Here is a 43,587-nt window from a genome sequence, read left to right as displayed (position 1 = left end):
CGCCGAAGGCGTGTGGTGCCAGGCGATTTCACTAGTTTCTTTTCCCGTCAGGGTATTCATGATTACGTTTAAAGCGCTTGACGAACGCGGGCCTGTCGACTTCCCACTGCTTGTGGAGTCTTCAGGTTCTCAGTCCCTTCTCGATTGCCTGTCTTCCAACCGCGAGCAGATCCGCGATAGATTAATCGAAAGTGGTTCGATCTTATTTCGTGGATACTCCATTGATTCTGCGGATGCATTCGCCGATGCCACGCGTGGTATAACAACTGACGCGCTGAACTATATCTATCGGTCAACTCCAAGGACGTCGCTTGGATCACGGGTCTTCAGCGCAACGGAGTTTCCGCCGGCATTGGAGATTCCTCTCCATTGCGAGAATGCATATCAGCGTGACTGGCCGACGCTCCTGGCGTTTGCGTGCATCAAGGCCGCGACAACCGGTGGAGAAACCCCTCTCTCCAATGTTAGGGCGGTGACCCGCGCAGTAGGTGACGAAATCCTAAGCGAGTTCGAGAGGCGTGGCGTCAAATACATGCGGCATTATCGGCCGTACGTAGACTTGTCGTGGCAAACTGTGTTTCAGACGGAAGATCGCGCGCAGGTAGGCGCCTATTGCGACGCCCATGATATTGAGTACGAATGGATTGCTGAAGATAGGTTGCGGACCGTACAGGTTTGCCAAGGTGCTGCAACCCATCCACAGACCGGCGAAAAATTGTTGTTTAATCAGGCTCATCTATTTCACGTATCAAGCATGGGAGAAGCGGCGGCGCGGTCTCTGATTGATGTGTTCGGGGCCGACGAATTGCCGCGCAATGCTTACTTTGGCGACGGTGGCGAAATTCCGACCGCCATGCTTGAGCGCGTTCGTCAGGCGTACGCCGACCATTCGGTGCAATTTCCCTGGCGTGACGGTGACGTGCTTCTGGTTGATAATATGCAGGTAGCTCACGGGCGAAGGCCATACACTGGAGATCGTAAGGTCTTGGTTTCCTTGTTTAAGCCGTATAGCGAAGGTGGATATTAAAGGCCTTGCGGCAGCGGGGCTTATCAGTTTTAACGCAATGAATTCGTACCGTCTCGCAACTCACAAGTCGCATCGTTTCTGCAATCGCTTATGAGAATCGCGACAACGCGCTCAGTCCGTCGTGTCGCGCGGCTCGACTAGCTCTCGAGCTCCTTACACATTGCGTGCGTGCTTGGTCTCAGGAATATCAATACGTCGGGTTTGGAGACCGTCGCCGTTGCCGCAAATGTTGGGGACGAGCGAGGGTGTACCGGATCGATTCATCGAACCACGGTATGGGCTCCTGGCGGTCGCGTCTTCCACCAATCGCAACTAAGCGTTCGTGTTGAGATGCTTGAAGACGTCTGGAAGTCGTCATCGCCTCCGCGATTCTTCAGATGATAGGCGTGGACTCGGAATGCAAGTGCTTGTCAGGCCTGGATACCTATTAGGAAGAGCCACATGATCCGTGATACGTCTGCCACGGACCGCCTCGTCGAAGTCGGCTCCAACCGTAGCCGCAAGCTGATTTACATCGGCGCCGGCGTTGCTGTGGTCGCCGCGCTCGCATTCGCGCTGCCCCATGTCGCCACGATGTTCTCCGCGGACAGCTCGGTGAGCGCCTCGCGTCTGAGCTTTGCCACGGTGACCCGCGGACCTTTCGTCCGCGACATCGCAGCGGAAGGTAAGGTTGTCGCCGCCGTGAGCCCCACGCTATATGCCGCCTCCGCCGGCGCGGTGATGCTGACGGTGCATCCGGGCGACGTGGTGAAGAAGGATCAGGTGCTCGCCGTCATTACCAGCCCAGACCTTGCCGCCAAGCTGGCCCAGCAACGCTCCGCCGCCGATGCCGCGAAGGTGGAATTCCTTCGCGCGCAGATCGACGCGACGAAGAAGCGGTCGGAACTGCAGAAGGCCTACGACAACGCGGTCATCGACCAGACCGCCGGCCAGCGCGACCTCAAGCGCTACGAAGGCGCCTTCGCCAAGGGTGCGGTTCCGGTCGCCGATGTCGACAAGGCCAAGTCCACACTCGACAAAGCCGACGTCACGGTGAAGCACGCGCAGTCCGATCTCACCACCGACAACGGCAGCCTGACCTTCGACATCCAGGCGAAGAAGCTCGCCTATGACCGCCAGGTGCTGCTGGTGCAGGACCTGGAGCGCCAGGTGGAGGAGCTCAACGTGAAGTCGCCGGTCGACGGCCAGGTGGGCCAGGCGTTCATCGCCGAGCGCGCTACCGTCGCGAAGGATGCACAGCTGCTCAGCGTCATCGATCTTTCCGCCCTGCAGGTGGAGATGAAGGTGCCCGAGAGCTTCGCGCGGGATCTCGCGATCGGCATGCCGGGCGAGATCGGCGGCAACGGCAAGGTCTGGAACGGCAAGGTCAGTGCGATCTCGCCCGAGGTGGTCAACGGCGAAGTCGCCGCCCGCCTGCGCTTCGACGGTGCCACGCCGAGCCAGCTCCGCCAGAGCCAGCGTCTCTCCGTTCGCGTGCTTCTCGACAAGCGTGACAACGTGCTCACCGTGCAGCGCGGCTCGTTTGTCGACGAGAGCGCTGGACGCTACGCCTACGTCGTTGCCGACGGCATGGCCGATCGTCGTGACGTCCGTGTCGGTGCGAGCAGCATCGACAAGGTCGAAATCCTGAGCGGCCTGAAAGAGGGCGACGAGATCGTCATCTCCGGTGCCGACACCTTCGGCGACGCGAAACACGTCGCCATTAGCCGCTGATTCAACGACATTCCCTTAACAACGAAGAAATCGTGATGCTTAAGATGACCCATCTCGCCAAGGTCTACCGCACGGAAGTCGTCGAGACCTACGCCTTGCGTGACTTCAACATCGACGTGAAGGAAGGCGAGTTCGTCGCCGTCACCGGCCCCTCGGGTTCGGGCAAGACCACCTTCCTGACGATCGCCGGCTTGCTCGAAACCTTCACGGGTGGGCAGTACCACCTCGACGGCGTCGAGGTCAGCCAGCTGGACGACAACGCCCGTTCGCGTATCCGCAACGAGAAGATCGGCTTCATCTTCCAGGCCTTCAACCTGATTCCCGACCTCAACGTGTTCGACAACGTGGAAGTTCCGCTGCGCTATCGCGGCATGAAGGCAGCCGAGCGCAAGCAGCGGATCATGGATGCCCTCGAGCGCGTCGGCCTCGCTTCGCGCGCCAAGCACTACCCGGCGGAACTCTCCGGTGGTCAGCAGCAGCGCGTCGCCATCGCGCGTGCACTGGCCGGTTCGCCGCGCTTGCTCCTGGCGGATGAGCCGACCGGTAACCTCGACACGCAGATGGCCCGCGGTGTCATGGAACTGCTTGAGGAGATCCACCGCGAAGGCGCCACCATCGTCATGGTCACTCACGATCCCGATCTTGCCGCGCGCGCCCAGCGAAACGTTCACATCATCGACGGCCAAGTGGTGGATGTCGCGCCCGATGCTGAGGAGCATGAATACGTCGCGTGACAATACGGCTCGGTGCCATGACATACGTTTAGGCGAGCAGCACTCGCATGGCGCCGTCCTATTCAAACCCGGCCCATCTAAGCGATAGCAACCAATACGGACACGGGCTTTGAACTTACAGGCGCCGCTGTCTGTCTTGGAAGGGTTCGATGCGGCGCTTGACCATCTGTGTGAATTCCGCCTCAAGGCGAGGGGCAATCGAGTGACTGGCCTGATTGCGGAAATCGATGGTCAGTCGCCAAAAAGCGTCATCGACAGACGCGAGGTGATGGAGAAACGGATGCAACGTCGACCAGACTGAGCCGATGGCGGCGAGTTAACGCTCCCGCTGAGGCCGATTGAGGTAGCGGTTTCCCTTGTCGCCCTCGAGTCTGTCCTTGTAGGTGGGATCATTCGCAAGGCGACCGTAGTGGACAACGCGGGTGGCAATGTTTCCCAAACGGTCGCGGGTGGCGGCTGGCCTGCAACAGGCACCAGGTGGCGACGGGCTCGACCCAGTGCGACCGGATGGTCCAGTTCGCGTCGTCGTCAAACCGGCCGGACGCAAGCACGGTCACCCATGCTTGCAACGACAGCAGTTGGCTTTGCCATTGGTGGATGCTGTTCAAGGCTTCGCGGACGTCACCCTCGATTAGGGCGTCAATGAAGGCAAGGTGCCAGCTCACCTCACCAACCGTCTCGGTCAGATCGTACGAAAGTGGCCTGTCGCCGGTGGCTCGCAGCGGACCAGCGCATCGAGGTAGGCGGCAACCGCGTCACCGTAGAGGTCAAGGTCTGGATCCGAACGACCTGTAAGGATGTTTTCTCGAAGAGGTTAGCGGTTCCGCCGTCGTCGACGACAGGGTTAGGTTCCGCCGCGGCGTCGTTGCATGGCGGCCAGCTTGGCAAACCGATCCTCGCCGGCGTCTTGAGCAAGCACGCGTTCCGCGTAGCGGATGGGCATCCGTTCGCTCGCCCAACGCCCGGCGACCTGCACCTGCGCGGTGGATGAGCCGGCACGCACCATGTCCTGGGCCGCACCCACGCGCGCCGAGTGACCGGATAGCCAATGCAGGTCAAGGTCCAACCCGGCCAGTGCCGCGGCCCGCCGGAACACTACACTGACTTCCCGTGTACCAAGTTTGCGGTCCTCACGTTCTCGGGCACGAGCGATACGTGCCTGCCATTGAAGACGGATCGCCTCGGTCGGCGCGGCGGCGAGATCCAGATCTCGATCATCCACGACGGCATGAAAGATGAAGGTACCCTCGGAGGAATGCGCGCGCCAGGCCTCGAGAGCGGCTAACGTGGCCTGACGCAGGTACAGGGTGCGTCCTGCGCCCGCCTGATCGGTTTTGGTCTTGCCCAGTCGATACGTGCCGCCCCCCTGCGGCAGCGGCGCCAGGTGAGCCCATTCCATGGCGACCAGTTCGGCGGAGCGCAACATCAGGTCGTAGGCCACGTGCAGCATCGCCGCGTCCCGCGCCCGGCGCCGCCGTTGCGCCTCCTCCGCCAGCGACCGTAGCGTCGGCGCGACCCGGCGCACCGTCACGGTCTCCGTCTGCAGCGCCGTGACCAGTTGCTCGAGCAGCTCAAGGGTCATCGGGGCAGCCTGGCGCTGCTCGCCCTCGAGCTGTTCACGGACCAAGTCGCGCCAGTAGTCGCGCGCGATCGCGCCGTCCATCGGATTCKGGCAGCCATGCCGACGGTGAATGTCCGCCAGCGACCAGAGCAGGTGCTCGAGCGTGGCCTTCTTGCGTCCGGCGGCGACCAGCTGATCGAGCAACTCGCGCACGTCGTCAAAGCGCGCCGGCAGGACGACCCGATCGTAATGGGCACAAAAGGCCAGCCAGGTCAGCCAGTCGGCCGCACGCGTCCGATGACTGCTCGCCGCCAGGCCCCGCGTGCCGTGGCGCTGTTGCTGGACGACATAGTCGCGCGCGCTAGTTGCTTGCGCGTCGGACAACGCGAAACGAAACGGTGCGCCCAACGGGCCGACGATCGCCGCCGCGACCGGGGCGAGGCGGTCACCGGCGGCTTCGGCGAGCGGGATGAGGCCTTCGTTGCTGGCGGTGCCCGCCTCAGCGCCGCGGGCGGCGCGCAGGTGCGCGGCCAAGCGCTCCCGCGTGGCCTGGAAGGGCAGGGCGACGACGTCCGTGCGTTGGGCCATCACGCGCGCCGACGGCCGCGAGCCGAGATACGGCCACTGYATCCTTCCTCAGCCGTGGTCATCAGACGGTCCCGAGGAGGGCGCGGGCGGTGAGGGCAGAAGGAGGGTCAGGGTGACCGGCAAGCCGTCCGAGCCGATCAGCTGCACCGGCCGGCCTACGTCGATGACCGCGTCGACGTAGCCGCAGGCGGCCGACGGGGCGTCCGCCTTCTGCAGCGTATACACTAGGGCGACGGCAGCCCGGCCGTCCGGCCGAAGCGCCTTGACCACCGAACTCACGGTGATCGCGCGATAGGCCTGACCCGCACGAAGTTCCTGCTGCCGGGCATTGACCTGACCGACGACGTTCAAATCGGCGTACGCAGCGAGCTCGCCCAGTTGCCAGATCAGCCGCACCTGGAGCGCCTCCTCGGAGACATTGACCTGGGTGTCGTGGATCACCTGGGTCCCGCAGGTCAGCTGCTGATGCTTCACGACCCGTAGCGCCGGCAGGGCCGGCTGCGCGGTCGCGGCGGTGGCCAGCGCTAGGGCGCCCGCGAAAGCGCAGCGCATAGGAGCGGCGCGGGTGAGGCGGCGAGTGTGCATGCGGAGCATCCGTGCGCAGAGGAGCAGGTAGGGTCAGCGTAATGGGCTTATCAACCTCTGACAAGTGGCATTGTCAGAGGTCGTTATTAGCGAATAATATACCGTATGTATGGTATATTTTGTTGCACCGTTACTGGGAGGCGCGTAGCCTCGACGCACCCTCCACCGAGCGTCCGCCATGCATGATGCGAATCCCTTGAATGCGCTTGAACAGCAGGTGCGCGATGCATGGGAGGCCCGCTGCGGTGTGCGTCGGGGCCCACTGGAGCAAGCGGACGTCGACGCGATCGCCGAGGCGGCGTTCGCGCTGGAGGGCGTCAAGCCCACGGTGGAATTCATACGGCGCATCGCCGGCGGCGGCTCGCCCAACACGATCCACCCCAAGCTCGATGCGTGGTTTCGCCAGGGTCGCCAGACCGCGGAGCCGAGCGCCGTCCCCACGGAATTACTCGCCCTGTGGGAACGGCTACGGGCCGACGCCACTCGCGTCGCCGAGGACGGGCTCGCCCCGGCGCTCGGCGCCCTCGCGGACGATCGGGCGGCGCTGGCCGCGGAAGCGGCGCAGCTGACTCGCGATCAGGCCGCGCTCACCAGTGAACGCGCCGCCACCGAGCGGCTGGTCACGGCGCTGCGCGAGGAGTTCCAAGCCCTGCAAGCGCGCAACGAGGTACTGCAGGCCGAGCTAACCCGGGTCAGCGAGCAAGCCCGTGAGGCTGCCGAGATGCTCAAACAGCGAGACCGCGAGGTGGAGCGGTTGCAGCGTGAGGGGACTATGGCCACGGCCGAGCAGACCCGCCTTACCAGCCTATTGGCCGCGGCCGACGTGCGCTGCGCCTCGCAGCAGGCCGAGCTGGAGGCCGCAAGCGAAGCCACGCGCGCCTTCGAAGTGCAAGCCCTTGCGCTGCGGGCGGCGGCCACCGAGTCTGCCAACGCGCTCAGCGAAGCCCGGCAACTCGCCGAGCTACAGGGCGGCGAACTGGGCGCGGCACAGACCACTGTCGCTACGTTGAGCGATCGGGTAGACCAGCTGGAGCAAGCGCTTCAGTTAGTGCGGACGGCCGCCAAGGCGGACGCGAGCTTGCACGATCATGTGGCCGCCGATCTCCGCCGGGAGCGCGAGGCGTTAGGAGCCGTCCGGGCGATAGCAGCGCAAGCCAGCGAAGCCTTGGCGGCCAGTCAGGCCACCGCTTTGGCCCTGGCTGCCGAGCGGGATCGTCTACACGCGATGCTGCTCCAGCACTCGCTGCCGGGAAATCTCGGCGCCGATCACCGAGCGTGAGTTTGCCAATGAAAACACCGTCGGGCCGGGGTCCGTGCAGGGCGGCCCGGTCGATTGGCCTCCAGACGAGAAAACTGTAGCATCCGCCGGTTAAGGGGAAGCAGGGAGCGGCTGGTGATATCGGAGCATGTCAGATTAGTCCGTCGACGCGAACGGCACACCTTGACGCGCGTGCGCAAGCTCGCTCGGCGTCGCCGCCTCCGGCAGGCACGTGAAGCGAGTGCGTTTACCGACGCCCCGCTTCGCCTTGTTCCCGACAACGTTGGACGTGTGTTGCGGTGTGTGACACCACCCACGGATCTCAACCTTCGCGCCAATTACTTGGAGACCGTTGATTTCCTTGAGAAGGTGCGGCGTATGGCCGGGTTGCTCAAGGGCAAGTTTTGGGTCGATTTTACGAATATTGGGTCGATCACGGCCGCTGGCGCGCTGCTGATGGTGGCGGAGTTTGACCGCTGGACCGAGAAAACGTCTCACCGGCGCCTATCGGCACTGGATCTGCCCTCATGGCACCCCGCAGTCCGCAGGCGACTGAAGGAAATGGGGTTCTTCACCGTCCTTAACACGCCCTATGATGAAATGGACGCCGACGATCCCGAGGGTGAGCGCTTCTTGGAGTTCATTTCGGGCCACCGTACAGAAGGCGACAAGGCCAAGGAGCTCCGCAAGGCGATCGAGGGTTTGGGTGCGAAATTGCGCGATGCCCCGGCGCTCTACGACGGTCTGGTGGAGGCGATGACTAACGCCCACCAACATGCCTATGACGATTCGGCGCGGGACGATACCAGGCGTTGGTGGATGTCAGCCTCGGTCAATGCGGCGGCAAACAAGCTGACGGTCATGTTTGTCGACCATGGGGTGACGATCCCGCGGACTCTGCCAAAGAGCCGCCTGTGGGAAATTATCCGCAGCGGGTTTAGCGGCCTTGGCATGCTTCAGGCACTACTGAAAGATCACGCGAAAATGATCGAGGCTGCGATATCGGTAGATCGCAGCCGGATGAACGAGGTCCATCGCGGTAACGGGTTGAAGCGCGACATCCAAGGCTACATTGAACAGCATGACGCGAAGGGCAGCTTGCGCATCATCAGTGGAACTGGGCTGTACGTGTACAAGAAAGAACCGGGCACCAAGAGCAAGGTTGAATTGTCCAAACTACCGGCCCCATTTCGTGGGACATTTATCGAGTGGGTAGTAGAGAACTACGCCGAGAGCGACGGGAATGACAAAGATGATTGATATTGCAAGAGATTTCTCTGACATTCCTGGTGGCCGCTTCCCCAGCGACGGCCCGTACAACGGTCAGGATTTCCGCGATCGCTTTCTGGCACCTGCCCTGGAGCAGGGCCAGGTTGAAGTGGTTATGGATAACACAGAGGGCTTTGGCTCGTCGTTTCTCGAAGAGGCCTTTGGCGGCTTAGTTCGCCGCTACGCCTTCGCCGCGTCCGTGATCCACAGCAACCTGAAACTGGTGGCCAACACTGCGGCGGCGCGGCGCTATAAGCGTATGGCCGAGATGTTTATCGAGGAGGCGCTCAAGGTGCGCGATGGCGGCGTCAAAGCCCCCGGCGCCGATCACCACCTCAGTTGACCGGTAGTTCGCCTGATATGGGCACCGCAACGGAGATTGCGAAGTGGGGCTTGAACTTGGTGACGAGTGGGGCTGTCGCTTGGTTTACAGCAAACTGGACCTACCGGCGTTCAGCGCAACAGCGCCATATCGAGCAGATTGACACCGCACTGGATGACTACGCGCTTGCCGGACAGGCGTACTGGCGTGAGGATGGCGCCCGGCCGACCGAAGAGCGGGCCATTTTGCAAGGTCTGGATCGACTCTCGTCTCGTGTGGATGCGTACTTCGCCAATGCGCGTAGTGAGGATGGGAAACTGGCGCTCGACCTTGCCATCGACGACCTTCACAAACTTGTTGCAGGGGACGACTTGCATGGCAATGCCTTTAAGTCGCCCGAGCGTGTTGCGGCAAGAAACTATCCGGGGCAAATAAAGGTGCGAGCGGCCAACATTCGGAAGACCGTTCTTGCTCTGCCATTGTCCACCAAGATGCCTTTCGGCTTCTTCTGAACTGATTGGCCTTTCTGAGCGCTACAGATTGATCAAGTGATCCGGCCGTCGTAAACGTGCTCAACCTGGAGCTGCGACTGAAGACCTTGTCGACGGTCGCAGTTGCGGCAGTTGGGCTCGGTGCTTACGTAGCGCTAGAACCGGCGCGGCAGCGGGACATCAGGCATACGTTGACCGCTTCGCTGCGAAATTGCCTGCGGCACGTGCCATGCTCGTTGTGGTCACCGACGACTGCGATGACTGGCGTCGACGCTGGCCGGGTGCGACCGGCGATGCAGGCGCGCTCGGGTGACTTTATCCCCGAGGTGCGGCCGTGGTATGGCAAGATCGGCAAGACGCGGGTCGCCGCCCGCTCCGGCCAGCTTCCAAAGGGCACCATGTCGAAACGCGACGTAATCAACGAGATACGCGAGCGCTATGCCCGCAACCAAGGCGATTTTTCGCCACGACGCGCGGATCTCGCCGACCTGACTAACAGCTTCCGCCGCCTCGGGGAGGGCGAGAGCCTTGCCCAGGCACTGCACGTGATAGGCATCGTCGCTTGCATCGAAGTGGCGGTTCGCGACGCGATCAAACGGCTCATTGATCACGGGCCGCCGTTCCTGGATCGAGTCGAGGGCTTCAAGGAGCACCTTCGATTCGACTTCGCTCTGACCAAGGCGCTGAGTCTGAGACAGATCACGTTCGGTGACCTAGTTGCGCACTCGCTGCCGATTAGCAGCGTGGAACATATTGCGTCGCATTTTGAGGCGCTGTTCGCAGAAGGGGGAAGCGGCACACCTTTCGCCATCTCCTGTCGCATCTACGTGAGTTCGTCGAACCTTCCGATGATGAAATCCTTGCCCTCTTTGAAGAGCTGCCTCGCGAAGTGTCCCGCGATGCACCCCGCGGCGACTCACCCCCGCTGATCGCGCAAGTAGACGAACTGTTGGTGGGACTGGCGAACCTTTTCAGAACACGCCACATGGTCGCCCACGAAGCACAGTTCGCCGCTGTCACGGCAGTCGAGATCGCAAGCTATTTTGATGTTGCATGGGTCTTTAACCAGGCCGTTTACGAACTGGTCGAGCAGGCCATTCACCCTGGTGCCTCCCGATACGGCATGGGCATGTCGATGCAGTCGCTCGCGCGCGCCGGGTCGATCGAGAATGCGGGGCGCGCCTTGGAAAGACGTATATTCGAGAGCATCGATGATCGCTTCGTGGACCGCTGCGAGCTCACTCGTGCCTTTGCTGCCACCGTGGAGAACTTTGACGCTTACCATCGAGCGCAGGCGGCCTTTCGCTTGGCCTTGCATGGCATGGCCGGCGGCAATGCCATGCGTAATATCGAGGCAGACGTTACCACGACGCTTGGGGCCGCCAGACGCGAACATCTGGAGGATTTAGAGGAGCATGTGCTCTTTTTCGGAACGAATAACGCCGGACGGTCGTAGCGGCATGCGTTGCAGCGACGTGCCAACGGGCCCACGCCGACCATAGCAGATGCCGCCCTCGGGCCCACTTCACCGAGGTGTCGTCTTATGGTACACAGCTTGCATTGGCACATCACGGACGGTACAGGGGCGTACGATGTCGCAGGTACAAGAGATCAACATCCAGTTGGATGGGATTAGCAACGTGCTCAAGACGCGGCGCTTTCGCGTCCCACCGTATCAACGGTCCTATGCGTGGGAAGCTGAGCATGTTGATGCGCTGCTCAGCGATATCCACGATGCGATCAAAGGCGGAGAGCGAGAGTACTTCCTTGGCTCGCTGGTGGTGACCGGACCGTTCGATCGCCGCTTCGAGGTCGTTGATGGCCAGCAGCGCCTGACCACGGTTAGCCTCCTGATCGGAGCGATCCGAGACCGCTTCCGCGACGACGGTGATCCGGAGGCGGAAAACTCCATCCGTAACGACTACCTGGCCAACGTCGATCGGAAGACGAAGGAGAGGGAAGCCAAACTGACGCTCAACGAGGTCGATAACGAACTGTATCAGGAGCTGATCGAAAACCGCCGCGACCTGGATCGCAGCAAGTACCCGCGGCAGTCCCACGCTCGGCTCATCTCTGCCGCTGAGCGTATTCGCGACTACATCGATCGCATCTGCGAACAGTCAAAAGACTCCGAGGAAGCTCTACACGAGTGGCTTGACTATCTAGAAGCCAACCTCAAGGTTATCCTGGTCGTAGCCTCTGACGACAGTAATGCCTTCGTCATCTTCGAGACGCTTAACGATCGCGGCTTAGAGTTGGCCATTTCGGACTTGCTGAAGAACTATTTGTTTCACCGGTCCTCCGACAAAATCGAAGAGACGAAAAATCGCTGGTTGACCATGGTGGCGACATTAGAAAGTGCGTCCGACGATCCTCTCGTCGTGACATATCTTCGCCACTTCGCCATGTCTAAGTACGGTCTTGTCCGCGAGAAAGATCTCTTCGGTCTTATCAAGCGGCGCATTACCAGTAAGAAGCTCGCGTTAGCCTTCTCGACGGAACTAAGTAATACGTCGCGAGTCTATGCTTCGCTCATTAATACCGAGCACGAGTTTTGGAACAAATTTGATCACGCCACCCGCGAATCGGTTATAGCATTCAACCTGCTCGGAATGGTCCAGATGAGGCCACTCCTTCTGGCTATCTTGGACAAATTCGACGCGCGAAATGTCAGCAAAGCGTTTCGGAAGCTGGTGTCAGTGGCCGTTCGGTTTCAGATTGTGGGTGGGGCGGGCGGAGGTACGCTCGAACGTATCTACAGTGACGCAGCGCGCCAAGTGTCCGAAGGCAAGCTGACGTCCATCGCCGACATCCTCAAAGGATTTACAACGCTTCCATCGGATTCAGCTTTTCTGCAAGCCTTCGCCACGGCCACAATCTCCAAGCAGGCTCTGGCGCGATATTACCTCCGCTCGCTGGAGCAGGGCAGTGATCCCCAGGGCGAGGTGGTGCCTAGCTCAGACACGGGCAAGGTAAACCTAGAGCACGTTCTTCCACTGTCGCCGTCCGACGCCTGGTTGAAGCGGTGGGCGAGCGACGATGTTCGCGCATATCAAAGGCGTCTAGGTAACATGGCCATTTTGTCGGCCCGCATCAACAGTTCCATCGGAAACGACGATTTCGTCTCCAAACGTTCCGAGCTCGCCAAATCCAAGTTTATATTTACGCGGATGATCGGAGACGCTAACGAATGGAGCCCCGACGCAATCAATGTTCGACAAGTCGCGATGGCGGAGACCGCCGTAAAAGTATGGACGCTGAAATAAGCGGCACCGATTGACGAAACTTGGCGCAAGGCGCACACGTCAATATGCCGTGTGTGTTTGTTCGGCTTTGGTGAGGGTAGCCACGGCTGCGGGCATGGCCGTGCTTGCCGCGTCGAGTTGAGCACCGCGATCGACGTAACAAGTCACTCTCGAGGTGAGCTAATAGCGTCGACGTGAAGCCATTGCAACGCCGCTTCTTGACTCAAGCGCGTGCTCAGGGCTTGCCAGACTAGCTTACGCTTTGGTTATCGGTGCCCCTGTCCAAGAGACATAATATGACGACGGCTCAGCCGCCCGCTCGCGGCTATGCCTGGGCGGCAGCGCCAGGCGCTCGAAGAGGCGGATAGCCTGCGCGGACCGCCTCGGTCGTCATGGCTCGAACGATTCTTCACGTTCACGGGCCTTTCGCCGTTCGTCGGCAACGGCATTATTAACTTCGTGTCGGCCATGACGGAGCCAAGCATCAAGGCCACTGACCGAGAGCCGCATCGAATCTAACGCCGCGAACCGCTTTTCAAGGATAGTTGCTGTCGTACTGCTCCACGTGGTGGGCATCAGACGTTCGACGATGTCGCCGAGGAAGGATTTTTTGTCCGGCGCGGCGGCGAGAACATCGAGGAACGCGGAAGACGGACAATCTCCCTCGGCGGAAGAGTCATTCATGAAAAGAGCCATGTTTCGACCTAAGGCAGCAAAACGGACGCTTGGGTCTTCCGTGGCCCATTGGATGGTCACGTGCGGAGCGACGTTGCCTATAGGTACGGCAAACCGGCGCGAGGGATGCCGGTAACCTGCCTCCCCACGCTTGGGAACGGGCACCAGAACGATGCCGAGCGCGATTGAAGGGTGGACCTTTAGGAGAGCAGAAAGTGTCAGGGTCACTGATCCCGGCGAGAGCGTGGCTTGTGCCAGGGAGCGCTCGAGGGCGCGGACCATTTTGTACACCACCGAGGCACCTGCGTCGTCGTGACAGCAGGTTTCAATAGTACGCGACACTGCGTCGTCCAATCGCTCGTCCATGCCGTTGAAGGAAAATTCCGACAGCAGGGTCAGGCCCGCTTCAACAAGGACAGTATCGGTCGGTCGCTCTGAGGATTTGTCCGCTCGCACCCGCCCTCGAAGGATTTGGAGCGCAATCTCGCGGCCGCCACGTCTCGTTGCAAGCACGAAAAGGATCTCTGAAAGAAGGTCGCCTGGCACATCAGAGTTATTGACGGCGAGCGCGCGGAAATGTGAAGCGTCGACATCCGCCGTTTTCAATGCGGAGAGCAGGCGCCTTGCACCAGCTTCGCCAAGTCCTTGTGAGTTCTCGAGCACAGGAAGAAGATGTATAAGCTCATCATCAACTGCGATGCGGTCCAGCGCAGCGCCGGCAGCTTGGCCGTCTCGCTCGGTCCATGCCTTGATGAAGCCAGCAGGCACCCCAAGGCTATGGACGAAAGGGGAGATACGCAGTGCACTAATGAGTTCCTCCCAGATAGGGTCGGGCTCACTGGCAGCCTCGCATAGTCCCTGCCCGCAGGCGAATGCCCCGAATGCGCTAATGCATTCAAAAACTTCGCGGAGAAACACACGTCGGACGGTCTCATCTCGCGCTAACTCGCGCCCGATTTGGGTTGCCGCAACCGCCTGTTCACTCAATAGTGACGGCAGGTTCGCACTTTTGCCTCCAACGCTGGAGGCTCGATGGCCTGATAACACGATCGCGCGGGCCCGATCATGGAGGCTCTGCGGTGCAAGTTCGTCGATAAGTGCAGCTAGGGCTGTTTGGTCACTATCGCTGGTCGTGGGCGACGAGCACGAGACGGCGCTCGCGGCGACCCACCCGTCCACCCAAGCGGAGCCCTGCGAGGCAGCGCGCATCGCATCGAGCACTGCGCCACGCGCATGACCTTTTCTCCACAACGCGGAGAACTGTTTCGCAAGTAACGCTCTGGTGTCTAGGCGCGATCCGTCAAGCTCTACGGCAAGGAAAAGTGCGTCCCTTACCCAGAGCACCTGATCGTACTCCGTCGCTGAGTCATTCTTGGGCAAGGTCGTCGCGGGAAGAGGCCCGAACCTGGCAAACGTGGAGTGAGCCTCGGCAACAAGCAGCGCGCTTACTGCCGTACTCGTTACGGCGCGAAAATCGGGGTCTTCTGCGAGACTTCGTATGAAGTTTCTTCGTTGCAATGCAGGAGCCGGTGTATCCGATCCGTTAAAGAAAAAGAGGCTTGAGAAAGCAATTTCTGCAATGGGGTAGGGTGACTTCTCGGATTCCGCCAAAACGAACTTGGCAAGCAAGAATGCAACCGTGTCGAACGTGTCAATACCGACTGCGAGTGAACGGATAAGGCGAACCCAGTGAGCCTGCTGCCCGATGAAGAGCTCTCCGACTGGGTGCATCTTAAACATCGCTTCGACCGTGGCAAGCACAAGCGGAGGATTCAACGGAGCGAGGCTAGCCAGAACTTCGCGGTGCGTGTCGTTATCCGGATAGGATCTATATAGAAGGCCGCCTGGTGAAGTCCAACGAGTTAGAAGATTTTGCGCCTCAGGGCTGTCATGCAAAACGCCCATGCGGCGCGCAAAAGAGCGAAGGGCCCGCTCGGAAAGATTCAGGCCGAAGGCATCGAGCGACGCGGGCGGGATTCGCCTCACCGCATCGGCGGCTAGTCGGTTGGCTATCGCTTGTGGCAGGACTGCTCTCCATTGGCCACGGCGCTGCACGAGACCGCGGTCGTGGAGGCCCGAGAGGACCTCAAAGAGGGAGTCGGCAGTGCCTGCGCGTAGTTTTGCAATTGTGGCAAGCTCGCTGCCTTCCGACGTGTCAGTCCCGTCAACGGAGAACAATAGCGAAAGGTCCTCGGCACCCTTACGCGTCTCGGGATCCTTTGCGCCGCGCGGGTAAAACAGTCGGTCAAACAGCTCCCTGCTTTTAAGCTGCCCTGTAGGTGGATGCCGCAGCAGGGCATCTGCCATGGCCGCGGCGACCCGGAAGTTGCCGTCGCTTAGCTTAACGATTTTGTCTGCGTTACCGGACGATAGAAAGGGATAAGCAACGGCAAGCCAGTCGGCGACAACATCAGTCGATGTAGCGTACAGCCGAAACACGTCCGTCTTTTCTGGCTGGTCCTCCTGGATGTCATATTCAACGGTCAGCAGGCTGACTCTGCTGGCCGGGGCAACGCAGACAGATGTCAACGCAGCATGTGTGGCAGCATTGCAGTTGTCGACCACTAGGATGGCACGCGTCCCACTCTGAACGAGATGCTGGGCGATTTCGCGCGCAGAGATCGTCGGCTCGAGGCCGTAGTCTGTGTATATTGCCATCGAGGGGTCGAGCGCGTTTCTGCCGTGTGATGCTTCGAAAAGCGCGTGAACGAGCCGCGTTTTCCCCACTCCTGACATGCCGACTAGTCGTGCGCTCTCCCTAGACCTTCCTAGGAGCACGCGTAACCGGTCGATCCCCTCTTCAACTGTGACGAACTCGGAGGTTGGTAGTGTTTCGTCCTCCACGCATGCCGTTTCGTTGACGATAAGCGGCAGAGCCTTATTAACCGAAGTGTCGATCCAATCGCCGATTGCGCTCCATCCCGTTAATGCTCTGTTGGCTTTTGTTCGGACCCACGTTGCGACGCCAGGATAGCAATTGACCCATGTCGCCAAGCGGTCCCGGTCATAGAAATCAACCGCCAAGTTGCCTGCATTCGCCTCGGAGCTACAGGCATTGGCGATGGCTCTGCGTCGCTCATCGAGCCGCGACTTGGTCAACGTTCCTTGACCGCTTACGATGATGTATGCCCCGCCCTGATCAATGAGGGTCTTGATGGACGGCCTGAGGATCCCTTTCGGACGCATCTCGGACTCGATGGCATGGGGTGGCATGTCGGGCTTCTTGACTTGGAAGCCGGTGATCGCGCGTTGGACGAAACTCGGGCGTGGCAAACTCGCACCGCAATCAACGTGAACATCGAGTCCGCCGTCGGAAGCATCCTGGTTGCCGCCTGCGGTCACACCCACTAACGGCAAGCCCTGAGCACCGAGTTCAGCCAGCGCTAGCCGGGCGACGAGGGTGCGCAGTTCGTCGTCTTCTAGTTTGGCGATGTCGTCGCCGGTTACGTCAATGATGTAATGCATACGTGATCTTTGTGCCCAATCATTCGAATCGTTGCACGTCGCGGCGCCGCGATGAAGATATCGCCCATCGCCGACGCAGTGCGAATGGATGCCATTACCCGAAGGACGACGACCCCTACGCGAGAGGGAGACACCCAAACGAAGTGGCCAGATCCCCGCATTTCGGGGCAACTCAATCCTCGCTCTTTCTGTTCCGGAGCGCTGCCATCGCGCCCGCTCCAGCTGACGACCTGCGCGTGTAATAAGTGACCATGCGGTCCGTCTTCCATCCACCAGCTTGCTGAATCTGCGTGCTGCTCGCGCCGTGCTCGGCCAGATCGTTGGCCGAGCCAATCCGAGCCGAATGCCCACTGATAGCTGCAGCGTTCTCCAGTCCCGCCGCTTTTGCCCGCCGACGAAAGATCCGCGCGACCTCTTGGGCTAACAGGGCAGGGGAGGATGACGCGTCCGCCTTCGGGCGCCCTCCCACAGGCCGGAAGAGGGCGCCCTCGATGACGCCGCCGACGGCCTGCCAAGCGCGAATCCGCGCAATGGTTTCCAGGCTGACGAAACGGTAATCGGGCGCGGTGCCGTTCTGGTTGGTCTTGGAAAACGGAACGTGCAACGACCAACTGTTGCGACGGCGGTTGTGGTGCAAGTGGTCGACTTGGATCGCCACGAGCTCGGACTCCCGACACAGCGTGTCCGAAGCGAGCGAAAGCAACGCGGCGTCGCGCAAATCGCGAGGACTGTCGCCCAAGGTGGCAAGGATCGCCGTGATGCCGGCACTGTCGAGCTCACCGGCTTGCTTGCGTGCGTGGCCACCGGTGGTCGTCAGGCGGCGGATGAGCTTTTTCCACTTGACCGGCCAGTCCGGATCCTTCGAAGGATTCGGCAACCCCGCGGCGACATGCACCACGCCTACGGTATACAGATAGCGATCGATGGTGGCGCGCTTTCGGCCTTTGTCGATCGCCGCGCCCAGGAAGGCCTCGAGCTGGGCGACGGTCGCCGGCAATGGCGTGGCGCCGGCGAGATCGCACCAGGTCAGGTACTGGGTCCAGTCCGAGCGAACCGCTTTCACGGTCGCGGTGGCGCTGCCGGCGGCGAAGTCGCTCGACCAGGCAGCAAGGCGGGCGAGCACGTCGTCCACCGACGTCGCCAGCGCGGGTCGCGGCTCCTGAATCGCCAGGGCCACGGCCGGCATCGCGGCGAGGGCCTGCGCGTGACCGGCACGGGAGCGGGGAAGGGCACAGACCTTGGTCATTCGTGGATCCGGAGGAGTGCGCCCAAGGCGCTGTCAACGCCATGATAGCGAATAACTGCCATTATTCGCTATCTTTATGTTCGTCATTTATGGATCTAATTCAGCACTTTATGACACCATAGTACTCGTGGATTAAACCGATCAAACACMTACCCACTGATCTTGAGGACCACAGATGGAACGCAGTCAAAGCGAACGCATGGTGCGCTTTATTGGCAGCCTGCTGCCGCTATACGACATGGAGTACGGGGTCGACGCGTGCCGCGCACGTCAACTGGCCACGGGAGTTACCCTGGATGTCGTCGACGAAAGCGAGGCGGAGGAGGTGCGGGGACTCATTCAATTGCGCCATCCTGGCTCGAGCGACACCTGGATGGTGGAAGGGCGCATGCTGGCGACCGAGGCTCTGAAGCAGTACGTGGACCTGCTCGGCTTTGGTATGCCGGAGAAGGCCCGGCGCAGGGAATTCCGGCGCATGTGCGACCATTTCGCCTTCAAGACCGGGGCGTACGCTTACATTGAATGGGAGGACGACCAGTCGGAGGCGCTCGTCCTCGCTGGTAAGGTCGTCCGCGCGCTGGGTAAGGAAGTCGCGATGAGCGGGTTCAAGAGCCTACTTGGCTTGCCGTGATTACCTGCACCACGCCGTTTTACACCTGCCTCAGCGAAGGGAGCGGCGTCGATGGATAGGCAACTTTTCACCCTCATACGTAACTATATTGATGCCGTGGCGCATGCAACAGCTTTACTAAAAGCCTCAGGCATCTCGCTTCCGACAAGCAATGACGACTGGGCAGCGACGCCAATAGGCCCACGAGGTGAACTTGGCGGTGGCGTTCGTTACCAGAAGCACGGCTATGGCTGCGACGTCCAGGGGATCGACTGGTCTGTCGATTTTGACTTCGGCGAGAACGGTCAGATCGATGCTTTCGACGAGTGGCGATTGAGGATATTTCTGACGGAGAATCCGCGCTGCCACGACGAGTAACAGGGTTAGTCTGCAGTTCGTCACAAGGTTAGTGGGGCGACCTGCGGGACAGGCGCGCCCCGCGTGCTGACCTTTCCATGTTCGCATAATGTATATTATGTCAACTTGTAAGCCAAGCGGTTTCTCGGAGCTTTCAGGAAGATGTCGTCACCTACCAATTGATGTCGGCGCACTGCCAGTTCGTGTCGCACGGGCCATTGATGTCGCCAATTCCCCTAACCACCCTGAAGATGCCTAGCCGGTGCGCTGCGCGATGTCGACAAGTCTCTACCTAGGCTGGTAGTTYTCCGATCGCGGCTGCGCGGTCCCGGACGGATTCTACTTAGAGCCCAGCAGTCGCTCGAAGTCGTGCTCGAGATTTCCTGCCCTGATATGAAGGCGTGTACGGTGCTTCTGTAGAAACTCGTTTTTCATGCGGGAGATGCTGGCGTCGTTACTCGGGACACGCGTGCAAACGATGAGTGCACTGACCRGTCCCCGCTTTGCTCCGCATTTGTCGAGCAACTTGGCCGTCGCGAGGATTTGCTTGCATCCGCGATCGACCTCCTTCCCTTTGAGCTCGACGATAACGTCGCCTACACCTGGCTTGGATACGACATAATCGGCAGCAATTTCGTTCTCTACGAGTCCGCCATCGATCTTAGTAACAAAGACGTCGCCTCGTGTTGGATTGAGGAATACGGCAGACTTTCCATGTTCTGAAACTTTGACCTTCGACACGTTGTATTTCTCTCGACTCGGCGCACAACCATCCTTGGCTTTTTTCACAGCGAGGCCTCCAGGTCGAGTAGAGAGTCGAACTCCATGCCCGTGTGTTCGGACACGGAATCTATGTAGTCCGAATTTATTAGGCCGTAGTCATCAAGAATGGGGATGAGCTTCCTGTCGTGGATAGCGTAAGCAGATGCTCTGCCAGGTGCGATCCATGACACCGCTGGAACAATCGCTTCCAGCTCCTTTCTACGCTCCACTGGGATACCTCGTGCGAGTTGGCCCGCCTTGATCAGAGTATTGATCTTAGCTAACACGTAAGGGCTGTGCGTGGTTATGACGAGTCTTCGAGCAACGGCAGTCTTCGACGACTGAGTTCGACGGCGAGGGACTGCAACCATCTGCGCAAACATCTCGACTAACGACGTTTGAGCGCTAGGAAAGAGGTGAGCTTCTGGCTCTTCAACAAATGTCAGGGACGCCTTCTCACGCCAAAGCGTGAAACGTAGGGCGTACAACAACGGGAGCAGCTCCTGTTGACCAGACGACAACGCGTTGAATGGGATACTACGACCGTCGTCGGTCGCTAGATACTGCTTGCCGCGCTCTTGAACTACTTTTCCACCCAGCAGCATTTCAAGGTTCTTCAAAAGAGGGCTGGGAATTTCTCTCTCATAGAATGATGACTCACGCAGGTTCGTAACTAAACGGCCGAAGTAAGCGACGAGGGGATCAAGCACCGAACGATCTTCAAACGCCGTGACAATCTTACCGACACTAGTGAAAAAGGATCTGCCAGCTGGAATATAAAGCTGATCCTCGGGAAGTTCGTTACCGAGCGACTTCTCAATATATTTTCGAACGACTGTGAACGACCTATAGAAGGGATCAAGTTCGCGCTCTGCTTGGCCTTTAGCCGCACTGGTAGTTTTGGCGTAGACGTCAGCGACAGATTCGAGCAGTTGCTCTGCCCTTTCCGACAGAACAAGTTTAGCTTTGGGGGAGCCATTCCGAGTCTTGACACGGGACACCGTGAAGACGTGCTCACCAGTGGTGAAGGTGATCACGAATTGCTTTGTTCCCCATGACGGCGGCTGAAACCAGTCGCTGAACTCCTCGAGAATTCGGTCCTTGAGCTCGGTTGGGGTGCGCGCATCCGTCACCCAATGGGGAAGATTCGAAAAGATGCCGTTGAAGAAGTAAAAAAGCTTGCAGATGACGCTCTTGCCGCTGGCCTGAGGGCCGATGATTACTGTGAGGTCGTTCACCTGTAGAGAAGCTCTATCGATGCAGGAAAAAGACTTGATATCGAGGGTACGCATTAGGCCGGGGTCCGTTGGCAGCGAGATCTGTAATTTCGCGGCAGATTACCAGTCACGAGGCGGGCAAGCGAGGAAACCTTTGCGGCGGCCGCGGCTGAGGGGTGCGCGAGCGCATTACTTGGCACCTCCGCTTGACGTTGAAAAACCCACACCTATCTGTCCGGCTTACCCCCTCAGTTCTCTTATCAGCGTCATCTTTTGAGGATGCCCGGCCCTGAACAACACGGACCGCGACATAGCTATCAAAAGTCTCAATCCTTCCGCGGAGATCGCACTGCTCTCTTTCGGCCGCCCTTTGCAGGTCCGCTATTGCCGACCGCTCCCTTTGCTGCTGTACGTTTTGACGCCACTGCCTGGCCTTTGGCCATCGCCCTTTCTAAGGCTGAAACGACCCCGGAATATCGAGCCACTTCGTTATCGGCCTTTCGTAGCTGATTGCTCAATAGGTCGCGTTCCGTCTGAGACGTGGCAAGCGCCGTTTGGTGCACTCGCTCCAGGGTTTCGTAACGCTGTTGCCAATGCTTTGCGTCCTGTCGGGCCCGATCAATCTCGTGGTGAGCACGATTTTCAACAGTCCGGAGATAGCTTTCCTGCTGCTCACGGCTTTCACGGAAAACGCTTTCCCAATGGTCGAGTTGCGCGCGAAGCTCTTTGATTTCCAAGGACTGCTGATCGCCAATAGCCTGAAGACGGTCACGTTGCTGCACGATATCCGCACGGAGCGCGTGGCTTTCCGCCAGCTGGCTGTCTAGCATCTGCCGGGCGCTTTCGGCCAGCCCCAGGGCTGCCTCAGCCCGGATGGTTTCAGCATCGGCTGCCTGCAAACGGTTCCCCCATTCTTCCTTTTCTTGAACCAACTCGGCGCGCGCGGCTTCCAATGCACTGCCTTCGTTCTTGAGGTTGGTTGCGGCCTCACGGTTGGCATGGTCAACAGCTAACCGCCACAGGTCGACCATCGCCTGCCCCACCGAACCAGGAACGTCTGGAAGGGCGCTCATCTCACGGAACCGCTCACCGAGCCTGCTACGCCAAACGTCGAGCATGCGCGTGACGGTGTTCGGCGATCCAGTACCGAGCGAGGCACGAATCTTGTCTACTGTCGGATTCTCGCCCGCGCCAAGAATTGCATCCGCGGCTGAGTTGACCTGCTCTTGAGTGATACCGGTACGCATGGAATGGTCTCCTCGATCGACGCCCTGCCCGCTTGGTTTCGTAGTCACGATAAGTGATGATTATCGCGGCTAGGTGCCCCTCTTCGTAGTATACATTACATATTATGAAATATAATTCCATCATTCCAACCTTGGCCCAACCGGCCTCCAGCCTGATGCTGCCGATTCAACTGGCGCAGCAGGCCACCGACGCCGTGCGCGAACTGCTCGCCGAGGCGGCCGCGGCTAACACCACGCGCAGCTACGCCAGCGCCCTGCGTTACTGGGCCGGCTGGCACGCGGTGCGCACCGGCGTCGAGCTCACTTTGCCGGTGGCCGAAGCGACCGTGCTGCAGTTCGTGGTCGACCACGTGGTGCGCCGTTCGGCCGAGGGCGAACTGGCTTGGGAGCTGCCAACTGCTGTGGACCGGGCGCTGGTGGCCGCCGGCCTCAAGGCCAAGCTCGGCCCGTGGACGCTGGCGACGGTGCGCCATCGGGTCGCGGTGCTATCGACCGCGCACCGGCTCAAGCAGGTGCTGAACCCGTGCGAGCAACCGGCGATCCGCACGGTGCTTAGCCGCGCCGCCCGCGCGGCCGTGAAGCGCGGCGTACGGCCGCGCAAGAAGACCGCGATCACCCTTGCCGAACTGGAGGCGATGCTGGCGACCTGCGACGACGAGAGCCTGGAAGGCTTGCGCGACCGCGCCCTGCTCTGCTTCGGATTCGCCAGCGGTGGGCGCCGGCGCAGCGAGATCGCGGCCGCCGATCTGCGCGACCTGCGCCGCATCGGTCCGCAGGGTTTCATCTATCGCTTGGAGCACAGCAAGACGCAACAAGCGGGCGTGACGGCGGCATCGACGCCGGATAAGCCGATTCTCGATCGCGCGGCGCAAGCGTTGAATGCTTGGCTGGTTGCCTCTGGCATCACCGAGGGGGCGATCTTTAGGAGGCTTTGGAAACACAGGGTCGGCCCTGCCCTCTCGCCGGCGGCCGTGGGCGAGATTGTGCAACGGCGCGCCAAGCTCGCGGGTCTCGAGGGGGATTTTGGCGGACACAGTTTGCGATCGGGTTTCGTGACCGAGGCGAGTCGCCAGGGCGTGTCGCTGCCGGCAATCATGGCGATGACAGAACATCGCGCGGTGGCTAGTGTAATCGGGTACTTCCAAGCTGGCGGGGCAGCAGGCAACCCAGCTGCACGCCTTCTCGAAGATTAATAGAGCCTGCGCGAAAGTCGCGGCCACAATTCCGTCGACATCCGACCGAGTGTCGACGATCGGCGGAGATGCGTAAGCCGCCCCGTCAAGCGCAGATTTCAAAAGTAGAACGGGTGGTGGATTGGCGCAACTCGAGCTCACGGAGTCGATTGAACAGACGGGCTCGGATAACTGCGGCACGATGGCCCTTCGTATTTCCGGAAAGCGGCTTGCAGCCGTTCGCCGTCGAGACATGAACTCGGTCGGCCAAATAGCGGGCAGCGACAGATTCACGCTCTACAAGCACCCTACCATGCAAGGTACTCGAGCAGACCCTATTCCTTGAGCCAAGTCTTTTTTATGCTTGCGAAATCGAGCTTCTTCCACTCATCTTTCCATAGCTGGTAGAACGGTTGTGCACACCTAATCGCGGTACTATATGCAATTAAGCTCGTATAACAACGACTTAGCCCTTCCAGACTAAACACCGAGCCGGGAAACTGTCGAGTTATCGAAGGAAACACGACCGAAACGCCACAGAAACGATCTAGCTGCGGACGATGGATCGAGACCCCGTAATGGCGAGCGCCTTCACCGCCGTGGTTCCCGGTAATGAGCAAACTTGGTAGGCGGAGGTCACCTCACCGCTGCCAAGCTGGGCCGAGCATAGAAGACGCCAAATCCTTGCCGGCGCTCTAGAGACATACTAGACCTCAGTGTGAACTTGCACGTGCCGCCGGAGGTGGCTGGACGAAGCGCACCGAGGCAGCCCAGATTAGTTCCTTGTGAACGTAACGTCCAACGCATCGCCTTGGCACGTCGGCGTTTCATGACGATTTATCCTTCGGTTGTCAGCTCCTGAGACAGGAGCGTGCCCGTCCGCACCCCAGATATTAYGATCGAAGTCGTAGATTCATATTTTTTTAAAAGACGCAGCAACCCCAGCCGCGCTCGAGAGCACTCATGCGCTCAGAGTCGTGGCCTTCAACTACGAGCACCCGCATCCACGCTGATGGCGTGATACCCGGATCTACTGCGCGTATGCGATCGCTGACCCTGTCGGACGAGGCCGCCTCGTTATTACCGGCCCAATCGATCCTTCCATACAGAGCTCGATACCAATGATGAATTCCACCACAGACGCTTACGATGGTTGGGTCATGCCTGTCGCATCTACGATGAACGAGCGCGATAATTCCTCGCCGACGATGGTAGTCCCAGCAACCCGCGCCGAACGCATATCCAGCATCGATGTGCTTCGCGGATTCGCATTGCTGTGCATCTTGGTTATGAACATCGACAGCTTCGGCGACGTGCAGGCGGCACACGACATTCCCTTCGGCACGTCACTGGGTGCCTTTGCGGGTTCGTACGCGCACTGGAATCTGGCGTTGTTCTACATAAAGTGGTTGTTCTTCGAGGGAAAGATGCGCGCCATGTTCTCGATGCTGTTCGGGGCCGGCGTTGTCTTGCTAACCAGTCGAGCCGAGAAACGCGGTGCAGGCGGCATGGCGGCGGATATCTACACGCGAAGGAACATCGTGCTCGTGTTGTTCGGGCTGATCCATGGTTGCCTCATCTGGGACGGGGACATCCTTTTCGACTACGGCCTGGTTGCGTTGCTTCTTCTGTATCCCTTGCGGAAAGCCAGGCCAAGGGTCTTGCTCGCGCTGGTAGCCATATCCTCCTTGTTGAGTACCTTCTCGTACGAGTCCTACTTCCACATCGCGCAGAATATGCTCCTGTCCCGTCAAGCTGCAGCTGTCGCGACGAAGGAACAGCAGCATCAGCCGGTCAGTGCTGCGGAGCGCTCCGTGCAGAAGGCGTGGCAGGGAGTCATCGACACCCATCGCCTTCAAACGCGCGAGGAAATCAACAAGGATGTCGAGAAGAAACGCGAACAAGGCTATTGGGAAGGCGTCGACCAACGCCTTGACCGTTACATCGGAACGAGTGTCTCGTTCCACATCTATCTGATGCCCGACGTACTCGGCCCCGCACTATTAGGCATGGCCCTGTTCCAACTGGGATTCCTCACTGCCGAGCTGTCGCTTGCGACATACGTGTGGACGGCACTAATAGGATTCAGTATTTCCGTACCGCTGGTCATTGTCGGCGTGTACCGCACGTACGCGCATGGGCGCTTCTTCTTCCTCAACAACGACGAGTGGCTGACCCTGCCCTACGATCTGCAGCGCCTGACGGGCATGGTGGCGATTGCCGCCGTGGTCATGATCCTGATCAAACTGGGTGCCTTGAAGCGGATTCAGCGGCTCCTCGCGGCCGTGGGCAAGATGGCTTTGACCAACTACCTGCTGGCGAGCGTGCTTTGCCAGTTCGTCTTCATCTGGGGGCCGTGGAAATTGTTTGGCACCCTGCAGTACTGCCAGTTGATGTACGTGGTTTTCGCCGTATGGGCCGTCAATCTCACCCTGAGTTCCTTGTGGTTGCGCTATTTTCAATTCGGCCCGCTGGAATGGGTATGGCGTTCGGCAACTTACGGAAAGTTCCAGCCGATGCTCGTTCGCGCTGACGCGGTCTAGGGAGGGATTGTCAGGCGCAGGCTGCAAGTAAATAGACTGCGGAATCGCCGCTCGCTGGCGATTAAGGCGTCAGTATCCCGACGCCGTTCGGTGATGTCCTGAAAGGCGCCGAACCGCCGCTTCCATCACTGCACGCACAGCCGGCGCGTAGTAGCCGGCTGCCTCGTAGGGCGTGTAAGCCGCTCGCAGCGCTCCAGCGTCAGCCCAAGTTCCCTCCGCCGGTCACCTGGGCCTAGAGCACGAGGCGAATGGCTTGGTCGAGCGCCTCTTCCAGCTCCTCGACAGGAAAGGGTTTAAGCAACCTGACGGCGCCCACCGGCGCGTCGCTAGCATCTTCCTCGGGGTCCGACAGCATAACCACCGTTTTCAACGCCGGGTTTCGCGCGCGGGCGTCCGCAAGGTACGCGAACCGTTACCACGCCACCATTCGTGTGCCTAAACCCATGACATGTGCAGTCGATAGGCTACGGAGCTCAGATGCTCCGAGTAGCCGACGAGCTAAACGCAGTGCCGCTACCGCCAGGAACGCCCCGTCGCGGGCGATAGGCGTCCGCGAGCTGTGCTACCGCGAGGGCACGCAACCTTCTCTGGGTCCCGAAACTATGCACGCTCACCGTGACCGTTTCCGCGACCTCTTGGGCGGGACGTAGGATGCGATGAAGGCCTCATAGCGTGCTTGTTCGTCAGCAGTGGGTTGCGGAAATCCGCGCTCGAGCTAGTCGTGGAGGACCCTGCCGACGAAGGATCCCGATCGGGCGATGCGATACGTATAGGTGGTGCGCGTGAGCCCCAATGCACCGTCGTAAACGGTCGGGACATGGCCGTTTGGCGTATTGACGATCGCAAACGTTCCGCATAGCGTTTTCCTAAATTCCGTGCACGAACCGCACGAATGTCAGTCGTCGTCGGATACATCGGTTTTCGCACCCTTCAGAGTTCGCTGTCGGGAAAGTTTGGGGGCGCAGCCTTGGCATCGGTGAACCGACTTATCAGGATCATTCGCACTGCCAGCCAAGCACTGGCAATTAGCCTCCTCATGCCTTGTGCCACGTCGGCCGAATCTAAGGTTATGGCTTGGGCCCTCGGCGCCAAAGTCGTGAATGAGAAGCTACCCGTTTCGGACACATCCGGCTGGGATGGCTGGATGTGGCAAGAGCTGCCGACGAGCTTCCAGACTCTGCTGGGCAAGCACTAGCTCTTCCAGCGCACGGTGCCCATCCGAGGAGGCCGTCAAAGGACGGTTCTGATGCAATCTGTGGATTGAACGACTCGCCCGGTAGAGAATCGAGGGGCCAACGGTCCGGGATCGCACATGGAAGACAAGAAGAAAAAGTCGCCGCACAGAACGATCTGGATTGACTGCAGAGTGACCACTGCCAGCCACGCGAACGTCATGGTGGCGCGCAAGTGTAAAGTCTCGGAGCCTCATCCCGGGTCGCGCACGAAGAATCACGATATAAAGATTGAAGATGCCCATGCAGAAACCCAACTTCGCCGTTGGCAGTGTATCCGATAGCAGCACATACTCGCGATGAGACGAAGCAAATCGCGACGGTCACGAACACGATCATGACGCCTCGAGCGGGGCCGCAATAGGGGGCTTCGGCACACCCGTGGCGGAACGTTTTCGCGGGACTCCGGCATCTAGAACCTGTTTGCCGGTAAAGTGAGACAGCGCCGGGTAACGGAAACTCGTGGCAGACCCCTTGCGTCGCCGGCTAGTCCAGAAAGCCGCGCCGCAGCGCAACCGTCACTGCGTGCGTGCGGTCCGAAGCCTCGAGCTTCATCAGGATGTTCTTTATCCGCGCCTTAATGGCTGCCTCTGAAACAAAAAGATCAGCCGCTATCTCACTATTTGATTTCCCGATGGACACCAAGCGTAAGACGCTCAACTCGCGAACGGTCAAAAGGGCTCCAGGCAGATGCGGCGGGCCGCCAGTGGGGTCGCCAAAGTAATGTTCTCCGACCACCGCCCCGCGGATGGTCTTCAGCAATTCCGCGCGAGTGGCGGTCTTATAGAGGAATGAAGTGGCGCCGAGCTTCATCGCACGGTCCATGCGCGCGTCACCGGGATATGTCGTCAGCACCACGATCGCTGCGTCGGGATACTTCTGGCGGATGGCGGTCATTGCCTGAAGGCCGTCGATCTTTGGCATTTGTAGGTCCATGAGCGTCACGTCCGGCAGCAAGTCACCGAACTTGGTCACACAATCGGCGCCGTCAACGGCTTCGCCGACCACTTGAATGTCGGCTTCCTGGGCGAGATTCAGGCGCAGACCGTCTCTGACGATCGGATGGTCATCCGCAATCAGGACACGTATGGTTTCGATCCGCTTGGTCACGGTACTTCCTGCCCGCCTAAGCCAGTGACCGGGCTGTTCTGGCCCGGCACGTCCTCCCGGCACTATTCACTGCGGCGAGCCTCCGGACAAGTAGCCGGTTGGATAGTTTTCGCGGAGTCCCCGAAAGCTGTCTGTATTCACGAGCGTCATTTAGCGCGTTTCGCGTAGGCGCGCCACGAAGGGATCTTCAAGCGCGCAATCGTACCGCCCTCTCGGGCTCGCGTCAGTGTCAACCGGGCCCCGATCAGGCGGGCCCGCTCCAGCATGCCGACCAGACCCCAACGATCGTTGGAGGTCTGGTCCAAACGATCGCTTGATGCGAACCCTCGCCCGTCATCAGCGACGGTGACAACGAGGGAAAACCGTCGGTATCGGACGTGCACTTTTACGCTGGTGGCGCTAGCGTGGGTCACGCCATTGCGAACGCACTCCCGCACGATGGCCAGCACCTCTTCTTGGGCAGCGACCGTCAGAGGACGCGGCGCTCCCGCAACGGACATAGCAAAAGACGTGGGCGTTCCCACCACCGAGTGGCTGGCACACGCTTCGATGGCGTCGATGAAAGAAATTTGCTTCCCCGTCTCCCCGCGCAACAGCAGAATGATCTGGCGTCCGTACTTGAGCGAAGTCACGGCGTGCGAGGCGGTCCGAGATATCTGCTCCCGCACAGAATCGGGCACTTGCGGATTCTCCGTCCATGCCTGGAGATGCAGGGATATCCCCTGAAAGTCTTGGAGTAGGGTGTCATGTAAATCGCGAGCTATGCGGTCGCGCTCGGATTGCCGCTCGTTGAGCAGCACTCGCACCTTGTTGGTCGACCGTTGCAGATGGACACGAAGTAATACCAGACACAACACTATGAGGCCGAGGACGCTGAGCGCGGTAAACCACCAAGTTTGATAGAACGCCGGACGAATGCTGAAATCGATGAATGCGGGTCTGGACGCCGGAACCCCGTCTTCATTCGCTGCCGTGACCTCAAACCGATATGTGCCCGGGTCAAGGTTCGTGAAATAGGCGGTCCGTCGTTGACCGACGTTGTGCCACTCGCCATCGCTCCCCGTTAAGCGATAGCGAAAGGCGACCCGATCAGGCGACGTGAGCATGGCGGCCGTGTAACGGATCGACACTGCGCGGGTGTGGATTGGTAGCTCAAGGTTCGATRGCGCCGTGTACGTGGTAGTGCCCGCGATGACATTCCGAATGCTGACTTCGGGCGCAACGCGATTCCTCAGAATGTGATCCGGATGAATGGACGACAGGCTGGTCTGCCCGGCAACCCAAAGGGTTCCATCGGGCCCCAAGCGCACGGATGGCCCTGGTCGCAGCTGTGAGGCCTGACTCCTTACTCCGTCACGATCATCGAAATGCTCGGAGACCACCTCGTAGCCGGGGTTCTCGGCCGCCCGACGCAGTTCATCCTTCCCGATTCGGTAGACGCCCGAAACGGAATTGAGCCAAAGTTCCCCACCCGGGGTCTCTACGATTCCCGACGTACCTCGGAATGCCTGGCCGTCGGCCCCCTTCAGAGGGATGAACCGGTCCCTCACCAGCCGCGCGATCCCGACGTCACCAGCAGCCCATACCGTCTCCCCATGAACGTAGAGGCCCAAGACGTTCCCGACCGCCAAGCCATCCGATCCAGTAAAAATCGTCGTACGGTCGCCGTCTAAGACGGCGATGCGATCCTTCGGATAGGTCAGCCAGATACGCCCTTGATCGTCATTGACCACACGCACAGCGGCGCCCTTCGGCAATCCCCGTGTCGCTCCGGGGGACACCCATTTGCCATCGCTGAGCTGGAAAATGCCGGCTTTGGCCACCGATATCCACACGCCCAGCTTCGGGCTGATCGCAATTCCCTGGCAGTTTCGACCCCACTCTTCGTTCGCCTGCGCAGGGTAGTGCCCGATCGCGTCGCCCGAAATACGTCGGACGGCGTCGGTGGCAACCGTCCACATGTTCCCCATGTCGTCAAAGCCGATACATCCGACGTGGTCACCCAGCTGCGGCACCGCTTCGAAGCTCCGTCCCGGTCGAACCGCGCCGGGCTTCTCCCCGCCCAACCAGAGCGTGTTATCAGGCGCAATGGCAAAGACCGGCCAGGTCGTTCCGACAGGAAGCTCCTGCGGGGTGAACTTGGTCGGTGTGTACTCCAGGAGGTCCCTCGCCGTGGCAAGCCAGATGTTCCCTTCCCTATCGGCCATCATCAGCCCTGGAGAGTCGATGAAGCCTTCGGACACCTGCTCTGGTGCCGTGCGTTGCCACGGAGAAGTGTTGACCAGCCAGCGGTACCGTTTGAATCCCGTGGACGTGGAGAACCAGACAGCACCCGAGGAATCGACCAGCTTGTGTTGCTGGAGGTAATCGTTCCCGCTGGAGGACAACACACGATAGGGAACGGGAGAATCGCCTACCTCGGGAATTCCGCCAGGCGTCTGTTGAAACGGCGCTCCGGGCGATAGCCGGCCGTAAACCCCCTCGTTATCGACAATCCAGACCTTGCCACCGTAGTTACCGATCCAACGGGGAGCTTGCCCAGGGTACCCATCGGCCGCCGTCAAGGTCCGCCATGTCATGCCGGAGAGCTGCGCAACGCCCGTGGTACTCAGCGCATACAAAGATCCACCATTGCCTGCGGCGAATTCCTTGACGGACCCGCTGGGGAAACTTGCCTCCGGATACGCTGTGAACGCACCGCGGTCGAGGCGACCGACTCCCCCAAACGTAAACCCGAGCCATAACTCGCCGTGCTTCCCTGCGAAGACGGTATGTATGGTTGGATCCGGAAGTGAGTCGCCTACCTTGGAATCGAATTCGGTTCCATCGAACCGCCAAAGCCCGGTCGACGAAGAGATCCACAAGGTGCCATCGGCGGTCTGTGAGAGGCCGTAGATGACCGACGGTGCGCCCTCCCGAGCTGTGTACCGCGTGAGTCGGAGCTGGCTCACGTTTACGTATAGCGGCGATCGTTCCGGCGCCGCGCTGGGACCCGCCATTTGGATGAAAATGCTGTCGAGCGGTCCCTCATGAGGTTCGACGGCACCGTAGCGTGCCGCTAGCGAGAGTTCGCCCGTCCGGGTTGGGGCGGTCTGTTTCGCCAACGCTGCCGCCGGTTCGGTGGCAGCCCGCGCTCCACCGAGCGGGAGCAGCAGTACGCATAAAGTCGCTAGCCTCACGATAAAAGACGAACGCATTCTGAGCATGGAAACACCTCCGTGAGCCTGACACCGTCGATGGTCGACTCGGCCAGCCCGATGCTCGTGCAGACGTCGCCTTTCGCAGGACGGTCCATTAAACACCTTTTCGTTACCCTGCATTACGCCATGAGGTCGGCGCGGCATAGAGATGACGTTTCGCGCGAGGTCGGTATCGGCTTTTACGCATCATCGATGACGGACTGAATCCAGCGGAGACTCGTTGTTCCGTAAGAAATAGCGCAGGCACGGATAAGGCTCCATCTACTGCTTTTCTATCCTTTTGGATACTTGCCGAAGACGCGTCCGTGCGCGGATAGTCAAACTCTCGAGGTCGCCATCTACGTATCCGCACTCGAGCCATCGAGTCACCTCACCGTGCGCGAGCTCGGCATGCGAATACTTGACGCCAAAGGCTTAGACCATGCAGCCCGGATTTTTAATCGCCCCCGACAACTTGTCTTCCAGGCCACAGGCGTCGGTTAGCCGCGTGCATCATGTTGCGATAGGTGTGGATCGCGCGTGCGAGGTGAGCTGCATCCGCCACGAATGCGCAGATGGCGAACCTCTCATTCTGGCTTCCTGCGACGACATGTATCTCTTCCTCGCTGTAGCGAACGATGCCACGGAAATGAAAGCCTGCTTTCGCGGCGGCCCTGAGTTGGTTCAAGGCCAACCCGGATCCACCGTCCATCTATTCGACCTGCGCCACGAGTGGACCATCCGATTCAATGCCGCGACGGTCGCTCTTTCAATCCACATTCCGCGCAACGCCGTTGGGTTTAAGAGGGGCATGCGTCCATCAATCTATGCGAAGCGACCGGAACCCCACGTCAATAACTTAAAGACATCGATCGTCAGCGACCTTGTCGGCGCGGCCACTTGCATGCTCACCGCAGGCGATGCCACCAGCCGCCTGGCCCTTCATCACGTGATACAGGTGCTCCTGAACAACGTCTCCGCGGGGTTTTGTAGTTATCGGGTGTACCCGTGCATGCCGTGCGAACGCCTTGCTCCGTGGCAGGAACAACGAGTTCGAGCTTATCTCACCCAGAACATGGGGGAGAGGATCCGCGCCGTTGACCTTTCGCGTCTCTGCGGTCTCCCCTGCAGTCAGTTCAGCCGGCTTTTCAAAAACACCGTCGGCACTCCCCTTCGTCGCTGGGTCCTGGAACAACGCGTTGAGCGCGCCATGGGACTGCTCCTCTCTCGCGTTGGCTCCATGGCGGAAGTAGCCAGCGAAGTCGGATTCTACGACCAGGCCCATTTCAGCCGAATCTTCTCGAGCGTAACGAAGTGCAGTCCCATGGCGTGGCGCCGAAAACACCTGACGGAGCCGGGAACCTCATCATGAAAGCTGCCGTTGTCTATGAAAAACGATGGACCGGAGGTCATTCGTTTTGAGGGCATACCCCCACCCAGATGCCACGCCGATCATGTGCTGATCGACGTAGTCGTCGTCTCGATCGAGGGAGGAGACCTGGTCAATCGGGAGATACGACCACTCGTTGGTCGTCCACAGAATTGAACGTAGGGCCTCCGGCCGTGTCTTGCTGCATCCGCAATCGAGGTGAGGCGTGCTATTGGCGTCATACGATAATCAGGCCTTTAGCTCATCGCGGTATGGAGCGAAGTTCCCTTGCAGATCCTTCATGGCTGGGTGGTCGCTCGTCGTGCCTTCCAGAAGCGATCACTGATATCCGTGTCGTCATCAGGTATCCGAACGACGACGCGCGTGGGAGATCAACTATGAACACCGTTGATTACGAGTGCCAAACCGCTGCCGAGCTTATCGAAAGGGACTTGGTAGGTCGCATGGCCGCCGGCGACCGCGCCGCATTGGCGACGCTTTTCCGCGGCTATCACGCCTCGCTTTGCCGCTTTATCTCGCGCCTGACGTTGGACTGCGACGTCATAGAGGGCGTCATCGATGCCACCTTCTGGACCGCGTGGCAGCATGCGGCTGAGCTTCCTGAGAATTCCCGTGTATCCACGTGGCTTTGGGGAATTTCGTATCGTTGTAGCCTCAAGGCGATCGAGGGACTCGTCGACAGCCGAGCTTCCGTGGTTTCCCATCCTACGAATTCTCGACCTCAACTCAGTGACTCGCACGAGGAGCTTGTGCGGAGACTCAGTGACCTTCCGCTCGAACAGCGCGTCTTGATCGACATGGTCTACGGTGCCGGGCAAGGCCTTGATGAGGTTGCTGTGATCATGGGTTGCGATGTGGACGCGCTGAAACCGTACTTGCGCCAAGCTCGAAATAGCTTGAGTTCGGTGATCGCCGTACTGGACGACGACTCGTTCAACTCGTAGTACCACCTGGGGCGCGGCGACCGCTGTTCGATCGCAGATGCCCTTGGTGCGACGACGCCAACTTCCTACCGAATTAAGGAACCATCTGCGTTCCAATCCCATCCCAACAAGCCGCACGGTGCGAAGCGGCTGCCGAACCACCACGGAGTTGCACCCATGAAAACCTACCTGATCAATCACCTTCGCATTCCGGCGACGTGCCCAATCTTTCGGCCCTTGATTACCTGGATCAGGTAGAGGCCACCGTGGCGCCTTACGGCGGCAAGTGGCTGGCGATGGGCCCAGCCACCGTCACGGAAGGCACCTGGCCAGGTGCGGTCGTGCTGATGGAGTTTCCCAGCCGCGAGCAGGCCGACAACTGGTACACGTCGGATGCCTACCGGAAGATCCTTCCGCTGCGCACCAACAACGCCATTTCAGACATCGTGCTGATCGACGAACTGCCCGAGGGCTTCACCGTCAAGGCCTGGGCGGCGGACATCCGGCGCCAGGTCACCGGCGGCTGAGCGACAAAGAGCGTAGGTTCGAAATGTGCCGGCCATGGGCCGGACGAACAAGCCACCCCGTCCAACGCCACTCCGTCCAGGCCGTGGTGTGCCATTTGCCGCTCCATGCGGCTGACGTCTCGCGGCCACACACCGTGGATCTGCCGCACGACGACCGAATGTCGCAACCCGTCCATCAGTCCACACCGGCGCCGACCACGCGCATCAACACCGATGTGGCCATCTCGTTGTTCGTATCCCGCGTCCGGCCAACCGGCGCTTCCTCACCCTCATGGGAGTAAAGATCATCAAAAGTTTATCCAGTCGTTTTTCCTTAGCGCTCGTCGGAGGGCTGGTCGCAAGCCTGCTTGCACTAGTCTTGCCACTGACGGCTTCGGCGCAGGCGTCTCTGTCGACGAAACCGACGGTCGTGCTGGTGCACGGCGCCTTCGCCGATTCGTCGAGCTGGAACGGCGTCATCGAACGCCTGCAGGCGAAGGGGTACACCGTAGTGGCGGCACCCAACGAACTGCGCGGTGTCGCCAGCGATGCGGCGACAGTGCACAGTCTGGTCCAGAGCATCCACGGCCCGGTGGTACTGGCAGGCCACTCGTACGGCGGCTCGGTGATCAGCGAGGCAGCCAGCGGACTCGACAACGTGAAGGCCCTGATTTACGTCGCCGCTTTTGCTCCCGAAGTGGGCGAGAGCGCTGATGAACTTGCTGGGCGCTTCCCAGGTGGCTCGCTTGGCCCGACGCTGGAACCTGCGGTGCCGCTGACCCATGGCGGCAAGGATCTGTACATCCAACAGGACAAGTTCCGCGCGCAATTCGCCGCCGACGTACCGGCAGCGCTAACGGCGCTGATGGCGGTCGGCCAGCGCCCGATCACCGAAGCGGCGCTCAACGAAAAAAGCACCTCCGCCGCCTGGAAAGCCATCCCGTCATGGTTCGTTTATGGCACGGCCGATCTCAACATTCCGGCCGCCGCGCACGCATTCATGGCCAAACGCGCCCATTCCCACGGGACCGTGGTGATCAAGGGTGGCTCGCACGTCGTGATGGTGTCCCATCCCGCAGAAGTGGCGAAGCTGATCGAAGAAGCTGCCGACAGCACGCAAAGGTAAGGCCATGCGAAACAGGGGTCAGGGATGACCTTCCACAGGTATCACACGGTGGCTCACGCGCTTGCTTGAACGCTAGCGGGACTGACGTCGTCCCATTTTTCCTACACCTTTAAACTAGAGCCGCGCCGCCACAGTCGGGATCGATGACCGAATTCGCATCCAGAATGGACGATGCACAGATCGAAGCGGCGGCGGCTTACTTCTCGGTGCTCGAGCACTGACCACTCCTCAGCATAGTCGCCCGCTGCCTTGCAGCGTGTGCGTGCGCGCGGGAGACACAGGGGTGGTCCGCGCCTTCGGAAATTGCATTGACGCTAAGCGAAGAGAGTATCGGCAGCTGACCGTTAGATTTTTTGTACATCGCGCGGATGTGCTAAAAAAAATTGTCCAAGACCCCTAAAACGACGCGTGGTAGTTTCCGTGCAAATGCCCACATTATCCTTGATAACGGGAGGTGTCATGAAACGTATTACTTGCTTGCTGATGGCAGTACTCGCCTTCTCCGCTGCTACCGTGTCGGCACCTTCAAAGGCCGCGGATAAACCCACCATTGTCCTGGTGCACGGCGCGTGGGTGAACGGTAGCGGATGGCGACCGGTATACGAGCAACTGGTCGCGAAGGGCTACGTCGTCGTTGTTGCGCAGCACCCTCTTACCTCGTTTGATGCGGACACCGCTGCAGTTCAGAATGCGATCGCTTCGATTACCGGTCCCATCGTCCTTGTCGGGCACAGCTATGGTGGTGCTATCGTCACCAAAGTGGGCAATGACCCCAAGGTCAAGGCGCTTGTATACATCGCGGCTCACGCGCTAGACGATGGCGAGACCGAGGTGAGCAATGGAAAGAAGTATCCGAATGTTGCAGGGAAAGATGTCAAGAAGACAGCCGATGGCTTCCTCTACCTGGATCCAAAGGCCTATCCCGCCGACTTCGCTGCCGATCTTGATCCAGCGACAGCCGCCTTTGAAGCTCAAGCACAAGAGTTGACTGCTGCGTCGGTGTTTACCGTGCCCGCGAGCAGCCCTGCATGGAAGAATAAGCCGAGCTGGTACATGGTCGCCGGCAGCGACAAGATCATCAATCCCGACCTCGAGCGGATGTATGCCAAGCGCGCGCACAGCCAGACGGTCGAAGTAGCGGGTGCCAGCCATTCGGTGTACCAATCTCATCCGAAAGAAGTCGCCGACCTGATCGTGCGGGCCGCAGAGCAGGTGAGATGACTTGGTGCAACACGGACCTACTTCCTGTCGAACTGAAGCACGGCTTGCGGCTTGCCGGCTTGAAATGCATCCACAGCGGACTTGATGCCCACTTGAACACCGTTTGTCGCAAACAATGGCATGGCTACGTCAAGCATCACCTCGTCGGCTGCAGCGACGCCTACTAAGGCAAAGCCCGCAAGAACGCTTTGTTATGGACTGCGTACGCACGTGTGGGGCCTTGCGCAATCCCCGACGTCACGCTCAAGTCGATGCTCACCCGTCAGGCCCGCAAGACGCCATCGACCAGTTCGGCCGCAAAGCACTCCTCACCGACATCGCCATAACAACCGGCGTCTTCGCTCCGACCTTAGCGCCTCGCTGCGTTTCCAAAAGGCCCCCAAGATGATTACCTCCGCACTCTTCCATCCGTTCCGGCACGGCTCGCTCGAGCTGCCGAACCGGATCGTCATGTCGCCGATGACGCGCCGCTCCAGTCCGGCAGGGATCCCGAATGAAGCGGTTGCCGACTACTACCGCCGGCGGGCGGAAGGCGGCGTCGGCCTGATCATCACCGAAGGCACCACGATCGACCGTCCCGCAGCGTCGGACGACATCAATGTTCCTAACTTCCATACGACGGCCAGCCTCGCCGGTTGGGCTCGCGTGCTCGCCGGGGTTCATGCCGCCGGCGCCAAGATGGCACCGCAGCTCTGGCATCAGGGCCTCTCCCGCCCGGACGGCAAAGGACCGTATCCCGACGCGCCGTCCGAAGGCCCTTCCGTGGTTGAAGGCCGGGGGCATGCAATGAGCGAGGCCGACATCGCCAAGGCGATCGACGCCTATGCGAGCGCGGCCGCGGCTGCGCAACGGCTGGGCTTCGACGCCGTGGAATTGCATGGAGCCCACGGCTACCTCATCGACCAGTTCCTGTGGGGGCAGATCAACCGGCGATCCGACCGTTACGGCGGCAACGCCGTCGAACGCACCCGGTTTGCGGTGGAAGTAGTCCAGGCCGTACGCCGTGCGGTCGGCCCGGCGTTCCCGGTGATCCTCCGGTTCTCGCAATGGAAGACGCAGGACTATGCCGCGCGCCTGGCCGAAACACCGGAGGAGCTCGAGCGCATCCTCACTCCGCTGGCCGACGCCGGTGTCGACATCTTCCACGCCTCCACTCGCCGTTTCTGGCAACCTGAATTCGCAGGATCCCACCTTACCCTCGCCGGATGGAGCCGCAAGCTGACAGGACGCCCGTCGATCGCCGTCGGATCGGTGGGACTGGCGGGGCCGGATTTCATGGAGACGCTGACAGGCCGCTCGTCCGGCGCCGACGTGGGCAACCTCGACGAGCTGTTCGAGCGGATGGCGGCAGACGAGTTCGATCTTGTTGCGGTCGGGCGTGCCCTGATCGGCAACCCCGATTGGCCATCCAAAGTGCGCGCAGCGCGCTTGGGCGAACTGAAGCCCTTCGAAAAGTCACAACTGCGAACCCTGGCCTGAAACAGCGTACATTCTGTCGTACTCGCCCTGCTTTTCCGATCCGGCCTGTACCTTCATACCCGTCTTATGAGCGAACGACCGTCCGCGTGATGGCAGCCGGTCCAATCCCATCCCGAGAAGCCGCACGGTGCGAAGCGGCTGCCGAACCACCACGGAGTTGCACTCATGAAAACCTACCTGATCAATCACCTTCGCATTCCGGGCGACGTGCCCAATCTTTCGGCCCTTGATTACCTGGACCAGGTCGAGGCCACCGTGGCGCCGTACGGCGGTAAGTGGCTGGCGATGGGCCCAGTCACCGTCACGGAAGGCAGCTGGCCGGGTGCGGTCGTGCTGATGGAGTTTCCCAGCCGCGAGCAGGCCGACAACTGGTACACGTCGGATGCCTACCGGAAGATCCTTCCGCTGCGCACCAACAACGCCATTTCAGACATCGTGCTAATCGACGAACTGCCCGAGGGCTTCAYCGTCAAGGCCTGGGCGGCGGACGTCCGGCGCCAGGTCACCGGCGGCTGAGCGACAAAGGGCGTGGGTTGGAAATGGGCCAGCCATTAGCCGGACGAGCAAGCCACCCTGTCCAGCGCCACTCTGTCCAGGCCGTGGTGTGCCTGCCGCTCCACACGGCGGACACCACGCGGCCACACACCGAGGTGGCTATCTCGTTCGTATTCCGCGTCCGGCCAACCGGCGCTTCTTCACCCTCATGGCGCGTTTTCCACGACAGCTACAAAGACAACCGCGACCAAGTCATCGAGCGCATGTCCACCTCCTTCTTTCGTCATCAAGCTTCGGTTTCTGCGGCGAACGCAGATTGCACGATCCACCTGATGCGGGAATTTGGGCAGGTAGATCTGGCACTGAAGATGATTGCCGCCTGGATCGGCGAGCGCACCAGCGTCGAACGCTGGAACCCCTTGTATGGTTGAGTGACCCAGCAGGCGGTCGGCATCGTCGAAAATGTCTCGCTCCAGCGTCGGCGCACGCTTTCGATAGCGATTGAATCAGATCCACTCCGGCGAAAGCGTCTCACGCTCGAACTCACCAAACATGCGGTAAATCAGTCTTGCCCACTTATGCTGCTTTCTCGCTAGGACCATATCCAGGACAGGGAAGGTCCCGCTGTCGCCCCTGCCGGCGAACTGCGTACGGCCAGCAGCCGCGATCACCACCATCGCAGTTCTTCAGCGGTTTCGACGGCCATGACGCAAGGGCCAACGCATCGCCCTGCCATATCGGTCTTTCATGAAGGTTTCTCCTTCGGTCGTTAGCTCCTGAGATACGGGAGCATGCCCGTCCGCTCTCCAGATATTACGATCGAAATCGTAGATTCATATTTTTTCAGTAGACGCAGCAACCCCAGCCGCGCTCGAGCGCACTCATTCGCTTAGAGTGTGGTTTTTAACTACGAGCACCCGCACCCCCGCTGATAGCGTGGTGTCCGAACCTGCCCATCCATTCCAACTCGCTAAGCGCCAGGTTCGGATACATCTCCCAATGAAGAAACTCATAAAAATCGGAACCATCGCCATGCTCACGGCGACGGCGGGTGTCCATGCGCAGACACCCGCTTGGGAGACCCTTCCGCCTCCGCCCGCCCTCCCCCATCTCGCCAACGAAGGCTATGTGGCACGTGAGGGGGCGCGCATCTGGTACGGGACGGTCGGCGAAGGTCCTGCCGTGTTCCTCCTTCACGGAGGGATGTCCAGCAGCGACTCCTGGGGTAATCAAGTGCCTGCCTTAATCAAGAGCCATCATCAGATCGTGCTGGTCGATACGCGCGGTCACGGTCGAAGCACGCTCGGCAACGTTCCGCTCAGCTATGAGGTCTTCGAGGAAGATCTGATAAGTATCATGGACACGCTACATATCAAGAAGGCTGACATCGTTGGCTGGAGCGACGGTGCCAACACCGCACTCGTGATGGCGATGAAAGATCCTGCCAGGGTGCGCAAGATTTATGCGTTTGGCGCGAACATGAATGCGGACGCGGCCAAGCCCGGTGCGTTCAATGCGCCGATCCTTGGGAAGGTCGTCGTCCAGCTACAGCAGTTGTACGCAGGAGTATCACCAGCACCGGATGGCTTCGGCGCACTTCACGAGGCGGTCGAGACGATGCAGAAATCCGAACCAAACTATGCCGCCAGCCAGCTTGCGGCTATTCGTGGCCCGACGATTGCTATCGCCGACGGCGACCATGAAGAGTTCATCAAGGAGGAACACACCCGCTACATGGCCAAGACCATACCCGGCGCGCATCTGGTCATTCTCCCCGGAGTGRGTCACTTCGCCCCGTGGCAGGCACCCGACTCCTTCAGCGCATCCGTCCTCCAGTTTCTACAGTAAGCCGCTGGCTTCAATCCCCTTATCGTCACCGCGAGTACCCATGTCTTACAGAGATTTCGAGCCTGCCGACTGCCTCTCAGGCGATTTGATCTCCCCTCCTGCTGAACTCAAACGGTCACTGACACTCGCCGACCTGATCATCTACGGCATTGTCTACATTGGTCCAATCGCGCCCTTCGCTTTCTACGGTTATGTCAGCAGCACTGCCAAAGGGATGGTCGTACTTGCCTATCTGGTGGGTGCGGTCGCGATGTTCTTCACTGCTTACAGCTATAAGCTTTTGTCGGCGGATTTCCCGCTTGCGGGCTCCGCCTTCGCCTACGCGCGACGAGCCATCGGCGAGAAAACAGGATTCATTGCGGGATGGATGCTCGTTCTCGATTACGTCCTGATGCCCGCAGCGGTCTATCTTGCCGCGGCGAACGCACTTCACGAGATCGTGACCGCCCTGCCCCGCTGGGCAATGGTCGTGGGATTCATCCTCATAGGGACCGTAATCAACTATATCGGCGTGCAGGTTACGACATTGGTCAACAGACTGATCGTCGCCGTACAGCTGGCCATCCTTGCGGCCTTTGTCATCTTGGGTCTCTACGCCTTGCACCACGGCGCAGGTGCAGGTCACCTGACCTTGAAGCCGCTGTATCAAGCCCATGTCTTCAGCCTCGGCTTGATGTTCTCAGCCGTCTCCTTGTCAGCGTTATCGTTTCTTGGGTTCGATGCGATATCGACGCTTGCAGAAGAAACGAAGGGTGACAGCAAACGCCTGATCGGCCGCGCAACCATCATATCGTTGTTCCTCGCGGCGGCTCTGTTCGTCACGCAGACCTGGATCGCTGCCGACCTTGCCAATGGCATGACGTTCGCCTCGCCGGATACAGCTTTCTACGAGATTATTGCGATAGCGGGCGGCAAGACGTTCAGCATCATCACCGCATTTATCTGTGCCATGACATTTGGTCTCTCATCGGCAAGCGTTGTTCAGTCTTCCATCTCTCGCCTGCTCTTTGCGATGGCCCGCGAGGGAAGAATGCCGGCGTTCATGGCTGCCGTGCATCCGAAGTTCAGGACACCCTATAAGAGCCTGCTCTTCGTATCGGTGGTGTCCATCATCGTCGCAATGGCATTTCTTAACCATTTCGACCTGATCGGCATCCTGGTTAATTTCGGCGCACTAACGGGATTTCTCATCCTTCACGTGACCGTGATCATGCACTTCATCGTGCGAAAGCGCTCCCGCGCATATGTACGACACCTAGTGTGTCCAGCGATCGGTTTCTGCATCTTGTCGTATGTCCTGTACTACATGGAACTGGACGCGTGGATACTTGGTTTGAGTTGGTTCGCATTGGGCCTGGCTGGATATTGGCTCTTCATCGTCAGGCTTCGGACGTCGGCCACAAACGCGGTTCATCAACGCTGATGCACGTAGCAACCATCAATAGCTGTTCCTATGCCCTTTAACCATGAAAGTGAACATTTCCGATGACAGAAAGTGCCCCGGTCTTRCTGAACAATCAATTCATTTCTTTCGGGAAACTGCTGGTGGCCGGCCGGCCTGGCGCCGACGTCTTTGAGAAGGACGGCATCGCGACGTACTGGGCGGGGTGCTCGTCCATCTTCTTCAACCTGCTCTTCCTTTCGGAGCCGGTGACGGGCCGTACCATGCTGAATCAACGACTGCGTGTGGCGGCAGACTACATGCGAACGAAGACGGAACCAGGCTTGTTATTCATATCGGATGACTACCTTCATGGTGAGGTCCTCACAGCGACCGACGGCGTCCTGGAGGAGACAGGTCTCGTTTCAATGATTGAAACCACTGGCATGATTGGCGATCTAGTCGCATTCGCGGGACGTTCGAAACACCCTGCGCTCCGCTTTGAGCGGGTCACAGACGAGAGAGGATTCTACGAATGCGCCGATATCAATAGTGTGGCTTACAGTTCACCCGTGGAGCTGATGCGAGATGGCATCGACGGTGCGACGCTATGGAAGGAACGCGCGTATTGCTATCTCGCCTATCTCGGTGACGTCGCCGTGTCGACGGCCTCCGTCGTCGAAAGCGAAGGAGTTCTCTATGTCGCACTCGTGGCAACGCGACCGGATATGGAGCGCCGCGGCTTCGCAGAGGCCACGATGCGCCACGCGTTGAGCGCCGCAAGTGAGGCAACGGGCTACCGCAAGACCTGCCTCCATGCGACGCAAGCGGGCTTACCTGTTTATGAGCGCATGGGGTACACCCCGGTGACGCGCATCGTGGGCGTCGGTCTGACCAGCACTGTCGTGGTGCGCTGAACGAGAGATGGAAAATAACGTCCGTCGGGCTGGCATTCGCAAGACCTGACGGTGGCCAGAAAAGGTGGTCAGTGAGCGATGCTCGTACACCCTGCGCTCCCGGCGATTGGACGGAAGTTGCAGCGCGAGGACGCAGCGTCAATCGCCGGTCACATGCGGCTTGCCGTCGACGATCTCGAAACGGAATGCATAGTCCATGCTGAAAGCGGTGTTCTTGCGGACCTGGCTGATGTTGCCGCGTCCATCGTCGGTTTCCTGCACGACGGTCATGGGAGAGAACTCCCACTTCGACACGGCCGCCTGGCATGCCCTGAAAAACGCCAGGTCATCGGCGTCCGCCGAAGGACCGAGATTCCTCACGTCGCTGACTTTGCCCGTGTCGTCGACGATGGCCTTCACGCGCACAATGACGAGCGGCAGCCCCTTAGCAACCAACGCATCCGGATAAGCGGGCGCGTCACGTACGATGGGTTGCGCTCCGAAGGCATGCTCGCTGACCTTCAGCTTGTATTGATCGCCCTCCGTCGCCGGCAACGCCGAATAGCTGACGGCCCCTTCCTTGTGGGAGCTTTCGACCCGATCCGGCACGGAAAGTGCCGTACGGCAACCCGTCGCGCTTGCGGCCACAATAAGCATGGCGACGCCGACGAGGCGCCCCGAAGAGATAGCGATCATGTTGGTGCCCTGCACCAG

35 protein-coding genes are annotated in these 43,587 nt (G+C 59.9%); 25 read left to right on the top strand and 10 right to left on the bottom strand.

The window, feature by feature from the left end:
- The 3 genes from AC1DYM_RS19295 to AC1DYM_RS19285 all read left to right on the top strand — a co-directional run.
- On the top strand, positions 1–1,027 hold a 1,027-nt coding region (locus AC1DYM_RS19295; protein WP_477341090.1), incomplete at its 5' end, for a TauD/TfdA family dioxygenase.
- Positions 1,028–1,468: 441 nt separating this feature from the next.
- Positions 1,469–2,740, top strand: a complete 1,272-nt coding sequence (locus AC1DYM_RS19290) for an efflux RND transporter periplasmic adaptor subunit (RefSeq protein WP_477341088.1) — start codon at positions 1,469–1,471, stop codon at positions 2,738–2,740.
- A gap of 35 nt (positions 2,741–2,775) precedes the next feature.
- The gene (locus AC1DYM_RS19285) at positions 2,776–3,474 is read left to right on the top strand and encodes an ABC transporter ATP-binding protein (protein ID WP_477341086.1); all 699 of its coding nucleotides are present in this window, start codon (positions 2,776–2,778) and stop codon (positions 3,472–3,474) included.
- An 844-nt stretch (positions 3,475–4,318) separates the two neighbouring features.
- Here AC1DYM_RS19285 and AC1DYM_RS19280 read toward each other — a convergent pair.
- Together AC1DYM_RS19280 and AC1DYM_RS19275 are read right to left on the bottom strand one after the other, a co-directional pair.
- On the bottom strand, positions 4,319–5,623 hold the full coding sequence (locus AC1DYM_RS19280; protein WP_477341084.1) for a tyrosine-type recombinase/integrase: 1,305 nt from the start codon (positions 5,621–5,623) through the stop codon (positions 4,319–4,321).
- 48 nt (positions 5,624–5,671) lie between these two features.
- On the bottom strand, positions 5,672–6,208 hold the full coding sequence (locus AC1DYM_RS19275; protein WP_477341082.1) for a hypothetical protein: 537 nt from the start codon (positions 6,206–6,208) through the stop codon (positions 5,672–5,674).
- A gap of 178 nt (positions 6,209–6,386) precedes the next feature.
- Between AC1DYM_RS19275 and AC1DYM_RS19270 the strand changes: the two genes are divergently transcribed.
- The 7 genes from AC1DYM_RS19270 (at position 6,387) to AC1DYM_RS19240 (ending at position 12,814) form a co-directional block, all read left to right on the top strand.
- The gene (locus AC1DYM_RS19270) at positions 6,387–7,487 is read left to right on the top strand and encodes a DNA-binding protein (RefSeq protein WP_477341081.1); all 1,101 of its coding nucleotides are present in this window, start codon (positions 6,387–6,389) and stop codon (positions 7,485–7,487) included.
- 171 nt (positions 7,488–7,658) lie between these two features.
- Positions 7,659–8,726: a hypothetical protein gene (locus AC1DYM_RS19265; RefSeq protein ID WP_477341079.1), complete on the top strand. Its 1,068-nt coding sequence runs from the start codon at positions 7,659–7,661 to the stop codon at positions 8,724–8,726.
- On the top strand, positions 8,719–9,078 hold the full coding sequence (locus AC1DYM_RS19260) for an STAS-like domain-containing protein (protein ID WP_477341077.1): 360 nt from the start codon (positions 8,719–8,721) through the stop codon (positions 9,076–9,078). The genes AC1DYM_RS19265 and AC1DYM_RS19260 overlap by 8 nt, the downstream gene beginning before the upstream one ends.
- Positions 9,079–9,095: 17 nt before the next feature.
- Entirely contained in the window at positions 9,096–9,569 is a 474-nt protein-coding gene (locus tag AC1DYM_RS19255; RefSeq protein WP_477341075.1) for a hypothetical protein, read from the top strand.
- Positions 9,570–9,805: 236 nt separating this feature from the next.
- On the top strand, positions 9,806–10,477 hold the full coding sequence (locus tag AC1DYM_RS19250) for a hypothetical protein (RefSeq protein WP_477341073.1): 672 nt from the start codon (positions 9,806–9,808) through the stop codon (positions 10,475–10,477).
- Positions 10,478–10,533: 56 nt separating this feature from the next.
- Positions 10,534–11,004, top strand: coding sequence for a hypothetical protein (locus AC1DYM_RS19245; protein WP_477341071.1), 471 nt, complete (start codon positions 10,534–10,536; stop codon positions 11,002–11,004).
- Positions 11,005–11,140: 136 nt separating this feature from the next.
- On the top strand, positions 11,141–12,814 hold the full coding sequence (locus AC1DYM_RS19240) for a DUF262 domain-containing protein (RefSeq protein WP_477341069.1): 1,674 nt from the start codon (positions 11,141–11,143) through the stop codon (positions 12,812–12,814).
- A gap of 369 nt (positions 12,815–13,183) precedes the next feature.
- Here the strand turns inward: AC1DYM_RS19240 and AC1DYM_RS19235 are convergent, their stop codons facing one another.
- The gene (locus AC1DYM_RS19235) at positions 13,184–16,933 is read right to left on the bottom strand and encodes a hypothetical protein (RefSeq protein WP_477341067.1); all 3,750 of its coding nucleotides are present in this window, start codon (positions 16,931–16,933) and stop codon (positions 13,184–13,186) included.
- A 172-nt stretch (positions 16,934–17,105) separates the two neighbouring features.
- Positions 17,106–18,179 carry a tyrosine-type recombinase/integrase gene (locus AC1DYM_RS19230; protein WP_477341065.1) on the bottom strand — a complete coding sequence of 358 codons (1,074 nt, stop codon included), beginning with the start codon at positions 18,177–18,179 and terminating at the stop codon, positions 17,106–17,108.
- A gap of 175 nt (positions 18,180–18,354) precedes the next feature.
- Here AC1DYM_RS19230 and AC1DYM_RS19225 point away from each other — a divergent pair, with 175 nt between their 5' ends.
- A complete protein-coding gene (locus tag AC1DYM_RS19225) occupies positions 18,355–18,810 on the top strand; it encodes a hypothetical protein (protein ID WP_477341063.1) in 456 nt (151 codons plus the stop codon).
- Positions 18,811–18,861: 51 nt separating this feature from the next.
- Complete coding sequence (locus AC1DYM_RS19220) at positions 18,862–19,167, top strand: DUF6896 domain-containing protein (RefSeq protein WP_477341062.1); 306 nt, start codon at positions 18,862–18,864, stop codon at positions 19,165–19,167.
- 318 nt (positions 19,168–19,485) lie between these two features.
- Here AC1DYM_RS19220 and AC1DYM_RS19215 read toward each other — a convergent pair whose 3' ends face one another.
- The 3 genes from AC1DYM_RS19215 to AC1DYM_RS19205 form a co-directional block, all read right to left on the bottom strand.
- Complete coding sequence (locus AC1DYM_RS19215; RefSeq protein WP_477341060.1) at positions 19,486–19,935, bottom strand: hypothetical protein; 450 nt, start codon at positions 19,933–19,935, stop codon at positions 19,486–19,488.
- On the bottom strand, positions 19,932–21,200 hold the full coding sequence (locus tag AC1DYM_RS19210) for an AAA family ATPase (protein ID WP_477341058.1): 1,269 nt from the start codon (positions 21,198–21,200) through the stop codon (positions 19,932–19,934). The genes AC1DYM_RS19215 and AC1DYM_RS19210 overlap by 4 nt, the downstream gene beginning before the upstream one ends.
- Before the next feature lie 251 nt (positions 21,201–21,451).
- Entirely contained in the window at positions 21,452–22,372 is a 921-nt protein-coding gene (locus tag AC1DYM_RS19205; protein ID WP_477341056.1) for a DNA-binding protein, read from the bottom strand.
- A 104-nt stretch (positions 22,373–22,476) separates the two neighbouring features.
- Between AC1DYM_RS19205 and AC1DYM_RS19200 the strand changes: the two genes are divergently transcribed.
- Together AC1DYM_RS19200 and AC1DYM_RS19195 are read left to right on the top strand one after the other, a co-directional pair.
- Positions 22,477–23,565 (top strand): site-specific integrase, encoded by a 1,089-nt coding sequence (locus AC1DYM_RS19200; RefSeq protein ID WP_477341054.1) that lies wholly within the window; start codon positions 22,477–22,479, stop codon positions 23,563–23,565.
- A 1,157-nt stretch (positions 23,566–24,722) separates the two neighbouring features.
- Positions 24,723–26,087: a DUF418 domain-containing protein gene (locus tag AC1DYM_RS19195; RefSeq protein WP_477341052.1), complete on the top strand. Its 1,365-nt coding sequence runs from the start codon at positions 24,723–24,725 to the stop codon at positions 26,085–26,087.
- Positions 26,088–27,805: 1,718 nt separating this feature from the next.
- On the opposite strand, the gene AC1DYM_RS19190 is transcribed toward AC1DYM_RS19195, so the two are convergent.
- On the bottom strand, positions 27,806–28,429 hold the full coding sequence (locus AC1DYM_RS19190) for a response regulator transcription factor (RefSeq protein ID WP_477341051.1): 624 nt from the start codon (positions 28,427–28,429) through the stop codon (positions 27,806–27,808).
- Between the two features lie 146 nt (positions 28,430–28,575).
- The gene (locus tag AC1DYM_RS19185; RefSeq protein ID WP_477341049.1) at positions 28,576–31,635 is read right to left on the bottom strand and encodes a sensor histidine kinase; all 3,060 of its coding nucleotides are present in this window, start codon (positions 31,633–31,635) and stop codon (positions 28,576–28,578) included.
- 415 nt (positions 31,636–32,050) lie between these two features.
- Between AC1DYM_RS19185 and AC1DYM_RS19180 the strand changes: the two genes are divergently transcribed.
- From AC1DYM_RS19180 to AC1DYM_RS19130, 11 genes are all read left to right on the top strand, one after another.
- Positions 32,051–32,980, top strand: coding sequence for a helix-turn-helix domain-containing protein (locus AC1DYM_RS19180; protein ID WP_477341047.1), 930 nt, complete (start codon positions 32,051–32,053; stop codon positions 32,978–32,980).
- 395 nt (positions 32,981–33,375) lie between these two features.
- Positions 33,376–33,942: an RNA polymerase sigma factor gene (locus tag AC1DYM_RS19175; protein ID WP_477341045.1), complete on the top strand. Its 567-nt coding sequence runs from the start codon at positions 33,376–33,378 to the stop codon at positions 33,940–33,942.
- Between the two features lie 197 nt (positions 33,943–34,139).
- Positions 34,140–34,448 carry a DUF1330 domain-containing protein gene (locus tag AC1DYM_RS19170; protein WP_477341043.1) on the top strand — a complete coding sequence of 103 codons (309 nt, stop codon included), beginning with the start codon at positions 34,140–34,142 and terminating at the stop codon, positions 34,446–34,448.
- 271 nt (positions 34,449–34,719) lie between these two features.
- On the top strand, positions 34,720–35,553 hold the full coding sequence (locus AC1DYM_RS19165) for an alpha/beta fold hydrolase (RefSeq protein WP_477341041.1): 834 nt from the start codon (positions 34,720–34,722) through the stop codon (positions 35,551–35,553).
- A 459-nt stretch (positions 35,554–36,012) separates the two neighbouring features.
- Positions 36,013–36,774, top strand: coding sequence for an alpha/beta hydrolase (locus AC1DYM_RS19160; RefSeq protein WP_477341039.1), 762 nt, complete (start codon positions 36,013–36,015; stop codon positions 36,772–36,774).
- Between the two features lie 384 nt (positions 36,775–37,158).
- Positions 37,159–38,253, top strand: a complete 1,095-nt coding sequence (locus tag AC1DYM_RS19155; RefSeq protein WP_477341037.1) for an NADH:flavin oxidoreductase — start codon at positions 37,159–37,161, stop codon at positions 38,251–38,253.
- Between the two features lie 165 nt (positions 38,254–38,418).
- On the top strand, positions 38,419–38,769 hold the full coding sequence (locus AC1DYM_RS19150; protein ID WP_477341036.1) for a DUF1330 domain-containing protein: 351 nt from the start codon (positions 38,419–38,421) through the stop codon (positions 38,767–38,769).
- 17 nt (positions 38,770–38,786) lie between these two features.
- Entirely contained in the window at positions 38,787–39,179 is a 393-nt protein-coding gene (locus AC1DYM_RS19145) for a hypothetical protein (RefSeq protein WP_477341034.1), read from the top strand.
- A 568-nt stretch (positions 39,180–39,747) separates the two neighbouring features.
- Positions 39,748–40,596, top strand: coding sequence for an alpha/beta fold hydrolase (locus AC1DYM_RS19140; protein WP_477341032.1), 849 nt, complete (start codon positions 39,748–39,750; stop codon positions 40,594–40,596).
- A 40-nt stretch (positions 40,597–40,636) separates the two neighbouring features.
- Positions 40,637–42,019, top strand: a complete 1,383-nt coding sequence (locus AC1DYM_RS19135; RefSeq protein ID WP_477341030.1) for an APC family permease — start codon at positions 40,637–40,639, stop codon at positions 42,017–42,019.
- A gap of 62 nt (positions 42,020–42,081) precedes the next feature.
- Entirely contained in the window at positions 42,082–42,894 is an 813-nt protein-coding gene (locus AC1DYM_RS19130; RefSeq protein WP_477341028.1) for a GNAT family N-acetyltransferase, read from the top strand.
- Between the two features lie 138 nt (positions 42,895–43,032).
- On the opposite strand, the gene AC1DYM_RS19125 is transcribed toward AC1DYM_RS19130, so the two are convergent.
- On the bottom strand, positions 43,033–43,587 hold a 555-nt coding region (locus tag AC1DYM_RS19125), incomplete at its 5' end, for an energy transducer TonB family protein (RefSeq protein WP_477341026.1).

Source organism: Luteibacter sp. P1_D3, assembly GCF_056406135.1.
This window is presented reverse-complemented; position numbering and strand designations above follow the sequence as displayed.

Bases quoted from the DNA above. Each gene is read 5' to 3' on its own strand.
- AC1DYM_RS19290 (WP_477341088.1), top strand. From the start codon at position 1,469: ATGATCCGTGATACGTCTGCCACGGACCGCCTCGTCGAAGTCGGCTCC.
- AC1DYM_RS19285 (WP_477341086.1), top strand. From the start codon at position 2,776: ATGCTTAAGATGACCCATCTCGCCAAGGTCTACCGCACGGAAGTCGTC.
- AC1DYM_RS19275 (WP_477341082.1), bottom strand. From the start codon at position 6,208: ATGCACACTCGCCGCCTCACCCGCGCCGCTCCTATGCGCTGCGCTTTC.
- AC1DYM_RS19270 (WP_477341081.1), top strand. From the start codon at position 6,387: ATGCATGATGCGAATCCCTTGAATGCGCTTGAACAGCAGGTGCGCGAT.
- AC1DYM_RS19260 (WP_477341077.1), top strand. From the start codon at position 8,719: ATGATTGATATTGCAAGAGATTTCTCTGACATTCCTGGTGGCCGCTTC.
- AC1DYM_RS19255 (WP_477341075.1), top strand. From the start codon at position 9,096: ATGGGCACCGCAACGGAGATTGCGAAGTGGGGCTTGAACTTGGTGACG.
- AC1DYM_RS19250 (WP_477341073.1), top strand. From the start codon at position 9,806: ATGACTGGCGTCGACGCTGGCCGGGTGCGACCGGCGATGCAGGCGCGC.
- AC1DYM_RS19245 (WP_477341071.1), top strand. From the start codon at position 10,534: ATGGTCGCCCACGAAGCACAGTTCGCCGCTGTCACGGCAGTCGAGATC.
- AC1DYM_RS19240 (WP_477341069.1), top strand. From the start codon at position 11,141: ATGTCGCAGGTACAAGAGATCAACATCCAGTTGGATGGGATTAGCAAC.
- AC1DYM_RS19235 (WP_477341067.1), bottom strand. From the start codon at position 16,933: ATGCATTACATCATTGACGTAACCGGCGACGACATCGCCAAACTAGAA.
- AC1DYM_RS19230 (WP_477341065.1), bottom strand. From the start codon at position 18,179: ATGACCAAGGTCTGTGCCCTTCCCCGCTCCCGTGCCGGTCACGCGCAG.
- AC1DYM_RS19225 (WP_477341063.1), top strand. From the start codon at position 18,355: ATGGAACGCAGTCAAAGCGAACGCATGGTGCGCTTTATTGGCAGCCTG.
- AC1DYM_RS19220 (WP_477341062.1), top strand. From the start codon at position 18,862: ATGGATAGGCAACTTTTCACCCTCATACGTAACTATATTGATGCCGTG.
- AC1DYM_RS19210 (WP_477341058.1), bottom strand. From the start codon at position 21,200: ATGCGTACCCTCGATATCAAGTCTTTTTCCTGCATCGATAGAGCTTCT.
- AC1DYM_RS19205 (WP_477341056.1), bottom strand. From the start codon at position 22,372: ATGCGTACCGGTATCACTCAAGAGCAGGTCAACTCAGCCGCGGATGCA.
- AC1DYM_RS19200 (WP_477341054.1), top strand. From the start codon at position 22,477: ATGAAATATAATTCCATCATTCCAACCTTGGCCCAACCGGCCTCCAGC.
- AC1DYM_RS19195 (WP_477341052.1), top strand. From the start codon at position 24,723: ATGAACGAGCGCGATAATTCCTCGCCGACGATGGTAGTCCCAGCAACC.
- AC1DYM_RS19180 (WP_477341047.1), top strand. From the start codon at position 32,051: ATGCAGCCCGGATTTTTAATCGCCCCCGACAACTTGTCTTCCAGGCCA.
- AC1DYM_RS19175 (WP_477341045.1), top strand. From the start codon at position 33,376: ATGAACACCGTTGATTACGAGTGCCAAACCGCTGCCGAGCTTATCGAA.
- AC1DYM_RS19165 (WP_477341041.1), top strand. From the start codon at position 34,720: ATGGGAGTAAAGATCATCAAAAGTTTATCCAGTCGTTTTTCCTTAGCG.
- AC1DYM_RS19160 (WP_477341039.1), top strand. From the start codon at position 36,013: ATGAAACGTATTACTTGCTTGCTGATGGCAGTACTCGCCTTCTCCGCT.
- AC1DYM_RS19155 (WP_477341037.1), top strand. From the start codon at position 37,159: ATGATTACCTCCGCACTCTTCCATCCGTTCCGGCACGGCTCGCTCGAG.
- AC1DYM_RS19135 (WP_477341030.1), top strand. From the start codon at position 40,637: ATGTCTTACAGAGATTTCGAGCCTGCCGACTGCCTCTCAGGCGATTTG.